This window comes from Streptomyces sp. NPDC058326 (assembly GCF_042879855.1).
GTDB lineage: Bacteria > Actinomycetota > Actinomycetes > Streptomycetales > Streptomycetaceae > Streptomyces.
The window spans coordinates 229,661-272,269 of sequence record NZ_JBHVZO010000001.1; the positions used below are offsets into that span (position 1 = coordinate 229,661).

32 protein-coding genes and 2 tRNA genes are annotated in these 42,609 nt (G+C 71.6%); 8 read left to right on the plus strand and 26 right to left on the minus strand.

Features of this window, described 5'->3' with window-relative positions; genetic code table 11:
* Positions 1–89 precede the first annotated feature (89 nt).
* Positions 90–162, minus strand: a tRNA-Ala gene (locus ACFVYX_RS01015).
* A 124-nt stretch (positions 163–286) separates the two neighbouring features.
* On the opposite strand from ACFVYX_RS01015, the gene ACFVYX_RS01020 reads away from it, so the two are divergent.
* Positions 287–1,507 carry a glycosyltransferase 87 family protein gene (locus ACFVYX_RS01020; RefSeq protein WP_389679156.1) on the plus strand — a complete coding sequence of 407 codons (1,221 nt, stop codon included), beginning with the start codon at positions 287–289 and terminating at the stop codon, positions 1,505–1,507.
* Here the strand turns inward: ACFVYX_RS01020 and ACFVYX_RS01025 are convergent.
* Both ACFVYX_RS01025 and ACFVYX_RS01030 read right to left on the minus strand, forming a co-directional pair.
* Entirely contained in the window at positions 1,486–1,719 is a 234-nt protein-coding gene (locus ACFVYX_RS01025; protein ID WP_015033559.1) for a hypothetical protein, read from the minus strand. The genes ACFVYX_RS01020 and ACFVYX_RS01025 overlap by 22 nt on opposite strands.
* A gap of 137 nt (positions 1,720–1,856) precedes the next feature.
* Positions 1,857–3,290, minus strand: coding sequence for an MFS transporter (locus ACFVYX_RS01030; protein WP_389679157.1), 1,434 nt, complete (start codon positions 3,288–3,290; stop codon positions 1,857–1,859).
* Positions 3,291–3,391: 101 nt separating this feature from the next.
* On the opposite strand from ACFVYX_RS01030, the gene ACFVYX_RS01035 reads away from it, so the two are divergent.
* Complete coding sequence (locus ACFVYX_RS01035) at positions 3,392–4,252, plus strand: helix-turn-helix transcriptional regulator (protein WP_389679158.1); 861 nt, start codon at positions 3,392–3,394, stop codon at positions 4,250–4,252.
* A 51-nt stretch (positions 4,253–4,303) separates the two neighbouring features.
* Here ACFVYX_RS01035 and ACFVYX_RS01040 read toward each other — a convergent pair.
* From ACFVYX_RS01040 to ACFVYX_RS01070, 7 genes are all read right to left on the minus strand, one after another.
* Positions 4,304–4,376: transfer RNA gene (locus tag ACFVYX_RS01040), tRNA-Ala, on the minus strand.
* A 95-nt stretch (positions 4,377–4,471) separates the two neighbouring features.
* Entirely contained in the window at positions 4,472–5,125 is a 654-nt protein-coding gene (locus tag ACFVYX_RS01045; protein ID WP_389679486.1) for a histidine phosphatase family protein, read from the minus strand.
* Positions 5,122–5,589 carry a ribosome silencing factor gene (gene rsfS, locus ACFVYX_RS01050; protein WP_389679159.1) on the minus strand — a complete coding sequence of 156 codons (468 nt, stop codon included), beginning with the start codon at positions 5,587–5,589 and terminating at the stop codon, positions 5,122–5,124. The genes ACFVYX_RS01045 and rsfS overlap by 4 nt, the downstream gene beginning before the upstream one ends.
* Positions 5,590–5,672: 83 nt before the next feature.
* Positions 5,673–7,418 carry an LCP family protein gene (locus ACFVYX_RS01055; RefSeq protein WP_389679161.1) on the minus strand — a complete coding sequence of 582 codons (1,746 nt, stop codon included), beginning with the start codon at positions 7,416–7,418 and terminating at the stop codon, positions 5,673–5,675.
* 19 nt (positions 7,419–7,437) lie between these two features.
* Positions 7,438–8,058, minus strand: coding sequence for a nicotinate-nucleotide adenylyltransferase (gene nadD, locus ACFVYX_RS01060; protein WP_389679162.1), 621 nt, complete (start codon positions 8,056–8,058; stop codon positions 7,438–7,440).
* 51 nt (positions 8,059–8,109) lie between these two features.
* Positions 8,110–8,271, minus strand: coding sequence for a hypothetical protein (locus ACFVYX_RS01065; RefSeq protein WP_030550482.1), 162 nt, complete (start codon positions 8,269–8,271; stop codon positions 8,110–8,112).
* Positions 8,272–8,354: 83 nt separating this feature from the next.
* Positions 8,355–8,567, minus strand: a complete 213-nt coding sequence (locus ACFVYX_RS01070) for a hypothetical protein (RefSeq protein ID WP_389679511.1) — start codon at positions 8,565–8,567, stop codon at positions 8,355–8,357.
* A gap of 128 nt (positions 8,568–8,695) precedes the next feature.
* On the opposite strand from ACFVYX_RS01070, the gene ACFVYX_RS01075 reads away from it, so the two are divergent.
* Entirely contained in the window at positions 8,696–9,835 is a 1,140-nt protein-coding gene (locus tag ACFVYX_RS01075; protein WP_389679163.1) for a M48 family metallopeptidase, read from the plus strand.
* Here ACFVYX_RS01075 and ACFVYX_RS01080 read toward each other — a convergent pair.
* The 7 genes from ACFVYX_RS01080 to ACFVYX_RS01110 all read right to left on the minus strand — a co-directional run bounded on the left by ACFVYX_RS01080 (position 9,820) and on the right by ACFVYX_RS01110 (position 16,620).
* The gene (locus tag ACFVYX_RS01080) at positions 9,820–10,905 is read right to left on the minus strand and encodes a hypothetical protein (RefSeq protein WP_389679164.1); all 1,086 of its coding nucleotides are present in this window, start codon (positions 10,903–10,905) and stop codon (positions 9,820–9,822) included. The two genes, ACFVYX_RS01075 and ACFVYX_RS01080, sit on opposite strands and share 16 nt — an antisense overlap.
* A gap of 156 nt (positions 10,906–11,061) precedes the next feature.
* Positions 11,062–11,622: a hypothetical protein gene (locus tag ACFVYX_RS01085; RefSeq protein WP_389679165.1), complete on the minus strand. Its 561-nt coding sequence runs from the start codon at positions 11,620–11,622 to the stop codon at positions 11,062–11,064.
* Positions 11,623–11,698: 76 nt separating this feature from the next.
* The gene (locus ACFVYX_RS01090) at positions 11,699–12,982 is read right to left on the minus strand and encodes a glutamate-5-semialdehyde dehydrogenase (protein WP_389679166.1); all 1,284 of its coding nucleotides are present in this window, start codon (positions 12,980–12,982) and stop codon (positions 11,699–11,701) included.
* Positions 12,983–13,124: 142 nt separating this feature from the next.
* Positions 13,125–13,646: a hypothetical protein gene (locus ACFVYX_RS01095; protein WP_389679167.1), complete on the minus strand. Its 522-nt coding sequence runs from the start codon at positions 13,644–13,646 to the stop codon at positions 13,125–13,127.
* Between the two features lie 155 nt (positions 13,647–13,801).
* Positions 13,802–14,905: a glutamate 5-kinase gene (proB, locus tag ACFVYX_RS01100; protein ID WP_389679488.1), complete on the minus strand. Its 1,104-nt coding sequence runs from the start codon at positions 14,903–14,905 to the stop codon at positions 13,802–13,804.
* Between the two features lie 108 nt (positions 14,906–15,013).
* Positions 15,014–15,436: a GtrA family protein gene (locus ACFVYX_RS01105; protein ID WP_389679489.1), complete on the minus strand. Its 423-nt coding sequence runs from the start codon at positions 15,434–15,436 to the stop codon at positions 15,014–15,016.
* A gap of 188 nt (positions 15,437–15,624) precedes the next feature.
* Positions 15,625–16,620: a glycosyltransferase family 2 protein gene (locus ACFVYX_RS01110; RefSeq protein ID WP_389679168.1), complete on the minus strand. Its 996-nt coding sequence runs from the start codon at positions 16,618–16,620 to the stop codon at positions 15,625–15,627.
* 241 nt (positions 16,621–16,861) lie between these two features.
* Between ACFVYX_RS01110 and ACFVYX_RS01115 the strand changes: the two genes are divergently transcribed.
* From ACFVYX_RS01115 to ACFVYX_RS01125, 3 genes are all read left to right on the plus strand, one after another.
* Entirely contained in the window at positions 16,862–18,406 is a 1,545-nt protein-coding gene (locus ACFVYX_RS01115; RefSeq protein ID WP_389679169.1) for a DUF6056 family protein, read from the plus strand.
* An 89-nt stretch (positions 18,407–18,495) separates the two neighbouring features.
* A complete protein-coding gene (locus tag ACFVYX_RS01120) occupies positions 18,496–21,366 on the plus strand; it encodes a CDP-glycerol glycerophosphotransferase family protein (protein ID WP_389679170.1) in 2,871 nt (956 codons plus the stop codon).
* A gap of 62 nt (positions 21,367–21,428) precedes the next feature.
* A complete protein-coding gene (locus ACFVYX_RS01125) occupies positions 21,429–22,535 on the plus strand; it encodes a glycosyltransferase (protein WP_389679490.1) in 1,107 nt (368 codons plus the stop codon).
* A gap of 141 nt (positions 22,536–22,676) precedes the next feature.
* On the opposite strand, the gene galE is transcribed toward ACFVYX_RS01125, so the two are convergent.
* From galE to ACFVYX_RS01165, 8 genes are all read right to left on the minus strand, one after another.
* The gene (galE, locus tag ACFVYX_RS01130; RefSeq protein ID WP_389679171.1) at positions 22,677–23,663 is read right to left on the minus strand and encodes a UDP-glucose 4-epimerase GalE; all 987 of its coding nucleotides are present in this window, start codon (positions 23,661–23,663) and stop codon (positions 22,677–22,679) included.
* Between the two features lie 14 nt (positions 23,664–23,677).
* On the minus strand, positions 23,678–25,237 hold the full coding sequence (locus ACFVYX_RS01135) for a glycosyltransferase family 2 protein (protein ID WP_389679172.1): 1,560 nt from the start codon (positions 25,235–25,237) through the stop codon (positions 23,678–23,680).
* Between the two features lie 221 nt (positions 25,238–25,458).
* Complete coding sequence (obgE, locus tag ACFVYX_RS01140; protein ID WP_389679173.1) at positions 25,459–26,898, minus strand: GTPase ObgE; 1,440 nt, start codon at positions 26,896–26,898, stop codon at positions 25,459–25,461.
* 108 nt (positions 26,899–27,006) lie between these two features.
* On the minus strand, positions 27,007–27,261 hold the full coding sequence (gene rpmA, locus ACFVYX_RS01145; protein WP_030317577.1) for a 50S ribosomal protein L27: 255 nt from the start codon (positions 27,259–27,261) through the stop codon (positions 27,007–27,009).
* Between the two features lie 13 nt (positions 27,262–27,274).
* Complete coding sequence (rplU, locus tag ACFVYX_RS01150; protein ID WP_056558958.1) at positions 27,275–27,595, minus strand: 50S ribosomal protein L21; 321 nt, start codon at positions 27,593–27,595, stop codon at positions 27,275–27,277.
* A gap of 246 nt (positions 27,596–27,841) precedes the next feature.
* Positions 27,842–31,684, minus strand: a complete 3,843-nt coding sequence (locus tag ACFVYX_RS01155; RefSeq protein ID WP_389679174.1) for an Rne/Rng family ribonuclease — start codon at positions 31,682–31,684, stop codon at positions 27,842–27,844.
* Between the two features lie 228 nt (positions 31,685–31,912).
* Positions 31,913–32,704 (minus strand): TIGR03936 family radical SAM-associated protein, encoded by a 792-nt coding sequence (locus ACFVYX_RS01160; RefSeq protein ID WP_389679175.1) that lies wholly within the window; start codon positions 32,702–32,704, stop codon positions 31,913–31,915.
* 124 nt (positions 32,705–32,828) lie between these two features.
* Complete coding sequence (locus ACFVYX_RS01165; RefSeq protein ID WP_389679176.1) at positions 32,829–33,956, minus strand: hypothetical protein; 1,128 nt, start codon at positions 33,954–33,956, stop codon at positions 32,829–32,831.
* A gap of 155 nt (positions 33,957–34,111) precedes the next feature.
* Between ACFVYX_RS01165 and ACFVYX_RS01170 the strand changes: the two genes are divergently transcribed.
* Positions 34,112–36,121 carry a glycosyltransferase gene (locus ACFVYX_RS01170; RefSeq protein WP_389679177.1) on the plus strand — a complete coding sequence of 670 codons (2,010 nt, stop codon included), beginning with the start codon at positions 34,112–34,114 and terminating at the stop codon, positions 36,119–36,121.
* A 98-nt stretch (positions 36,122–36,219) separates the two neighbouring features.
* Here the strand turns inward: ACFVYX_RS01170 and ACFVYX_RS01175 are convergent, their stop codons facing one another.
* Positions 36,220–39,822 carry a CDP-glycerol glycerophosphotransferase family protein gene (locus tag ACFVYX_RS01175; protein ID WP_389679178.1) on the minus strand — a complete coding sequence of 1,201 codons (3,603 nt, stop codon included), beginning with the start codon at positions 39,820–39,822 and terminating at the stop codon, positions 36,220–36,222.
* A 364-nt stretch (positions 39,823–40,186) separates the two neighbouring features.
* Between ACFVYX_RS01175 and ACFVYX_RS01180 the strand changes: the two genes are divergently transcribed.
* On the plus strand, positions 40,187–42,496 hold the full coding sequence (locus ACFVYX_RS01180; RefSeq protein WP_389679179.1) for a CDP-glycerol glycerophosphotransferase family protein: 2,310 nt from the start codon (positions 40,187–40,189) through the stop codon (positions 42,494–42,496).
* The last annotated feature ends 113 nt before the right edge of the window (positions 42,497–42,609 follow it).

A 42,609-nucleotide genomic window follows, 5' to 3' on the forward strand; every position in this document is an offset into this window, starting at 1 on the left:
GTCCCCCGCTGCGGCGGGGTGTGTACGGCGTGGGGTAGGGGAACCCCACTAAGGGGGCCCCCCGATCGGGGGGCCCCGCTTCTTTTCTGTGGAGCTAAGGAGAATTGAACTCCTGACCTCCTGCATGCCATGCAGGCGCTCTACCAACTGAGCTATAGCCCCTTGCTTGTTCTCGTCTCCGTTTTGGTTTCCCTCGCGGCGACAGACAGAACATTAACCGGCTCCCCGGCAGATCTCCAAATCGATTCTCCTGGCCCCTCTGACCTGCCGGGTAGGGTCGCCGACTGTGTCCGTCTCCGTGCTCTCCCGAACCCGCGCCCGGCCGTGGCCCCTGGCCACCGCCGCGGCGGTCTGTCTGCTCTCGTTCGCGGCCTTCTGGGTGGCGCAACGCCTCGCCCACGTGAACATGCTCGACGTGATGGTCTACCGGGCCGAGGGCGAGACGGTGCGGGCCGGCGGCGACCTGTACGCGATGCGCGCCACCTCGGCGAACCTCGGCATGACCTATCCGCCGTTCGCGGCCCTGCTGTTCGTCCCGCTGACACTGGTGGGTGTGCCACTGATGCGGACGCTCGCCACGGCGGGGAACCTGCTCCTGGTCGTCGCCCTGGTCCAGCTGTCGCTCCAGCTGGTGCGCCCCTCGCTGTCCCGTACGGACCTGTGGCGTACGACGCTGTGGGTCGCGGCGGTCGTGGTCTGGTGCGAGCCGGTGTGGACGACCCTGCGGTACGGCCAGATCAATCTGCTCATAGCGGTGGCGGTGCTCTGGGACCTCACCCGCAGGCCGGGCAGCCGCTGGGCTGGGCTCGGCATCGGTCTGGCGACCGCGGTGAAGCTCACACCGGGGCTTTTCGTGGTCCTGCTGCTCGTCGCGGGAGTGCTGCTGTGGCGCCGTGACCGGGTCTGGAACACGTGGCTGCGCACGGCCGCGACGGCGACCGGGGTGTTCCTGGGGACGACGCTCGCCGTGACCCTCGTACTGCCGGCGGACTCGAAGCGGTTCTGGACGGAGACCCTGTTCGAGACGGGCCGGGTGGGCTTCGCCGAGGAGACCGCCAACCAGTCGATCCGCGGGGTCCTGGCGCGGCTGATGCACACCGACGACCCGGGCATGTGGTGGGCGGTCGCCGCGGCGCTCCTGGGCGGCGCGGCGATGGTGCTCGCGGTACGGGCCGCCCTCCGCGGCGACAAGGCGGTGGCGGTGGTCGTCTGCGCGTTCACGGCGCTGATGATCAGCCCGATCTCGTGGTCGCACCACTGGGTCTGGTGCGTGCCCCTGCTGATCCTGCTCGCGGACCGCGCCACGCGCGCGCGGCAGGTGACGGGGGCGGTGGCCCTGGTCTTCGCCTCGTTCGCGCTGTGGTGGGTCCCGCACGACCCGGGCCGGCCCGAGCTGGACCAGAACGCGGGCCAGATGGTGCTGTCCGCCGTCTATCCGCTGACGGCGACGGCGCTGCTCGTGGGGTACGCGCTGACGCTGCGGCGTCAGGCCGTGGCGAAGGAGTAGAACCGCTTGAGGGTGCAGTGCTCGTCGAGGAGCCGGCCGTAGATCGGCTCCCCCTCCAGTTCGCGGTACGTCTCGATGGGGTCGCCTTTTATGATCAGCGCCCGCGCGCACTCCTCGCACCAGTACTGGAACCCCGGATTGACGGGGTCCATGTCGCGCACGATGGGCGTGCCGCTGCCGCACCAGTCGCATTTCCGCCTGTGTGCACCCATCAGTCAGCTCCAGCTGTGGCCGCAGGCCGTGCACCCACAGGACACCCCGCCGTTGTCGCCGAGCACTTGGGCCACCCTCCCGTCCGGATCCTCGTCCCCCTCCGGCCGTCCGATTCTGCCATGGCCCCGCAAGGGGGTCAGCGTGCTCGGCGTGACGGTACGGCCACCGCGCCGATGAGCGCGGCGACGGCCAGGGCGAGGGTGGTCGCCCACAGCGCGTCGGCGGAGGCCCGCGCCCCGGTTCCGGCGGCCGCGGCGAGGAAGACGGTGCCGAAGGCGGCGACCCCGATGAGCTGGCCGAGCTGGGTGACGGTGGCGAGCAGTCCGCTGGCGTCGGCGGCGTCCTCGGGCCGTACGGTGGCCAGCGCGCCGGTCAGGGCGGGGCTGAAGGCCAGGGCGATGCCGGCGCCGAGCGCGCCCAGGGCCGGATAGAGCCCCCAGCCGCCTGTGCCGCCGTCCGCGAGCAGCAGCCCCACGGCGATGACCGCCGCGGCGGTGACCAGGAAGCCGCCCGGGACGAGCGCGCGGTGCAGCCGGGCCGGCAGGCGCCGCCAGGTCAGACCGACGGTGCCGAAGACGACGGCGGCGGGACCGAAGGTGAGTCCGGCACGCAGGGCGCTGTGCCCGAGACCGCCCTGCAGGTGCAGGGTGAGGGTGAACAGGAAGCCGGCGTTGACGCCCATCACCATGGCGATCCCGAGGACGGCCCTCCCCATGCCGGGGAGCCACAGGACCCGTGGGGCGATGAGCGGTGCGCCACCGCGCCGGGCGAGCCCCGACTCGTACGCGCCGAAGAGGGCGAGGAGCACCGGGGAGCCGCCGAGCGAGAGCCAGGACCACAGCGGCCAGTCCTGCTCCTGGCCGAGGACCAGGGGGACGGTCAGCAGGGACACGGCGGCGGCGAGCAGGAGCAGGCCCGGCAGATCGAGGTCACGTGCGCGCGTGGGCGCCGTCCGGGTGTCGCGGGGCAGGACGCGGGCGCCGAGGACGAGCAGGACGACGCCGATCGGGACGTTGACGAGGAAGACGGGCCGCCAGCCGGTGCCGAAGAGGTCGGCGCTCACCAGGACGCCGCCGACGACCTGTCCCGCGGCGGCGCCGGTGGCCAGGACCGCGGAGTAGGCGCTGAGCGCGCGGGCCCGGCGCTCGCCGGTGAAGTGACGCTGGATGAGGCTGAGCACCTGCGGGATCATCAGGGCGGCGCCCGCGCCCTGCGCGAGCCGGAAGGCGGTCAACTGCCCGGGTCCCGCGGCGAGTCCGCAGGCGAGGGAGGCCGCGGTGAAGAGGGCGAGGCCGAAGAGGTACATCCGGCGGTGCCCGAACAGGTCCCCGAGGCGCGCTCCGGTGATCAGCAACACGGCGTAGGCGATGGCGTATCCGGCGACGACGAGCTGCAGCGCGGCTCCTGACGCGGAGAGTTCGGCCCGGATCGTGGGCGCGGCGACATTGACGATGAAGACGTCGAGCAGCGCCATGAACTGGGCGGCGAGCAGCACGCCGAGCAGCGGTCCGGGGCGATTGTCGGTGCCACCGTCTTTACTGAGTGCGGGACGTGTTGTGGTCGGGGTCATGCGCCGAGCGTGACCGCGATCGAATACGGGTAACGAGAGCCCGCTGATGCTGGTACTGACACCACCTGGCAGCGGCGGCACGGGGACTCGACCATGGGGGTGTGACGATCGTGGCAGCAGCACCGGCACAGCGGCGTCGACGGCCGGAACTGGCCGCGTTCCTACGCAGCCGCAGAGCCAGGGTGACCCCGGAGGACGTGGGGATGCCGTCTGGGCTCCGCCGCCGTACGCCGGGGCTGCGCCGTGAGGAGGTCGCCCAGCTCTCCGGGGTCGGCGTCACCTGGTACACCTGGCTGGAACAGGGGCGCCCGATCAATGCCTCAGCGCAGGTGCTCGACGCGGTCGCCCGCACACTGCGGCTCGACCGGCCCGAGCGCGAGCACCTCTACCACCTGGCCGAGGTGCCGTACGCCCCGGAGCGGGCCGCCGCGGACACCGAGGTGGTCAGCCCGGAGCTCCAGGGCATCCTCGACGCCCTGGACCCGCACCCGGCGGTGCTCTACAACGCGCGGTACGACGTGCTCGCGACCAACCGCATGTACGAGCGGCTCTTCTTCCAGGAGGGCCGGGACGACCTGGACACCGGGCCGTTCGGCATACGCAACGTGCTGTGGACGCTGTTCAGCATGCCCGGCCCCACCTGCCCGGTGGCCGACCGGGCGCGGGAGCTGCCCCTGATGGTCGCCCAGTTGCGCGGCGGGTACGGACGTCATGTGGGCGAGCCCGCCTGGGAGGAGTTCGTACGGCGTCTCGCGGAGGCCAGTCCGGAGTTCGCCCGGCTGTGGCGCAGCGGTGACGTGGTCCCGCCGGGGACGCGGGTGAAGGTCTTCCGCCACGAGCGGGTGGGGGAGCTCCGGCTGACCTCGGTCTCCCTCTCCGTGAACGGGATGCCGGAGTGCCGGATCGTGACGTACACGCCGAACGACGAAAAGAGCCGCCAGGGGCTCGCAGCCCTGAGCTAGGTGACGCAACGACGAATCCCGCCCCCTGTTGGGGACGGGATCCGGTGATTGTGGAGCTAAGGAGAATTGAACTCCTGACCTCCTGCATGCCATGCAGGCGCTCTACCAACTGAGCTATAGCCCCTCGTGTTCTTCGCGCTCCGCGCTGCGAACAAGAAGAACTTTAGCCTGTGACCTGCCGGAAAGTGAAATCCGGTCCGGCAGGCCGGTCGCGGCGCCTCAGTCGTCGTCGCCGAGGACCGGCTCGGGCAGCGTGCCCGCGTTGTGCTCCATCAGACGCCAGCCGCGGGCGCCCTCTCCGAGGACCGACCAGCAGCAGTTCGAGAGGCCACCCAGGCTCTCCCAGTGCCGGGACTCCAGCTCCAGGAGCCGGCCGATGGTGGTGCGGATCGTGCCGCCGTGGCTCACCACGACGAGCGTGCCGTCCTCGGGCAGTTTGTCGGCGTGCTCCAGGACCACCGGGGCGGCCCGGTCGGCCACCTCGGTCTCCAGCTCTCCGCCGCCCCGGCGCACGGGCTCGCCGCGCTTCCAGGCGGCGTACTGGTCGCCGTACCGCGCCACGATCTCGTCGTGGGTCAGCCCCTGCCACTCCCCCGCGTACGTCTCGCGCAGCGCGGAGTCGTGGGCGACGGCGTGGCCGGTGAGCGCGGCCAGCTCGGCGGCGGTGGCCGCCGCCCGCTTCAGGTCGGAGGCGACGATCGCGTCCGGCTTCAGCGCGGCGAGCAGCCGTGCGGCCCGGCGCGCCTGAGCGACGCCGGCCTCCGTCAGCTCGATGTCGGTCGAGCCCTGGAAACGACGCTCCAGGTTCCAGGAGGTCTGGCCGTGACGCCAGAGGACGATGCGGCGGCCTCTGCCGCCCTTGGTGGCGCTCAGCGCAGCTCACCGTCCGCTTCGTCGGGGAGCCCGGCGGCGTGGTCGTTGAGGTCGACCCCGGTCAGTTCCGCGTGCTCGGCGCCCTTGCCGCGCGTCTTCTGCGCGTCCTCGGGCAGCGGCAGCTCGGGGCAGTCCTTCCACAGCCGCTCCAGGGCGTAGAAGACCCGCTCCTCGCTGTGCTGGACGTGGACGACGATGTCGACGTAGTCCAGGAGGATCCAGCGGGCGTCGCGGTCGCCCTCGCGGCGGACCGGCTTGGCGCCGAGGTCCTTGTTCAGGCGCTCCTCGATCTCGTCGACGATCGACTTGACCTGGCGGTCATTGGGCGCGGAGGCGAGCAGGAAGGCGTCGGTGATCGACAGCACGTCGCTGACGTCGTACGCGATGATGTCGTGCGCGAGCCGGTCGGCGGCCGCCTGAGCGGCGGCGTTGACGAGTTCGATGGAGCGATCCGTGGCGGTCACATGCAGGCTTTCGTCGGCGGTCCAGTACCCCTCCAGGGTCTCACGGACCGCCGACGCCCCCGCCAACGATTTACGGAGCGCCGTTACCGGGCTCCCGGAACCTCGTAGTCCCGGCCCAGGACCACGGTGACCGCGGCCGCGCCCGAGGGCTTGCCCTTGGTCACGGAGCCGGCCGGCAGGCCCAGCGTCGTGGCGACCTCGGCCGCCGTCGCCTTGTGGGCGTCGTCACCGTAGAGGACCTGCGACTTCTCCCTCGTGCCCGTCTCGGCGCCGCCCACGAAGGCGTACCCGCCGTTGATCAGGACGATCTTGGCGGCCTCGGCCGCGTCCTTCCCGGAACCGTCCCGCAGCGAGACCTTGGGCACATCGCCCGCCTCGGGCGCGGTGACCTTTCCGCCGAGGATGTCCTTCACCACACTGGCGCCGTCGTCCTCGTTCAGCGTGCCGTCCTCCGCGACCGGGAGCAGGGCCGTCTTGTGATCGCCGATCTTGGCGTGCTCGGCGAGCCTGGCAAGGGAGGCCGCCAGGTCCTTCTCGGGGAGCGAGGGGTCGAGGATCTGCTGGAGGGTCTCGATGGTGACCGTGGCGGCCTCGGGATCGGAGGAGATCTTCCGCAGCACGCCGTACATGACCTGTCCGAAGCGCTGGAGCTGCTCGGCCTCGGCCTCGCCGGGAGCCCGGTAGGTGGCGTAGGCGACGGCGGCGCGGCCGTTCAGCGTCTGCTTCTCGCCCTTCCTGACGAGCGGCTCGGCGCCCTTCTTGGTGTCGGGGACGTCCGTGTCGGGATCGGTCTCGATACCGCTGACGGTCTCGACGAGGTTCTCCAGGTACGGGGTGTCCAGGCGCCAGGTGCCGGTGATCCGGGTGCCGAGGAGGTTGCCGATCGCCTCCCGGGTTCCGCCGGCCCCGTCGTCCTCGACGGACTTGCCGAGGGTGGTCGCGGAGCCCTCGTCGTCGGCGATGACGACGGAGTTGGGGATGAGGACCGTGGTGCCCTGGCGGGTGGTCGCGTTGTCCACCAGGAGGGCGGTGGAGGTGCCGCCGTTCTTGGTGTCGTGGAGGTGGACGACGATCGTGTCGCGCTTCTGCGGGCCGCCGGCCGCGGTGCCGCCCTTCTGCTCCTCGTCGGACGAACCGGGGAGGTGGCCCGCGGACCAGAGGTAGCCGATGCCTCCCACGACCGCGAGGACGAGCACGACGACGAGCGCGACGACCCGGTTGCGGCCGCGCCGCCTGGCCTCCTCGCGCCGCTCCGAACGGCTCTCGGTGAACTTCAGCCAGTCGATGACGTCCTCGGAGTCCTCGTCCGGCTCCTCGATGAACGAGAACTGCTCGGTGCGGTACTCGCGGTCGTCGTCGCCGGCCGGCCGGGCCGCGGTGGACCGCTCGGACGCGGGGCGCTGCCCGGGGACACCGGCCGGGGCCGCGACGGGCGCCGCCGGAGCCGCTGGGGCTGCCGGTGCCGCCTGCGCGGGGGCGGTCGGGGGGGCGGGGGCGGGCTCGCCGGGGGTGGCCCACTGCTGTCCCGTGTCGTACGAGGGGTAGGCGTAGCCCTGCCGGCCGTACGGGTCGAACTGCGGTTCCTGCGGCTGCTGCTGGGCGGCGTAGGGGTCGTAGCCGTACCCCTGCTGCGGCTGCTGTGCCTGCTGCGGGTGGCCGCCGCCGTACGGGTCGTAGTGCTGGGGGTCGTAGTGCTGGGGGTCGTAGTGCTGCCCCTGCGCCTGCTGGGACGCCTGCGGTTGCTGGTACACCGGCTGCCCGTACTCGTCGTAGCCGATGATCTGCGGCTGCGGATAGTACGGGTCGTGCGGATGCTGCTGATCGTTCACCGGTGCCCCTCCCCGAAGCTCACTCGCCGCGGTACAACTGGCGCTTGTCGATGTAGCGCACCACGCCGTCCGGGACCAGGTACCAGACGGGATCCCCCTGCGCGACCCTGGCCCGGCAGTCGGTGGAGGAGATGGCGAGCGCGGGGACCTCGACCAGCGAGACACCGCCCTTGGGCAGTCCGTCGTCGGTGAGGTCGTGGCCCGGGCGGGTGACGCCGATGAAGTGCGCGAGCGAGAAGAGCTCCTCGGCGTCGCGCCAGGTGAGGATCTGCGACAGCGCGTCGGCCCCGGTGATGAAGAACAGGTCCGAGTCGGTGTTGAGGGCGCGCAGGTCCCGCAGGGTGTCGATCGTGTAGGTCGCGCCGCCGCGGTCGATGTCGATGCGGCTGACCGAGAACTGGGGGTTGGAGGCCGTCGCGATGACCGTCATCAGATAGCGGTCCTCGGGCGCCGAGACGGCCCTGTCGCTCTTCTGCCACGGCTGCCCGGTCGGTACGAACACCACCTCGTCCAGGTGGAACAGGGCGGCGACCTCGCTGGCCGCCACCAGGTGTCCGTGGTGGATCGGGTCGAAGGTTCCGCCCATCACGCCGAGTCGGCGCTTCCCGCGCCCGCCAGTAGGCATTTCCTGCTCTCCCATGCGTGCAGAGCCTACTGGCACGGCAGCGGACGCCTGATCAGGGTCGCCGGTTCAGCGGTCGCGGTTGAAGCGGGTGGTGATCCACAGCAGCAGCATGAGGGCACCGAAGGCGCCGAAGCCGGTGAGGTAGGGGCTGAGGCTTTCGTGGTTGCCGCCGTGCTCGGCGCCCTCGGCGAGAGAGACCAGGTTGGCGGCGGTGCTGTGGAGGCTCATCTTCGGCAGACCTATCGATCGGGGATGGGAGCGGAGACTTCGCGCACATCGTATGCGGGCCGTCCCGGCGCGCTCACGCCGACTCAGGCGTTGACGCCGCGGTCCGTGCCGCCGCCGGTGGCGTCGTCACCGCTGTCGTCACCGGTCCCGTCGCCGCGATAGCCGCGCAGCAGGAACCAGGCGAGCAGAGCACCGCCCACGATCGAGACGAGCAGCACGATGCGGAGCGTGTCGCCCGGCCCCTCCGGTGCGGCGGCCGCGAGCAGGGCGGCAGCGGCGTCGGCCGTGTCCGGCATGTCGGTCGTACTCCTCCGTCGTCCTCGGTGCCCGAGTTATCCACAGGCCCCGGCACACGGTAGCGCCAGCGCCTAGGCTGGGGTCCGTCAGGGGGACGAGCACCGACTCGTACGAACAGGGGGCATCCATGACCGAGAACGACAAGGGGAACGTGCCGAGCAGGCAGCGCAGGCGCTTCCCCGGCATCTCCTCGCGGGCCTACGAGCATCCTGCCGACCGCTCGGCGCTGGTGGCGCTGCGCAAGCTCAGCGGCTTCGACACGGTCTTCAAGGCGCTCAGCGGGCTGCTGCCCGAGCGCAGCCTGCGACTCCTCTTCCTCTCGGACTCCGTCCGGGTGAGCGACGCGCAGTTCAGCCATCTCAACGAGATGCTGCGGGACGCCTGTTACATCCTGGACCTGGAGAAGGTCCCGCCGATGTACGTGACGCAGGACCCGAAGCCCAACGCCATGTGCATCGGCCTCGACGAGCCGATCATCGTCGTCACCACCGGTCTGGTGGAGCTCCTCGACGAGGAGGAGATGCGGGCCGTCGTGGGCCATGAGGTCGGGCACGCGCTCTCCGGGCACTCCGTGTACCGCACGGTGCTGCTCTTCCTCACCGGCCTGGCGCTCAAGATCGCCTGGATCCCGCTGGGCAACGTGGCGATCATGGCCATCGTGACGGCGCTGCGCGAGTGGTTCCGCAAGTCGGAGCTCTCCGCCGACCGGGCCGGGCTGCTCGTCGGCCAGGACGTGCGGGCCTCGATGCGCGGTCTGATGAAGATCGCCGGTGGCAACCACCTCCACGAGATGAACGTGGACGCGTTCCTCGCCCAGGCCGACGAGTACGAGAAGTCCGGGGATCTGCGGGACTCGGTCCTCAAGATCCTCAATGTGCTGCCGCGGACGCACCCCTTCACCACCGTCCGGGCGGCGGAGCTGAAGAAGTGGTCGGAGAGCCGCGACTTCCAGCGGATCATGGACGGTCACTACCCGAAGCGCTCGGAGGACAAGGACACCTCGGTCACGGACTCCTTCCGCGAGTCGGCGGGGCACTACGCCGACACGGTGCGGACCAGCAAGGATCCGCTGATGAAGCTGGTCGGGGACATAGCCGGAGGCGCCGGTGACCTGGCGGGCGACCTCGGCGGGCGGCTGCGCAACCGGTTCAGCGGCGGTCCCGGTCCGAAGGGGCCGGACAGCGGCGGGACGACGGCGACCGGGGACGGCAAGGGACCCGAGGGCGGCTCGGGCGGCGGCTCCGGGGACGCTCAGAGCGAGGGCTGAGCCCTCGGCGCCAGCGCTCCGCAGAGCGAGGGAGCGGCGGGCCGGCCCGTGGCGTACGGGTCGGTGACCGCCGGGCCGTCGCCCGCTCCGGGGACCCGCGCCCCCGCCAGGAGTGGCTTCAGGGAGCCGGTCGTGTCCGCGCCGCACGCCTGGGGTCCCGCCTCGACGGTGCTGGTCACCAGCTCGGCGCGGTGCATGCGCAGGTCCTCACGGTCGAAGCGGAAGTGCATCTCGCGGTGGACGGTGAAGAGGGACGCCTCGGCGACCGGTCCCGCGCCCCGGAGGGCCGGACGGAGGGCGTAGGTGTACGTGTGGTCCGCGGTGACATCCAGGGTGTCGGGGCCCGTCTCCTCGAAGCGGAGAGTGCCCTGGACGCGGGTGGCGGGGTCCGCGAGGACGACCTGCCGCGGGTCGAAGCGGACGAGCCAGCCCGCGAGGGCGTGCCGGCCGTCGTCGGCCGGTGTCTCGACGCTGCGGTCGAACTGTGCCAGCTGGTCCGGGTCGATCAGCAGGCGCGGGGGCCGGACGGTCACCCCGGACAGGACGTCGGGTTCCAGGGCGGAAGCCACCAGATAGTCCTTGGCGATGCTGAGGGCGGTGACGACCTGGCTCTCGGCGAAGTGGGTGGTGCGTCCCGTGACGGGCAGGTTGATGCCTGCGGCCCCGGTGCGGTACGCGGCGGCGGGGCTGTGGTCGAACAGCCGGGCCGGTACGCCGCCCGGCACGGGGCCCTGGGGAGCGAGCGGGACCACGGTGGTCCGCAGCGGCTCGGCCCGCTGGTCGACGGGGGGCTGGTACGGGTTGCGGGCGCCCAGGTAGATGGCGGTTCCGAAGGCGAGGAGGATCAGCAGGACCAGCAGGACGGCCTGGCGGGAGCCGCTTCTGCCCTCCCCGGAGGAGGTACGGCTGCGGACGGCCAGGGCGTGTTCGCCCATCCGCTCCTGGGCCGAGAACTCCTGGAGGTGGGCAGCACGGACGAACGCCTCGTCGAAGACGACGGATCGGTATTCGTCCTCACCGCCGGGGAGCCCCTCGGGTGTCCCCTCAGGCGGGTCGCCACGCCCTGCCATACCTTCAGGGTAGGTCCGCGGGGGCTTCGGTAAACGCCCAGGTACACGACAAGTTCGGAGGAATTCCGTCGGCGGGGCGGGCCGGGGGCGGCCCAGGCGGAACCGGGTGGTTCGGCCGCTCGGGGGACGCCTGGTGCCGTTCGGGGGACGCGGGCGCTATTCGGGGGATGCCGACCGTGCCGCGGGGGCGTGGGCGGCGGGTGGGGCCGGGTGGGGCTTGGGCGTGTCGACTCCGGTCGTGGCCGGCGGAGGGACCTGGTCCTGGCGGTTGGCGGCGGCGCCCCGGTAGACGGCGCTGAAGGCCAGGGCGACCATGCCGATCCCCATGAGGACGGCGAGCAGCCAGGCGACGGGCCGGTGCCAGCGGGGGCCGCCCCGGTAGGGCCGCAGCGCGCCGCCGTGACGGCCGTAGGGGCTGGCGTCGTCGCCGACGTCGTCGGGCTCGTAGGTGGGTCCTGTGAGGTCGTGGAGGTCCTCGTAGGGGTCGTCGTCGGCCGGTCCTCCGCCGGCGCGGGCGCGGGCCGCCTCGGCCTCGGCACGGGCCTGGGCCGCGGCGAGGAGCCGCTCGACCGCGGTGGGCTCGTGCACGGTGGCCGCCCGTACGAAGTCCTCGTCGAACACCACGTCGGCGTAGACCTCGTCGGCGCCTCCGCGGTCGACAGAGTCCTCGGGGTCCCCGCCGTCCTGGAACGGGCTGCCCCCCACGTCGTCCGGCACGGATTCAGAGTAGACCCGGAAGGTGGTTTTGGGCAGGGAGAGTGCGAACCCTCCCCGCCCGTACCGAAAGGAGGGATTACCGCACGTGACCGTCGCCGGTGACGATGTACTTGGTCGAGGTCAGCTCCGGAAGGCCCATGGGGCCCCGGGCGTGAAGCTTCTGGGTGGAGATGCCGATCTCGGCGCCGAAGCCGAACTCGCCGCCGTCCGTGAAGCGGGTGGAGGCGTTCACGGCGACCGTGGTGGAGTCGACCAGCTGGGTGAAGCGGCGGGCCGCGGCCTGCGAGGTGGTGACGATCGCCTCGGTGTGGCCGGAGGACCACGTCCGGATGTGCTCGACGGCCTTGTCGAGGGAGTCGACGACGGCGGCGGCGATGTCGTACGAGAGGTACTCGGTCTCCCAGTCCTCGGTCGTCGCGGGGACGACGGTGGCCTTGGAGCCCTCGGCGAGGGCGAGGACCCGCTCGTCGGCGTGGACGGTGACGCCGGCCTCCGCGAGGGCGTCGAGGGCCCGGGGCAGGAAGGCCTCGGCGACGTCGCGGTGGACGAGGAGGGTCTCGGCCGCGTTGCAGACGCTGACCCGGTGGGCCTTGGAGTTGAGCAGGATGTCGACGGCCATGTCGAGGTCGGTCTGCGCGTCGACGTAGACGTGGCAGTTACCGGTGCCCGTCTCGATGACCGGGACGGTGGACTCCTCGACGACCGTCCGGATCAGGGAGGCGCCGCCGCGCGGGATGAGGACGTCGACGAGGCCGCGGGCGCGCATCAGCTCGCGGACCGACTCGCGGGACTCGCCGGGGACGAGCTGGATGGCGTCGGCGGGCAGTCCGGCGCCGCCGACGGCGTCCCGCAGGACCTTCACGAGGGCGGTGTTGGAGGCGTACGCGGAGGACGAGCCGCGGAGCAGGACGGCGTTGCCGGACTTGAGGCAGAGGGCCGCGGCGTCGACGGTGACGTTGGGGCGGGCCTCGTAGATGATGCCGACGACGCCGAGCGGCACCCGGATCTGGCGGAGGTCGATGCCGTTGGGGAGGGTGGAGCCGCGGACGACCTCGCCGACGGGGTCGGGCAGCGCGGCGACGTCACGGACGTCGGCGGCGATGGCCCGGACGCGCTCCGGGGTGAGGGTGAGCCGGTCGATGATCGCCTCGCTGGTCCCGGCTTCGCGGGCCTTGGCGATGTCCTCGGCGTTGGCCTCGACGATCTCGGCGGTGCGGACTTCGAGGGCGTCCGCGATCGCCAGCAGGGCGTCGTCCTTGGCCGCGCGCGGGAGTGGCGCGATTTCGGCGGCGGCGCCACGGGCCCGGTAGGCGGCCCGGGTGACCGGGGAGAGGTTGTCGAGGGGCGTGAGCGAGGTCATGCCCGCAGGGTACTGGCACCCCTGCGGACATCCCTCACGTATCCCGCACTCCGAGACGTACGTCCCCCACCGCGAGACGCACGCCTCCGTGACTCGTGCCCGGCGACGCGAGGCGCCCGCCGCGGCGAGGTCCCCGCAGCGCTCAGTACGGGTGGACGCCGACCGGGGCGGCCGGGGGCGGGCCGTAGCCCTCCGCGATCCGCTGGTGGTAGGTCTCGCGGTCGATGACCTCCAGGCCGACGATCTCCCACGGCGGCAGTTTGGCGGTCTGCCGGTGCTCGCCCCAGAGCCGCAGGGCGACGGCCGCGGCGTCGTGCAGGTCGCGGGCCTCCTCCCAGTACCGGATCTCGGCGTGGTCGTTGGCGTACCGGCTGGTCAGCAGGAAGGGGTGGTCGTGGGCCAGCTGCTCGAGCCCGCGTCGCACCTCCTTCAGCGGCGACTCCACACCCGACACGCTGAGGGTGATGTGCCAGAGTCTGGACACGGGCTGTTCCGCGGCGCGTGCCTCACGCGCCTCGCGAACCTCACGTGTCTCAGTGGTGGTCTCGGTCTTTCTGTCCGTGGACCTGTCCCGTGCCTCGTCGAAGTCGGCTCCGGCCTCGACACTGGTCAGGGCGCGTTCGGCAGTCCCTCGGGGCGGTGCCCCTGGGCGCGCTCGTCTCACCGGCGGCCTCCTGTGTGATGCGTGTGGTGCTGTACCCCGCCCTGCTCTTACCCCCGAGACAAAGTTGACCAGCCCGAGGCGGCACGTGGGGCGGTTTTGGTAAACGTCCCTTCCGGATGGCCGCACTTTCAGCCGTTTCGGGAGGGACGCGAGGGTCAGTGGATGACGACCAGGTCGTCGCGGTGGACGACTTCGCGCTCGTACTCGGGTCCGAGCTCCTTGGCGAGCTCAGGGGTGGAGCGTCCGAGCATCCGGGGCATCTCCTTGGCGTCGAAGTTGACGAGACCGCGGGCGACGGCCCGGCCCTCGGCGTCGCGGAGCTCCACGGGGTCGCCGGCCACGAAGTCGCCCTCGACTCCCGCGACACCGGCCGCGAGCAGCGACTTCTTGCCCTCGACGACGGCTCGTACCGCTCCGTCGTCGAGGGTGAGGGAGCCCTGGGGGGTGGAGGCGTGGGCGAGCCAGAGGAGCCGGTCGGCGGAGCGGCGGCCGGTGCGGTGGAAGTACGTGCCGGTGTCACGTCCGGTGAGCGCGTCGGCTGCGCGGCTCGCGGAGGTGAGGACCACGGGGATGCCCGCGGCGGCGGCGATCCGGGCGGCCTCGACCTTGGTGACCATGCCGCCGGTGCCGACGCCCGCCTTGCCGGCCGAGCCGATCTCCACGTGGGCGATGGACTCGGGTCCCGTGACCTCCGCGATCCTCGACGTGCCCGGCTTGGACGGGTCCCCGTCGTAGAGACCGTCGACGTCGGAGAGGAGTACGAGCAGGTCGGCGCGGACCAGATGGGCGACGAGGGCGGCGAGGCGGTCGTTGTCGCCGAAGCGGATCTCGTCCGTGGCGACGGTGTCGTTCTCGTTGACGACGGGCAGCGCGCCCATCGCGAGGAGCTGGTCGAGGGTCCGGTAGGCGTTGCGGTAGTGGGCGCGCCTGCTGGTGTCGTCGGTGGTGAGGAGGACCTGTCCGACGCGGACGCCGTAGCGGGCGAAGGAGGCGGTGTACCGGGCGACGAGGAGCCCCTGGCCGACGCTGGCGGCGGCCTGCTGGCGGGCGAGGTCCTTGGGGCGGCGGGTGAGGCCGAGCGGTGCGAGGCCGGCCGCGATGGCGCCGGAGGAGACGAGGACGATCTCCTTCTCGCCACCGCTGCGGATCTTGGCGAGCACGTCGACGAGGGCGTCGACGCGGTCGGCGTCGAGTCCCCCGGAGGCCGTGGTGAGCGAGGAGGAGCCGACCTTGACGACGATCCTGCGGGCCTCCGTCACGTACTGCCTCGCCACGTCCGTCTGTCCCGTCACCTGCGTCGTCACCTGCGTCGTCCTCACTCGGCTGTCCCGCGCGACGCGTGCTCCCCGCCGCGGCTGCCAGGCAATCTACGCGAGCCGGGAGGGCTGCCGCTCGTCCGTTTCGCTCCCTGGACCCGAGGCGGAGGGGTCCTGTCCGGCGCTCCGGGGCACCAGGATCCGCTGGGAGATCAGGTAGGTGAACGGGATGGCGACGACGGCCGCGACGAGTGGCGCGATCCTGTCGTCCATGCCGGCCCAGGTGACGAGCGCGTACAGACCGACGCTCTGCACGAGGTAGTTGGTGACGTTGGTGAGGGGGAAGAGGGCGAACTTCTTCCAGGTGGGCCGGGTGCGGTAGGTGAAGTAGGTGTTGAGGAAGAAGGAGCCGATCATGCTGAGGAGAAAGGCGAGGGAATACGCGGCGAAGTACGGCATCCAGGGGTGGAGCAGCAGGTAACACCCGAAGAAGGTGCCGGTGTTGACGCCGCCGACCAGAGCGAAGCGGAATATCTCGGCGAGCCTCCCGCGCCGCGCCGGGCCGGGACCGAGCTCGGGACCCGGCCCACCCGACGCGCCCCCGGGACCGCGACCGGGACCGAGCTCGGGACCCGGCCCACCCGACGCGCCCCCGGGACCGCGACCGGGACCCGGCCCGCCCGGCGCGTCCGCGCCGCGCTTCTCCTCGGGTCCCGTCGCCATCAGCGCTCTCCGTCGGTGGCCACGACGCGGATCCGCTCGGCGGCGGCGCGTTCGGCGGCGCCCCGGCCGAAGGAGCGGTGGGTCTCCTTCACGAGGAAGTGCGGTCGGCGTTTGGTCTCGTAGTAGATGCGGCCGATGTACTCGCCGATCAGGCCCAGCATCACCATCTGCACTCCCCCGAGGCCCACGATGATCGCGACCAGGGTGACGTAACCGGGGGCGGTGACGCCCTGGGTGAGGGCGGCGGCCGTCACCCAGACGGCGTAGAGCGCGGCGAGGCCCGTGAGCATCATCCCGAGCCAGAGCGCGATGCGCAGCGGTCGGTTGTTGAAGGAGATCAGCCCGTCCATGCCGTAGTTGACCAGGGAGCTGAACTTCCACTTCGTCTCACCGCCCTCACGTGCGGCGTTCTGGTAGTCGAAGGTGACGGTGTCGAAGCCGATCCAGGAGAAAAGCCCCTTGGAGAAGCGGTTGTACTCGGGCAGCGAGAGCAGGGCGTCGACAGCGGGACGGGAGAGCAGCCGGAAGTCGCCGACGCCGTCGGTGAGTTCCACGTCGACCCAGCGGTTGACGGCCCGGTAGTACATCCGGCTGAACGCCGAACGGAGTTTCTTGTCGCCTTCGCGGGTCCGCCGCGCCATGACCTGGTCGTGGCCCTGGTGGTGGAGGTCCAGCATGCGCGCGAGGAGTTCGGGCGGGTGCTGGAGGTCGGCGTCCATGATGACCACGGCGTCGCCGGTGGACTTGCGCAGGCCGGCCAGCATGGCGGCCTCCTTGCCGAAGTTCCGGCTGAAGGAGGCGTACTGGGTGCGGTGGGGGTGCCGGGCGGCGATCTCCCGCAGTTTGCCCAGGGTCCCGTCGGAGCTGCCGTCGTCGACGTAACAGATCTCGTAGCCGACGGGGAGGGTGTCGAGCACCTGTCGCATTCGCGCATCGAAGAGCTCGACGACGTCCTCCTCGTTGAAGCAGGGGACGACGACGGAAAGCCGGGTCATGAACGGTCACTCCAGAGGGATGGGCGAGAGTACGTCCTGAGGGGACCGCCACCGGACTCTCCTTCGAGCAGCGCGGCCACGGTACGGAGCGGCAGTGACCGGCCGGCGTCGCCCGAGTGACCGCCTTTGGTCGGCATGTCGTCCATGCAGCAAAGCATGTGCGGAAGGTATTGGTATACGTGGTCTTTTGACTCGTATGTCACCCATAGAGACGACCTCGGGCCAGCGGGAGCGATCACCGGTGAGCAGGACGACCATCTCGGAGCGCGGCGAGGTACGGAGACCGGACGACGGCGAGGACACCGGCACGGGCCACGGAGGCCGGCTGCCGAGGGCGCTCCGCGGTGTCGCTTTCGTCGTCGCGGCCTGCGCCGGGGCCCTGCTCTCGGTCGGCGCCTTCCTCGGCGTCTACGTGCGCCCCACGTCGGACGACTGGTGCGCGCTCTGGAAGTCCCGGGACCTGGGCGTCCTGGGCATCACGGCGGACTTCTACCGCACCCAGAACGGGCGCGTGACCAACGCCGTCCTGACCGGTCTGCTCTACTCCGAGGACATGCGGGGGCCGAAGCTGCTCCCTGTCTTCCTGGTGGTCGCGCTCGCCGCCGGCCTCTTCCTCCTGGCCCGCGAGGCACTGCGCGCCCTGCGCCTGCCGTTCCCCACGGCGGCGACGGCGGCGGCCGTCCTGGTCCTGGAGGCGCTGCTGTTCTTCGCGGGAACCCGCTCGTACCAGGCACTGCTCTGGGCACCGGCCACCGTGTCCCACACCCTGCCGAGCCTCATCGGGATCTGGGCGGTCCTCTCCGCCGTGTGGGCCGCCCGCAGCCGGCGGCGCTGGGCCCGCAGCACCGCCGTCGGCTCGGCGGTCCTGCTCGGCACGGCGACCGGCATGCTCAGCGAGGCCTTCGTCGCGATGTCCGGTCTCATCGCCGCGGCGGCGGGCGTGCTCTGCCTTCCCCAGCTCCGTGTCACCCGTGACCGGTACGCGTCGACCTGGTGTGCGACCTGGTGCCTGGGCCTTCTGACCGGGTTCGTGATCCTCTCCACGTCGCCCGGCGCCCGCTGGCGGCGCGACCAGCGGACGGAGCGGCCGCTGTCCCTGGCCGAGCTCGGGGCGACGCTGCGGGACTGGCACCGGATCTGGGAGACGATCGGCGGGCAGTGGGCGTACGCGAGCGCCCTCGCCGTCGGGGTCCTCATCGGGCTCGCGGTGGCGTTCCAGGGCCGCCGCTCCTCCGCGCCGGAGAACGCCGCCCGGCCGCCGAGAGGAACGTTCCTGGCCGCCGCCGTCCTGCCGGTCCCCCTGATCGCGCTGGGGAGCCTGGTGGCCACGTACGGCCTGCGCGGCGGATACGGAGAGGGCGGCTGGACGTACGCGCGCGCGTGGACCAACTTCCTCGTGCCGTTCCTGATCGCGCTCTGCGCCTACGGGACCTGGCTCGGACTCCGGCTCGGGCGACGGCTCGCCGTCCACCCGGCACCCACGGGCGTCCGCGTCGCGCGGTACGCCGTCCTCCTCGCCGCCGGAGCCGTCGCCCTGGCCGGTACGGCCGCGCTGGCACCCGCGGTGCGGACGCTGACCACGCAGACGGTGGCCCGCAGCCTGGCGTGGGACCGGCAGGACGCCAGGATCCGGGCGGAGGTGGAAGCGGGCGCACGGGAGGTCACCTACCGCCCGCTGCTCATCGGAGGGCTGGCGGAACCGTTCTTCACCACGGTGTACGCACGGGACTGGGCCGCCCAGTGCGCGGCCTCGTACTACGGCGTGGAGCGGCTGAACCGCCCCTGATCGAAGACCCGGCGGCATATGACACTGCGTGACGGACCCTGAACACAAGGTAGTTTGGAGCCGTCTGGAGGAAAGACAAGTGAATCGAGGTGCAAGTGCCTGACGTCTCCGTGGTCGTCATCGCCTACAACGACGCAGAGCGTCTGCCGACGGCCGTACGGTCGGTGCTGGATCAGACCCTGCACGGCGTCGAAGTGGTGATCGTCGACGACTGCAGCAAGGACGACACGTACGCGGTCGCCCAGGCGCTCGCCGCCGAACACCCCGACCGGGTAAGGGCGTTCCAGCTCGAGCGCAACAGCGGCGGCTGCGGCGCGCCTCGCAACCACGGCATCCGGCGCGCCACCGGCACGTACGTCATGTTCCTCGACAGCGACGACGTGCTGGAGCGCAACGCCTGCCGCAACATGCTGGCCGCCGCCGAGAGCACCGGCTCCGACCTGGTCTCCGGCCTGTGCGTCCGGGTCCATCTGGACAGCCGCAACCAGAGGACCACCGAGTGGTACCCCTGGCTCTACTCGCGGACCCGGACCATCGACTCGATCACCGAGCTGCCCGACCTGCTGGTCTTCGACACCCTGTCGACGAACAAGTGCTACCGGCGCGCGTTCCTCCTCGAACAGGGCCTGGAGTTCCCGGTCGGCATCCACTACGAGGATCTGCTCTTCTCGGCCAGGGCCTATGTCGCCGCGAACCGGATCACGCTCATCCCCAACCACGTCTACTACTGGAACGTGCAGGAGCGCGCCGCCGCCAAGTCGATCAGCAACCGGCGACACGAGATCGCCAACTTCGTGCACCGCATGGAGATCCACCGCCGGGTGGACGCCCTTCTGGAGAGCAGGGGCCACGACGAGCTCAAGTACCGCAAGGACATCAAGTTCCTGAAGCACGACCTCGTCCTCCACCTGCGGGACCTGCCGCTGCTCGGCGACGCGTACCGGCGCGAGTTCGCCGAGCTGGCCAACGGCTATCTCGCCGAGATCGATCCGCAGGCGTACGAGGAGGTCAACCGCCTGCAGGCCATCTGCGCCTATCTGCTGAGCAAGGAGGACTGGACCAACCTCCTCCCCGCCACCGAGGCGCTCACCAACCCCGGCCGGCTCACCAACCCGCTCGCCGAGCGGGACGGGCACATCTACTGGTGCGCCGAGCACCTGGACACCGAGCAGGGCCGCCGGATCCTGGACGTCACCCCGTCCAACTACCACACCAGGCCGCTGACCTCGCTGGCCCTGGGCAACCGGCTGACCTCGTACTCCAGCAGCGACGGAGTCGTCAGCCTCACCGGGCGGGTGGTCAACCCGCTGGGCCGGATCGGCCCGGACGCGAAGCTCGAAGCGGTCCTCGAGTTCTCGCCCCGCCGCAGCGTCGGCGGCCGGACCGCCCGCGTACCGGTCACCACGCTCCGCCACGCCGGAGACTGGATCGAGTGGGAGGGCCGGGCGGACATCGCCCGCACGGTCCGGCCCCTCGGCGTCATCGACGTGGTCTGGGACGTCCGCCTGATCCTCACGGTCGACGGTCAGCGCCTCAGGACCCGGGTGTCCGTCGGCGGCACCCCCGTCGACGAGGCCGAGAGCCTGCGGATCCGGCCCCGGCTGACCAAGCTGGTCTCCGACCGCTTCGTCCCCGAGGTCACCAAGAAGGGCAATCTGTCGTACGTCCTCGCCGCCGAGGGCAAGGCGGCCGTGCACACCTCGGCGATGATCGAGGGAGCCATGCACGGGCGCGCCGCCAAACTGGCGAAGACCAGCCTGCGACGCCTGCTCAAGGCGAAGAAGGACCTGCACTCGGGCGAGACCAAGCTCCGCGTGTACCACGAGTTCTACAGCAAGCTGCCGATCCGCAAGGGGCTCGTCGTCTTCGAGAGCCACCTCGGCAGGCAGTACAGCGACAGCCCCAGGGCGATCTACGAGGAGATGCGCCGCCAGGGCATCGCGTTCGAGGCCGTCTGGTCCTACGCCGGGGCGAAGCCGACCGGCTTCCCCGAGGACGTCACCCTCGTGCGGCGCTGGAGCTGGCAATACCTGCGGGCTCTGGCGCAGGCCGAGTTCTGGATCGACAACCAGGGCTTCCCGCTGCGCCTGACGAAACGGGCGGGCACCACGTACATCCAGACCTGGCACGGCACGGCGCTGAAGCGGATGGGCTTCGACGAGCCGCACACCAAGTCCCGCGGCCTGGCCGCGCAGGAGTCGTTCCAGCGGTCCCTTGACCGCTTCGACCACTTCCTGATCCGCGGCGAGCACGACCGGCGCACCCTCGCCAAGGGCTTCCGGCTGCGCGAAGAGGTGCTGCTGCCCGTGGGCTACCCGCGCAACGACGAGCTCGTGCGGGCCCGTGTCGAGGAGAGCGGGTCCGGGCGCCGGGAGCGGGGGCCGCTCGCGGCCGAGCTGGGCATCGAGCCGGAGAAGCAGGTGCTGCTGTACGCGCCGACCTTCCGCGCCCATCCCGGCGGCAAGGTGCGCGCCTTCGCGGCGCCCTTCGACATCGAGGAGTTCGCCGAGCGCTTCGGCGACACCCACACGCTCCTGATCAGGACGCACTACCTGAACAGCGTGTCGCTCCCGGCGTCGGTCCAGGGACGGGTCGTCGACGTCTCGCACCACCACGACGTCACCCCGCTGCTCGCCCTCGCGGACGGACTCGTCACCGACTACTCCTCCGTGATGTTCGACTACGGGCTGCTCGACCGCCCGATGATCTTCTTCGCGTACGACTACGAGGAGTACGCCAAGGAGAACCGGGGCACCTACTTCGACCTGAGGGAGCGGGCGCCCGGCCCGGTCGTGGCCACGGAGGACGAGTTCTTCGACGCGGTCGCCCACCTGCACGACGAGGCCGACATCAAGTACGCGGAGGCACGCCGACGGTTCAACGCGGACTTCAGCGAGTACGACCGCGGTGACGCGGCCCGCCGGATCGTCGACCAGTTCTTCACCAGGAGCGGGAAGTGACCAACCAGCCCACCGTGCCCGGCGGCCGCGACATCTTCATCGTCTCCAACAGCGTGGACGAGATGGGCGGGGTGACGACCTGGACCCACCAGATGGCCCGGGAGTTCACCAGCCGGGGCCACCGGGTCCACGTCATCGGCATCCGTCCGGCCCCCGCCGGGCGCGGGCACGACTTCCCCGAGCCGCTGCCGTACGCCACCACCACGCTGTACGACGAGCACCCGCCGAAGTTCCGCTCCCTGCGCGGCATCAAGGGCAAGCTGAACGCGGCCGAGCGCCGCCGCAACGCGGTCCGCGCCGCCGGCATGCGGGAGCGGGCCGACCGGATGACGGCCCTGTTCGCCGCCGCCCGGCCCGGCGCCGTCGTGATCGTGACGCAGGCCTGGGCGATGGAGTGGGTGTCCCTCACCGACACCAAGGGCCTCGTCGTCATCGGCATGAGCCACGAGTCGTACGCGGCGACCGCGGCCACCTCGCGGCACGCGCGGGTGAAGCGGTACTACAAGGACGTCGACCGGCTCCTCGTCCTCACCCCCGGCGACGCGGACCGGTGGATCCGGGCCGGCATGGACAACGTCGGCCACATGCCCAACGCCCTGCCGTTCATGCCCGACGCCCCCGCGCCGCGCACCGAGAAGGCCGTCGCCAGCGTCGGCCGTCTCTCGCACGAGAAGGGCGTGGACATACTGCTCGACAGCTGGGCCGAGATCGCGCCCCGCCACCCCGACTGGAAGCTGCGGATCTACGGAACGGGCGACGAGGAGGAAGCGCTGCGCCGCCGGACCACCGACCTCGGTCTCGACGGCTCGGTGGAATGGATGGGGCGCACCAACGACGTCCTCGGGGCGCTCTCCCGGGCCTCGGTCTTCGCCCAGGCCTCCCGGGCCGAGGGCTTCCCGATCACCCTGCTCGAAGCGATGGCGGCCGGGGTGCCCTGTGCCGCCTTCGACTGCGCGCCGGGCGTCCGGGCGATCATCCGCGACGGCGAGGACGGACTGCTCGCCCGGCTCGGCAACACCATGGAGCTCGGTGGTCACATCAGCACGCTGATCACCGACAAGGAGCTGCGGGACCGCATGGGCGACGCGGCCTTCGAGAACGTGAAGCGGTACGCCCCCGACGAGATCACCGACCGCTGGGAGGAGCTCTTCGCCTTCCTTGAGCGCTGACCCTCGCCGGACCGGCGGGGGCGCGCGGGCCGGACCGGCCCGTGGGTGGGAACGAGAGAAGGGCCGGGGGCGGGAACGAGAGAAGGGCCGGGGGTGCCTGCCCCCGGCCCTTCCTCAGGCGCTCGCGCGGTGTCCCGGCGGTCAGACCGCCGCGGCGCGGCGGGCGACCCAGCCGGCCCAGGCCGAGCCGATCATGTCGCGCACGTCGTGACGGGCCTTCCAGCCGAGCTCGGAGGCGATGCGGTCGGCGGCGGCGACGACCCGCGCGGGATCGCCGGGGCGGCGCGGGGTGACGACGGGGGCGACGGTGTGGCCGGTGATCTCGTTGATCAGCTCGACCATCTCGGTGACGGAGACGCCCTCGCCACGGCCGATGTTGACCGTGAGGTCGCGCGGCTCCCCCGCCTCGGCCCACTCGGCGAGCTTGCGCGCGGCGACGAGGTGCGCGTCGGCCAGGTCCTCGACGTGGATGTAGTCACGGATGCAGGTGCCGTCGGGCGTGTCGTAGTCGTCGCCGAAGATCCGCGGGGACTCGCCCGCGTCGAGTCGCTCGAAGACCATCGGGACCAGGTTGAAGACGCCGGTGTCGGCGAGCTCCGGGGCCGCGGCACCGGCCACGTTGAAGTACCGCAGGCAGGCCGTGGAGATGCCGTGCGCGGCGCCCGCGGCGCGGACCAGCCACTCGCCGGCCAGCTTCGTCTCGCCGTAGGGGCTGAGCGGCAGGCAGGGGGTCTCCTCGGTGACGAGGTCCACGTCCGGCATGCCGTAGACGGCGGCCGAGGAGGAGAAGAGGAAGTTGCGTACGCCCGCCGCGGCGACCGCCTCCAGGAGGACGGTGAGGCCGATCACGTTCTCGCGGTAGTAGTGCAGCGGCAGTTCGACGGACTCTCCGACCTGCTTCTTGGCGGCGAGGTGGACGACGCCCGTGACACCGTGCTCGGCGATCGTCCGGTCGAGGACCTCGCGGTCCAGGGTGGAGCCGACCACCAGGGGGACGCCTTCGGGCACCCGCTCCTCGTACCCCGTGGACAGGTCGTCGAGGACGACGACCCGCTCGCCCGCCTGCGTCATGGCGCGGACCACATGGGAGCCGATGTACCCGGCGCCGCCGGTGATCAGGTAAGTCATGCCCAAACCCCTTTTCACTGAGAACTGCGGGAGAGCCGTCGGAGCCTGGCCCCCACCGCCCGGAGCCCGTCACGGACACCGGGTGCGAGCCGTACCGCCAGCGATCCGTTCGCCGTGGTGTACTGCCGCACCAGCAGTACACCGTACCGGCTGCTCGGCACGACCGACCGTCGCTGCCGGTCCTCCGGCAGCCGCAGCGCCGTCGTGAAGGTCTCGCCGTCCGCGCAGGTCACCGTGATCCGGACGTCCCAGAGCTGGACGCCCCGCCGTCCCCGGCGGCAGCCCTCCCGGGCAAGGGCCGTGAGCCCGGCGGGGACGCGGCCCGACCAGCCGCCCGCGACCTCGCTCAGCTCGGCCCGCTCGGTGCGGACGGGCGTGTCCGCGCCCCGGGGCAGGAAGTCGACCGTGGCGGTACGGGGGACGGCGGCGCCCAGCCGTCCGTACAGGTCGCGGACCGTGAACCGTACCTGGCCCCCGGTGGCGGCACGCCGCAAATCGCCGTCGACGAGCAGCGGAAGCCCGGCGAGCGGCAGGGTCTCCACGCCGTCGAGTTCCACGGGAAGGTCCTCGGACCAGACGGCGGCGCCCCCGCTCCGGGCGTACGGCGGGAGCAGCCGGGGCGGATCGGCGGCGAGCCGGGACAGCCTGAGCAGGTCCCGGGGCTCCTCGGCGGCGAGGACGAACCGGGCCGCCCACCGGGCGGGCGGGGACGCGGCGGCGATGTCGCGCTCCCCGAAGGTCGCGAGGTGCTCCCTGGCCGCCTCCCACCATCCGGCGCGGTACGCGGTGTCGCGCCCCCTCAGCTCGCGGGCGTACAGGAGCAGGTCGTGTTCGAGGAACTTGGTGCGGCAGGCGGCGGCGAGTTCCTTGCGTCCGGCCGTCTCGAAGGTCTCCACGGCCATGCGGTGGGCGGCGATCCGCGCCTGCCAGTTCGCGATGCCGTCACGGTCGAGGGAGATCGACAGCCGGGCCGTGGCCCGCCGCACGTGCCAGATGTAGACGGTGTCGGGGACGACGGCGACACGCGGCGCGGCGGCCAGGACGCGGGCGGTGAAGAGGAAGTCCTCGTAGACGCAGCGGCCGTCGGGGAAGCGGATGCCGTGCTCGGCGAGGAAGGCGCGGTCGTACACCTTGTTGACGCAGAGCGTGTCGTGCACCAGCGGCATGAGGTCCGCCGCCGTCTCCAGGAGGGCGGGCTCGTGGTAGAGCGCGGGCTGCCAGCGGACGTCGCGGCCCTCGGGCAGTTCGCGCCGCACACAGGCGCCGACCGCGACGGGCGCCCCGTGGCGTTCGGCCGCCGCCACCAGGGCCTCGGCGGCGCCCTGGGGCAGGATGTCGTCGCTGTCGAGGAATATCACGCTGGGAGCGGTGACCGCCCGGAAGCCGTCGTTGCGGGGGGTGCCGCAGCCGCCGCTGTTCTCCGCGCGGTGGACGACACGGAGCCGGGGGTGCAGCGCGGCCAGTTCGTCCAGGACGCGGGCCGTGCCGTCGCTCGATCCGTCGTCGACGGCCACGACCTCCGCGACCACGGGGCCCTGGTCGAGCACGGATCGGATCGCGTCACCGACCAACACCTCGTCATTGTGTGCGATTACCACAACGCCGAGCTTTCCTGCCACCTGAGGGGTAGTGATACTACTCACACGGAGGATGGTACGGGACTCCCGCCGCCTCCCCCTCCCGTCCGCGGGAAACGCGAACGGCCGCCCGCGCACCGCTCGGTCCTCAAGGACCTCACGGGCGTCGGACGGCCGCGGAAGAGGCAGGCGGGCGGGGGTGTGCCGCCCGGGCCCGGCTAGAAGGGGTCGAACTCGTCGAACTCCCGCTGCGCGTCATCCCGCTCCGCGTCGCGGTCGCGGCGGCGCTGTGCCGCCGGGCGCGGGGCCTCGAGGCGGTGGTCCTCGCCTCGGCGGCCGAGCATCTCGGCGCCCGCCATCATCGAGGGCTCCCAGTCGAAGACGACCGCGTTCTCCTCGGAGCCGATGGCGACGCCGTCGCCCGCGCGGGCGCCGGCCTTCATCAGCCGGTCCTCGACGCCGAGGCGGTTGAGGCGGTCGGCCAGGTAGCCCACGGCCTCGTCGTTGCTGAAGTCGGTCTGGCGGACCCAGCGCTCCGGCTTCTCGCCGCGCACCCGGTACACGTCCTCGGCCTCGTCGTACGTGACGGTGAAGCCCGCGTCGTCGACGGCCTTCGGGCGGATGACGATACGGGTCGCCTCCTCCTTCGGCTTGGACGCGCGCGCCTCGGCGACGATGCCGGCGAGGGCGAAGGACAGCTCCTTGAGGCCGAGACGGGCCACGGCGGAGACCTCGAACACCTGGTAGCCGCGCGCCTCCAGGTCCGGGCGGATCATGTCCGCGAGGTCCTGGCCGTCCGGGATGTCGATCTTGTTGAGCACGACGACGCGGGGCCGGTCCTCCAGGCCGCCGTACTGCCGCAGCTCCTCCTCGATGATGTCGAGGTCGGTGACCGGGTCGCGGTCGGACTCCAGCGTCGCCGTGTCCAGGACGTGCACGAGGACCGAGCAGCGCTCGACGTGGCGCAGGAACTCGAGGCCCAGGCCGCGTCCCTGGCTGGCACCGGGGATGAGACCCGGCACGTCGGCGATCGTGTAGACCGTCGAGCCGGCCGTGACGACGCCCAGGTTCGGGACCAGGGTGGTGAACGGGTAGTCCGCGATCTTCGGCTTGGCGGCCGAGAGGACCGAGATGAGCGAGGACTTGCCGGCGCTCGGGTAGCCGACGAGCGCCACGTCGGCGACGGTCTTCAGCTCCAGGACGATGTCGCGAGCCTCGCCCGGCTCGCCGAGGAGCGCGAAGCCGGGAGCCTTGCGGCGCGCGGAGGAGAGCGCGGCGTTGCCGAGGCCGCCGCGGCCGCCCTGGCCCGCGACGAAGGTGGTGCCCTGGCCGACCAGGTCGGCGAGCACGTTGCCCTGCTTGTCGAGGACGACGGTGCCGTCGGGCACGTACAGGACCAGGTCCTGGCCGTCCTTGCCGGAGCGGTTGTCACCGGCGCCGGGCTGGCCGTTGGTGGCCTTGCGGTGGGGCGAGTGGTGGTATTCGAGGAGCGTGGTGATCGCCTGGTCGACGACCAGGGTCACATCACCGCCACGGCCGCCGTTGCCGCCGTCGGGTCCGCCGAGCGGCTTGAACTTCTCCCGGTGAACGGAGGCGCAGCCGTGGCCTCCGTTACCCGCGGCGACATGCAGCTCGACGCGGTCCACGAAGGTGGTCATGGTTCTGTGCCTCCAGTTACTTCTGGGTGGAATGTCTATCTAGTAACACGCGAAAGGCGGACCCGCTTCCCGTTACGGGAAGTGAGGTCCGCCTCCGCAAAGATCCGATCAGGCGACCGGAACGATGTTCACGACCTTGCGGCCACGGTGGGTGCCGAACTGCACCGAACCGGCCTGCAGGGCGAACAGCGTGTCGTCGCCGCCACGGCCGACGCCGGAGCCCGGGTGGAAGTGGGTGCCACGCTGACGGATCAGGATCTCACCCGCGTTGACGACCTGACCGCCGAAGCGCTTCACGCCGAGCCGCTGGGCATTGGAGTCGCGCCCGTTCCGGGTGGACGATGCGCCCTTCTTGTGTGCCATGTCTCAGTCCCTCTTACTTCGCAGCCGCGGGGATACCGGTGACCTTGATCGCCGTGTACTGCTGGCGGTGACCCTGGCGACGGCGGTAGCCGGTCTTGTTCTTGTAGCGCAGGATGTCGATCTTGGCGCCCTTGTGGTGGTCCACGATCTCGGCCTGAACCTTGATCCCGGCCAGGACCCACGGGTCGCTGGTCACGGCGTCGCCGTCGACAACGAGCAGGGTCGAGAGCTCGACCGTGTCGCCAACCTTGGCAGTGGGAATCTTGTCAACTTCAACGATGTCGCCGACAGCAACCTTGTGCTGGCGACCACCGCTGCGCACGATGGCGTACACGCGGATCTCTCTCTCACTCGGGATCGGAACCTCTGAAGCCAGCCGCTCACACGGACCCGAGGGCCCGCGGCGTTCCGGAATCGGACGAGCGGCCTCTCCCGGCGAGCGGGAGGGAAGTGCTCAGAGGCGCGGCGTATCGATAGACACGCCGACGGTCTAGGTTACGGGCGGCTGCCTCGGAGGGTCAAATTCGCCCGATCGGCACGGGCCGCCCTCCCCGCGGGGAGGGCGGCCCGTGCCCGCCGGTCAGTCCTGGGAAGGGGCGGCGGTCTTCTCCGCGGCCTTCTTCGCCGGGGCCTTCTTGGCGGTGGTCTTCTTCGCCGCGGTCTTCTTGGTCGCCGCCGTCTTCTTGGTGGCGGCCTTCTTGGCCGTGGTCTTCTTCGCCGCGGTCTTGCGCGCCGCCGTCTTCTTGACGGGGGCGGGCTCGGCCTCGGCCTCGGTGTCGGCGGCCGGCTCGGCGGGAGCCTCGGCCGGTGCCGTGGTCACCACGACGACGGCCGCCTCCTCGGCGCCCGAGGGCGAACCGGCGGGAGCGGTGGCCTTACGGACCACCCGGCGGCGCCCACGCGGCGGGGCGGCCACGGGGGCCTCCTCGACGACGGGCTCGGCGACCGGCTCCACCACGGGCTCCGGAACGGTCTCGGCGACCGGCTCGGCCGGCGCCGGCTCGACGACGGTCGGCTCGGCGGCCGGCTCCGTGGTCGAGACGACCGGGGACGTCGCCCGGCGCGTGGCGCGACGGCGGCCGCGCGGGGCCGGTGCCGCGGTCTCCTCGGCCACCGGCTCGGCGACCGGCTCCGGCGCCACGACGGGCTCCGGCTCGGCGACCGGCTGCTCCGCGACCGGCTCCGGCGCCGCGACGGGCTGCGGCTTCGCCTCGAACTCGACCGGCTCGGTCTCCACGACCGGCCGCGCGGCGACCGGCGCCGACACCCTGCGGGTGGCGCGACGGCGGCCACGACCACGCGTGGCGGCGGCCTCCGCCTCGGCGACGGAGCCGTACAGCTCCTCGTCGGGGGCGATCGGCTCGGGCAGGGCCACCGGGGCCGCCAGCTCGGCGGCGACCTCGGCCTCGGTCTCGACCAGGGCCTCGACGTCGGTCTCGGGGGCCTCCGCGCCCTCGGCGTGTTCGTGCTCGTGGACGTGCTCGGCGCCGCCGCGGCCGCGCTTCTTCGAGCGCTTGCCACCGCCACCGCCACCGGCGGTGGTCGGCTGCTCCATGTGCACGATGACACCGCGTCCGTTGCAGTGGACGCAGGTCTCGGAGAAGGACTCCAGAAGGCCCTGGCCGACCCGCTTGCGGGTCATCTGGACCAGGCCGAGCGAGGTGACCTCGGCCACCTGGTGCTTGGTCCGGTCACGGCCCAGGCACTCCAGGAGGCGGCGCAGCACCAGGTCGCGGTTGGACTCCAGGACCATGTCGATGAAGTCGATGACGACGATGCCGCCGAGGTCGCGCAGCCGCAGCTGACGCACGATCTCCTCGGCCGCCTCGAGGTTGTTCCTCGTCACGGTCTCTTCGAGGTTGCCGCCCTGGCCGGTGAACTTGCCGGTGTTGACGTCGACGACGATCATCGCCTCGGTCTTGTCGATCACCAGCGAGCCGCCGCTCGGCAGCCAGACCTTGCGGTCGAGCGCCTTCATGAGCTGCTCGTCGATCCGGTACGTCGCGAAGACGTCGACCTCGCTCGTCCACCGGGACAGGCGGTCGGTCAGGTCCGGGGCGACGTGGTGGACGTACCCGTGGATGGTCTCCCAGGCGTCGTCACCGCTGACGATGACCTTGGAGAAGTCCTCGTTGAAGATGTCGCGGACGACCCGGACGGTCATGTCCGGCTCGCCGTAGAGCAGCGTCGGGGCGTTGCCGCTCTTCGCCTTCTTCTGGATGTCCTCCCACTGGGCCTGCAGACGCTCGACGTCGCGGCGCAGCTCGTCCTCGCTCGCGCCCTCGGCGGCGGTGCGCACGATGACGCCCGCGTCCTCGGGGACGATCTTCTTGAGGATGGTCTTGAGGCGGGCGCGCTCGGTGTCCGGGAGCTTGCGGCTGATGCCGGTCATAGAGCCCTCGGGCACGTACACGAGGTAGCGGCCGGGCAGCGAGACCTGGCTGGTCAGCCGGGCGCCCTTGTGGCCGATCGGGTCCTTCGTCACCTGGACGAGGACCGACTGGCCGGACTTGAGGGCGGTCTCGATGCGGCGCGGGCCGTTGCCCATGCCGAGCGCCTCGAAGTTGACCTCACCGGCGTACAGGACGGCGTTGCGGCCCTTGCCGATGTCGACGAAGGCGGCCTCCATGGACGGCAGCACGTTCTGGACCTTGCCCAGGTAGACGTTGCCGACGTACGAGGTGGCCTGCTCCTTGTTGACGTAGTGCTCGACGAGCACGTTGTCTTCCAGGACGCCGATCTGGGTGCGCTCGCCGTTCTGGCGGACGACCATGACGCGCTCGACGGCCTCACGGCGGGCCAGGAACTCGGCCTCGGTGATGATCGGGACGCGGCGGCGGCCCTGCTCGCGGCCCTCGCGGCGGCGCTGCTTCTTGGCCTCCAGGCGGGTCGAGCCCTTGATGGACTGGACCTCGTCGGCGCCGGTGCCGGGCTCGGCCTTTTCGCGGGCCGGGCGGGGCTCGCGGACCTTGACGACCGTACGGACGCCTTCCTCGTCGGCGCCCTCGGCGTCGGCGGAGGCGTCCCCGCTGCGGCGGCGGCGACGACGGCGACGGCGGGAGCTGCTGGAGCCGCCGGCGAAGGCCTCGTCCTGCTCCTCCTCGGACTCCTCGGCCTCGTCGGCCTCTTCGGTGTCGTCGGAGCGGGGCTCCTCGCCGTCCTCGACGTCGCTGAGCTCACCGCGACGGCGGCGACGGCCACCACGGCGGCGGCGACGGGAGGGGCGGTCCTCGTACTCGTCCGACTCCTCGGGCTCCTCGGCCGCCTCGGCTTCGACGGGCTCGTCGATCTCGTCGGCGACGGCCTCGACCTCGGGCTCGTCGGCGACGGTGGCCGGGACGGGCTCGACGGCGACGGGCTCGCCACGGCGGCGACGGCGACGGCGGGAGCCGGCCTCGACGCGCTCGGCGGGCTCGGGGGTCTCGACGACCTCGGCCTCGACGGTCTCCTCGACCGTCTCCTCCTCGTCCTCCGGCTCCACCGCGACGGCGGCGGCGGCCGCGGCGGTCTCCGGGGTCTGGAACATCGGCTCGGCGAAGACCGGGGCCTGGAAGACGGCGACGGCGGGGCGCGCGGCACGGCGCGTCTCCCTGACCGGGGCCGGCTCGGAGGTGAACTGCGGCGAGGTCGCGCGGCGGCGGCCGCGGCCACGGGTGGCGGCGGTCTCGGCGGCGGTGACCTCGGCCTCGTCGGCGGCGATCTGCGCGGCGGCGGCCGCGGGCAGCGACTCGCCGGTGGCGGGGGCCTCGGTGGTCACCTCGGGCGAGGTGGCCTTGCGGGTGGCGCGGCGGCGGGCGCGCGGCGCGGGCGCGGCGTCCTCCTCAGCGGCCGGCTCGGCGGTCTCCACGACCGGCTCGGCGGCGGGGGCCGCGACCACGGTCTCCTCGGCGACGGCGGGCGCGCCGGCCGGGGCGGTGGCCTTACGGGTGGCCCGGCGGCGGGCGCGGGCCGGCGCGGCGGCCTCGGGAGCCTCCTCCGCGACGGCCTCGGCGGCCGGGGCGGGCGCCGTGGTCTCGGCGGGCTCCTCGACGGCGGCCGGGGAGGTCACCGGTGCGGTGGCCTTGCGGGTGGCGCGGCGGCGCGGGCGTGCGGGGGCGGCCTCGGGGGCCTCCTCGACGGCCTCGGTCCCGGCGGCGGTCTCCGCGACGGGTGCCACGGTCTCCGCGGTGGTCCCGGTGGTCTCCGCGGCGGGCGCGGTGGCCTTGCGGGTGGCGCGGCGGCGGGTGCGCGGCGCGGGTGCGGCCTCGGCCTCCGTGGCGGGCGTCTCCGCGGCCGGGGCCTCGGCGGTGAACGCCGCGGTCTCGGGGGGACCGGCGGTCTCGCCCGTCACCGGCGGACCGGCGGGGCGGGAAGCGGCGCGGCGCCTGCGGCGCGGCGGCAGCTTGTCACCGGGCGCGTTGGTGTCTTCGTTGGACTCGAGCATGCGGGGTTCTCCCGTCACGCTCCCGGGCGCCGCGCCTTGTTCCGGTCCGGCGGTCGCGCCTGTGGCGCGGTGCCGCCGCCCGGGGCGCGGGCGCCGCACGGGAGCTCTATGTCTGGCTCGCCGGTTCCGTACGCCCTGTGCGGACGGCCTGGCGAAAGTCTCCTGGTCAGTGCGGTGCCCGACCCAGGTGGCTCCCGAGTACCAGGGCATCGCTACAACGACCGCTCCCTACGCGATGCCGGTACCCGGCGCCGTCGCAGAGGCGGTCGCGGCGGCCGTGGTAGAAGCGGCCGTGACTGCCTCGCGGTCGGGCGCGAGCGGGTCGGTCACCGTGCCGGACTCCTCGTCGAAGAGCCCCTGCGCCAGCCTGGTCACCGCGGCGGGGACCGGCGGCGCCAGGTCGGCCACAGCTCGGAGACCGGACAGGACGTCGTCGGGTCGCACGGCAGGTGTCACGTGCCGAACAACCAGCCGCAGTATCGCACAGGCGCTGTCCAGCGGCCCATCGCCCCGGGGATCGCCCTGGGGACGGACTGCCGTCAGCTCGGTGACCGCGGAACGCGCGTCGAAGGTGCGGACGCCGTTCTTGGTCTTGCGCTGTACTTCCACGGTCTCGGCCGCGAGAAACGCCTCGACGGCCTTCTCGGCGTCCTCGACGCCGACGCCTTCGAGCCGCAGCTCCCACACGGAGGCGGTGAGCCGGTCGGCGAGGCCCGAGGTCCGGGCCTCGACGGCGTCGGTGATGTCGAGGCCGGCTGGCAGGGACTCGTCGAGCAGGGCCCGCAGGGTCTCCGGGTCGCGCGCCTCGGTGAGGGCGATCTCCAGGTATTCGGCCTCGGAGCCCGTCCCCGTCGGGGCGGCGTTGGCGTACGACACCTTGGGGTGCGGGGTGAAGCCGGCCGAGTACGCCATGGGCACCTCGGCACGGCGCAGCGCACGCTCGAAAGCGCGCTGGAAGTCACGGTGGCTGGTGAACCGGAGGCGGCCGCGCTTGGTGTAGCGCAGTCGGATGCGCTGCACCGCCGGTGCGGGCGGCGGGCCTTCGGGCTGTCGCTTGCCCAGTGGTTCTTCTCCTCGTTGCGGGGCGGGCGCGGGTGTCGCGCCGCCCACGGACGTCCAGGGGGTTCCCTCGGGGCCGGCCGGCTCACCCTCGCTCGTGCAGGGAGATCTCGGTCTCGGCCGCCACGCCGGGAACGGTCTGTCGTGGTGCAGTACCTCCCAGGTTACGCGCCCGACCCGGCAGTGCGGTCACAGGATCGGGCTGTCGTGCTCCGCCGACCAGCGCGCGCCAGGCGTCCCGGCGTGCCTGGCGCACGGTCGCGCGTGCCGAGGCGAGGGCGGCGCGCACCGCCCGGCCGGTCTCCACGGCGGCCTTTCTCGCCGGGCGCCACAGGGCGTCGCGCACGACATGGCCGACCGGAGTGCACACGTTCCGGTAGAACCAGCGGGCGGGGCGGCCGATCAGGTGTCGGGCCAGCCACTTCAGGCCGCGGCCGACCGCCCGTGAGACATATCCGGCGACGCGCCAGGCGACCACGCACGCGTCGAGGGTCTCGCGGCCGATCACGGCGAGGAGCCGTCCGGCGGGGGCGAGCACCCATCGGTACAGGAACACGGCCGGGGTGACGACGAGGAGCTTCGCGAGCCGGGCGAGGCCGTGGCCGAGCAGGACGAGGCCGCGACCGAGGAGGACGAGTCCGTGGCCGAGCGGGGTGAGGACGAAGCGGTACGTCCCCCGCGCGACGGGCACGATCACGTACCGCCAGAGGGCGGTCCACGGCCGGACGAGCACCGTCCACAGCACGAGGCCGGTCCCGCGCCCGAGCGGCGTGAGCAGGCGGGCGTACGCCCAGGCCGCTCCCCGGGCCAGCGCCCGGCCGAGGGGTGCCAGGACGGTCCGGTGGAGCCAGACCGCCGGGTTCACGATCAGATGGACGGCGAGCGGTACGGCCACATGGCGCCACAGCGCGCGCCAGGGCCAGTAGAGGACCGCCCTCAGCAGCCACCACACGGCGAGGCCGAGGAGCTCTGCCGTCCGGGCGACGGCGCGTCCCAGCGGGGCGAACACCGCCCGGCGGAGCCAGGCCCAGGCCCGGCCGAGGGGGCGCAGCAGGACCCGGCCGAGGAAGGCACCGCCCAGCGTCAGCGCGTCCCACACGAGGCGCACGGGGACGACGACGACCAGCACCACGATCCGCACGGGAATCCTGATGGCCGTCGTCAGACAGCCTTCGGGCTCCGGCGGACGGGGGGCGGTTTTCTCCAGGTCCATGGAGAGAGGGACGCGAAACGGCCGCGCGCGGTTTAGATCGGCCCGGACGGGCAGGCTCCGCCTTCGGGGGCGGGCCCGTAGCCTAGGTGCCGACGACGTCCGTGCCGTATGCCCTTCTCGGCTTCCGCTCCTACCCGTACACGTTGAGGCTTGGTATGAAAATATCCTTCCTTCTGGTCGACCGCTGTCACATCGGCGGCGTGGTCAGCGCCATCCACAACCTCGCCAAGGCACTCGCGGACCATCACGAGGTCGAGCTGGTCTCCCTCCGCCGCAACCGCGACCAGGCGTTCTTCCCGCTCGACCCGCGGGTGAAGACCCTCGCCCTCTCCGACATGCGGAAGCACTCCCACACGTACGACGGCGACGACCCGATGATCGAGGTCTTCCCGCACATCTACCCGAACGAGCCCACGGACAAGAAGCCGTGGATCAGCCGTCTGGCCGAGAGGCGGCTGATGGAGTACCTGGCCACGACCGACGCCGACGTCGTGGTCAGCAACAACCCCAAGATCACCATCATGCTGGCCTACGCGGACCGCGACTTCCTGAAGGTCGCGATGGAGCACTCGCGGCCCGCGCGGTACGGCGCGCACATCAGGGACGCGCTCTTCAAGGACGCGTACCCGAAGATGGACGCGATCACCGCGCCGACGCCGGACGAGTGCCGGACCATCGCCGGGGTCGTCCCCGCCGTGAGCCACCTGCTCTCCCCCATGCCCAACTGCATCCCGGCCCACGAGGGCCAGATGTCCACCGGCGACAACAAGATCGTCGTCACCGCCGGCCTGCTCAAGACCCACAAGGGCTTCGCCGACCTCATCGAGGCCTTCTCCACCGTGGCGCCGCGCCACCCGGACTGGAGCCTGCGGATCTACGGCTCCGGCCCCGAGCGCGCCAACCTGCGCAAGAAGATCAACGACACGGACAGCAACAACCAGATCTTCCTGATGGGCCCGGCCACCCCGGTCACGCCGGAGTTCGCCAAGGCCTCCGTGTTCGTCCTCCCCTCCCACCTGGAGGCCTTCGGCAACGTCACCGTCGAGGCGATGGCGGCCGGCCTGCCGGCGGTCTGCTACGACGCCCCGCACGGCCCGCGCAACATCATCACGCAGGGCGAGGACGGCTACGTCGTGCCGCTCGGCGACAAGAAGGCGCTCGCCGAGCACATCGAGAAGCTGATCTCCGACGAGGACCTGCGCCGGAAGATGGCGGCCGCCGCCGTGGCCAACGTGGTCCGCTTCCAGGAGGCCGAGACCGTCGCCCGCTTCGAGCGGCTCGTGGAGACCATGCGGGCCCGCCGGGCCATCCCCAGCAAGGCCACCGCCGTGGTCGCCCCCCAGGGCGACGTCCGGGTGCTGGTCGACGGGCTGCCCGCCGACAGCGACGCCCAGCTGGTCTGCAAGGACATCCGCAAGAAGGCCGACGAGGTCGTCCTCCCCTTCGTCGGCGGCGAGGCGCTGGTCCCCGCGCTCGGCAAGCTCGTCGAAGGCGACTGGGAGCTGCAGATCCGCGCCGCCGGCTTCGACATGCCGCTGCGGTCGGCCGGCTGCGACACCCTCCAGATCCTGTCGCTGAAGCTGCCCCGCACCGAGGGCCCCGCCCTGTCCCTGCTGCTGCCGCACACCCACACGGACGGCACCCTGCGGGTGCAGAGCCGGGTGCGCGCCCAGCACGTCGAGGTCGCGGCCCTGAACGCCGGCGCCACCTCGATCGTCATCGACGCCGCGGCCTGGGGCGTCAAGCCCGGCACCGGCAGCGTGATCGAGGCCGTCCACCGCAAGGAAGCCGACCGGAACTTCACCTTCCCGGTGAAGGCCGGCGCCGACGGACGCTTCACGGCCACCCTGGACAACGCCGCCGCGGCCCGCCTCCACCAGGCCGGCGCCGAGGACGTCTGGGACCTCTGGCTGCTGCCGGACCGGGACTCCGCCCGGGTCCGCGTCTGCAAGCTGGCCACCGACGTGCTCACCCCGATGGACGTCTTCACCTACCCGTACCCGGTGGTGAAGCAGTCCGGCGCCCCGGCCGCCGTGGAGACGAAGACGAAGAGCGTCTGGCGCAACCGGCTGTCCGCCGTCCCCGGCGCGCCGGTCCGGCACGAGCTGCGCCCCTACTTCTCCAGCAACGGCCAGCTCTCGCTGAAGATCATCGACAAGAAGTGACCGGCGAGCGGTAGCCGGGCCCCCGGCCCGCACGACAGAGCCCCGGCCCGCAGGGAGACCTGCGGACCGGGGCTCTTCCGTACGCCCGGGGGCACCGCCTACAGCGGCGCGCCCTCCTCGGCCATCTTGAACATCAGGTCCGCGAGCCGCGCCGACGCGTGACCGTCGTCGAGGTCGCAGAACAGGTGGTGGAACTTGTCGTACTTCTCCTGGTACTGACCCGCGACCTCGTCGACCTCGCGGATCGCCTTGATCAGCTCCTCGGAGGTGCTGATGAGCGGCCCGGGGGCGTCGTTCTCGAAGTCGAAGTAGAAGCCGCGCAGCTTGTCGCGGTAGTGCTCCAGGTCGTACGTGAAGAACAGCATCGGACGACGCAGGTGCGCGTAGTCGAACATGACCGACGAGTAGTCCGTGATCATGATGTCGGCGGCCACGTACAGGTCCGCGATGTCCGGGTAGTCGGAGGCGTCGAAGACGAAGCCGTTCCCGGCACCGGGGATGCTGTCCACGATGTTGGAGTGGCGCCGGATGAGGAAGACGTGGTCGTCACCCAGCTGACGGCGGGCGTCCTCCAGGTCGACCCGGAGGTCGAACTTGAACTGGCCGCGGCTGTGCGACAGGTCGTCCCGCCAGGTCGGCGCGTACAGCACGACCTTCTTGCCCTCGGGCAGCCCGAGCCGCTCCCGCACGGCCTTGGCCCGCTCCTCGCGGTCCTCGGCGTAGAGGTAGTCGTTGCGCGGGTAGCCCGTCTCGGCGATCAGCCCGTCGTACCCCATGGCACGCTTCAGGATCGGCGTGCTGAACCGGTTGGACGAGACGAGGATGTTCCAGTTCGCCGCCTCCTGGACCAGCCGCTCGTGGTAGTTCGGGTCGAACTTGGGCGCGTCGATGTCCAGGCCGATCTTCTTGAGCATCGTGCCGTGCCAGGCCTGCACGATCACCTGCCCCGCCCGGCGCTTGATCCAGTGCGGAAGGTGTCCGTTGGTCACGATGTACCGCGAGCGCGCCAGCGCCTCGTACCACTCGGTGCCCTGGAACCGGACCGCCTTGACCGTGTCGGGGAGCTCGACCTGGCCGTCCCTGACCGCCCACAGGTGCTCCACGTCCGAGCCGCGGCGCAGCAGCTCCTCGTGGACGGCGCGCGGGCTGTCCGAGAACTGCTTGCCGTTGTAGCTGACGTACAGCACCTGGTCGCGCAGCGGCAGCTCGCGGCCCGCCTCGTAGACCTCCTGGCGCAGCTGGTACTGGCGGTTGTCGCCCCGCTCCATCGGCGTGAGGTCGGAGAGGCAGTTGAGCTGCGGGTGGTCCTGCCAGTGGACTTCCAGCTGGTACTCGCGGCCGTTGTGCGAGCCCTCGAGCGGGAACTGGGGCACGGCGAGCCGGTCCACGACGAGCGGCATCGACGGGCCGTCGCCGTCGGCCTCCAGGCGGAACACCCAGCGGCCGGCCTTGAGCGGCAGCCGTCCGTTGGTCCCCGACATCGTGGAGGGCCGGAAGGACGCCTCGAAGGAGCCGTCGGGGCGGACGGTCAGCGGGACCGTCCGCTCGTCGAAGCGGTTCTTGGCGCTGACGACCAGGTGGTGGCCGGAGAGCGCCACGGGGGCGGTGCCCCGGACCGTGAAGGTCCCGTCCTCGGAGGCGATCTCGGTGATCTTGGCGCGGAGGGGGCGGCCGGAGAACTTCAGATAGCCGTTGGTGCCGGAGAGGATGGCCACCTCGTTGAGCTCGGCGCCCTCGCCGAAGGCGGCGGGCAGGCCGATCTGGTGGTCGGCGACGCCGTCCTTGACGACGACCCGGGTCCTGCGCACCACTGTCTCCGGGTCGTCCGCAGCGTTCAGCTGGAGCTGCGTGCTCCAGTTGCGGCGCATCGACTTGGCGGGGTCGGCGCCACCGGTCTCGGTGGTGTCCAGGTGCTCGGGCAGCAGGGCTATGTCACGCAGCGGGATGCGGATCCGCAGCGAGGTCCGCTCACCGGCGGACCCGACGGTCTCCGCCGGGAAGAGGAGCACCTCGCCACTGCTCTGGTTGATGACCCGCAGCGAGAACGTGGTGCCCGCGGGGGCCGTCTCACGGAACACGCCGTCGACGACGATCTCCTCGCCGGCCGACTCGAAGCCGGTGACCAGGAACGGCACCTTCTCGACGCGCAGCTTGAGCGCGGCGCGCCGGAGCTCGGGAACCAGGCGGTAGTCCTCGTCGAGCCACTGGTACGGCGGGTAGGCCAGCCGGTCCGAACCGTACGAGTGCACGGAACGGGAGCGCACCAGGCCGCTGGACAGCACGCGCATGCCCACGTGCCAGAGGCCTTCCTGCCACTGGCCGCCCTTGCGGAAGCGGGACGGGTCGATGACCGTCTCCCAGCCCGCCCAGTCGAAGCTGTGGCCGCGTCCCTTGTAGCCGGAGGCCGTGGTCGCCTCGGGGGTGAAGATGTTGCTCAGCGGGATCAGGACACGGCGCTGCGTGCCGTCCTTCTTCAGCTGCAGCACCTTGACCACGCTGCGCTTGCCGCCCTGGTTGACGCGGTCGACCCAGGCGTTGCCGGCCAGCCGCAGCTTGCCGTCCTGCCAGGACAGCTCGGTCAGCGGGGAGCGCAGCTGGAGGTCCTGGTCCATGCGCAGGACCTTCTTGGGCAGCAGGTCCTCGTCGAGCGACGGGAACTTCGCGTACTTCCGGAAGCTGCCGTCGAGCTCGACGGGCTCGCCGAGCCGCTCGGACTCGATGAACTGGAGCAGCTCGGTGAGGGCGTGCTTGCGGACGAGGAGCCACTTGACGCGCAGCGGCGTGGGCAGCGCCGTGACCGTCTTGAGGTCGACCTGGTCGAGGTACTTGTTGGCCACGCGCATGAACTCGGCGCGGTACTCGTCGTCGCCGTCGGGCAGCACGTTGAGGAAGATGCGCAGGTCACCGGTGAGCACGGTCTTGTCGTACTCGCGCTTCAGCTCGTCGGCGAGAGGCTCGTCACGGCCGGCGAGGAACCGGCTGACGGACTCCACGGCGGACGCGCGGTCACGGGCGGCCTTGGGCTCGTTCCTGCGCTGCGTGATCGAGGGGCTCGCCTCGCCCTCGCGCAGACGCCAGTAGTACGTCGTCTGGCTGATGATGTCGACGGACTCGGCGAGGTACTGGGCCGGCACGATGACCGGCGTGTCCTCGTACAGCACGCCCTCGGGGAAGCGGAAGGCGTTGGCTTCCCAGAAGTCACGGCGGAACACCTTGTTGCAGGCGATCCGGTCCGTGAGGAGCATCCGCTTCTTCCGGACGTGCGTCCGCTTGACCGCGCCCCGGGAGAGGAACCGGTGCATCGGGGACTGCCACACCTTGGTCGAGTTGATGTGCTCGACGTTGCCCGTGGCGAAGGAGGACCCGGTCTCGTCCAGGGTCTCGATCATCAGCCGGTACGCGTCCGGCGGGATCATGTCGTCACTGTCGACGAAGGCCAGGAACTCGCTCTCCGGCGCCAGGCTGTCGAGACCCGTGTTACGGGCGGCACCCAGGCCGGCGTTCTCCTTGCGGATCAGCCGGAAGCGGGAGTCCTTGGCCGCGAACCCCGCCGCTATCTCGTTGGACTCGTCGGTGGACCCGTCATCGATCATGATGACTTCGAGGTCCTGCAAGGTCTGCACGGCCAGCGAGTTGAGGCATGCGGGTAGGTACTGCGCCACGTTGTAGATCGGGACGATGACGCTGAGCCGGGGTGCCATGAAGTTCTGCGTTCCTTTCCGTTTCAGACCCGCTCGACAAGCCGAGCGCCTGAGGGGTGACGGGGCGTGCTTTCGGTTTTGAAGCGGACCGACGGCGAGCGTCTCCGCCCTCCGAGGAAGACCCGCCTGACGGCCGCACGCCCGCCGTCGAACTGCAGTACTTCTCCCGGTACCCGGTCCGCAGCTTAGCTGCCGGCTCATCCGCCCCGGCGTGGGAGCACAGGACCTCGGCCTACATGACTCTGCGGCGGCCCCAGGCCACCGCAGCTCTCCAGGATAGACGATCCGCCCCCTCGGGCGTTCGGCCGCCGTTTGTGCTCCTGTCATACTGCGTTCGAGCGGTTCGACTGAGGAGACACACGGCATGCCGGCTGCAGCTAACCCCCGATTCAGCGTGATCATCCCTGTCTACGGGGTCGAGGGCTACATCCGCGAGTGCCTCGAGTCCGTGACCTCGCAGGGTTACCGGGACTTCGAGGTCATCGCGGTCGACGACTGCTCCGTCGACAGCAGCGGCGCCATCATCGACGAGTTCGCCGCCCGCGACCCGCGGGTGCGCGCCGTCCACCGCACCGAGAACGGCGGCATCGGCGCCGCCCGCAACACCGGCGTCGAGCACGCCCGCGGCGACTACCTGCTCTTCGTCGACGGCGACGACTCGATCCGCCCCGGCTCCCTCCAGGCGATGGCGGACCGGCTCGCCGAGGCCGAGGACCCCGAGATCCTGCTCTTCGACCACGTCCGCACCCATGTCGACGGCAGCGTCGAGGCCAGCAAGACCGGCCCGTACCTGGCCGGCATCCGCGGCCAGGTCGTCCGTCCCGTCGACCACCTGGAACTCCTGCGGATCTTCGCCGTGGTCTGGAACCGCGTCTACCGCCGCGACTTCTTCACCGGCGAGGGCTACACGTTCACCGACGGCCTGTACGAGGACGCGCTCATGGTCTACACGACCATGGCCGCCGCCCGCCGCGTCGCGGGCCTGGAGTACGTGGTCGTCGAGTACCGCCAGCGCCGTCAGGGCAGCTCGATGCGCAGCAGCTCCCCGCGCAAGCACTTCGTGATCTTCGACCAGTACCAGCGGGTCTTCGACTACCTCGAAGGCCGCCCCGGCCTCGACGAGTACCGCAAGGTCGTCTTCGAGCGGATGGTCTCCCACTTCCTGTACACCTTCGCCCGGGGCTTCCGAATACCCCGCAGCCACCGGCGCGCCTATCTGAAGCAGGCAGGCAAGACCTACCGCCGCAACGAGCCCGCGGGCTACACCCCGCCGCCCGGCATGATCGGCCTGAAGTTCAAGGTCCTCAAGACCGGCTCGTACGCCGCCTTCGAGGCCCTCAAGGCGGTCAACGGCACCCGCGAGACGGCCTTCGGCGCCCTCGGCCGGACCAAGCGCTGGGGCGGCCGCAAGGCCCTGCGCACCTACTACGCCGTGCAGCGCCGCCTCCCCCTCGACGAGAGCCTCGCCGTCTACTCGGCGTACTGGGGCCGCACCCCCGGCTGCAACCCGCTCGCCGTGCACGAGGCCGCCAAGAAGCTCGCGCCCGGCCTCCGCGGGGTGTGGGTGGTGAACCAGGCGTACGCCGGCAGCACCCCGGCCGGCCTGACCCGGATCGCCCCGGCCACCTTCGGCTACTGGAAGGCGATGGCCCGGGCCAAGTACCTGGTCAACAACGTCAACTTCCCGGACGCCGTGATCAAGCGCCCCGGCCAGGTCCACCTGCAGACCCACCACGGCACCCCGCTCAAGCGGATGGGCCTCGACCAGCAGAACTACCCGGCCGTCGCCCGCAGCATGGACTTCGACAAGCTCCTGGAGCGCGTCGACCGCTGGGACTACAGCGTCTCGTCGAACCAGCACTCCACCGAGCACTGGGAGCGGGTCTACCCGGCCGCCTTCCAGTCGCTCAACACCGGCTACCCCCGCAACGACGTCTATTACCGCGCCACCGCCGCGGACGTCCGCCGGATCCGCGGCGAGCTGGGCATCGAGCCGGGCAAGAAGGCGATCCTGTACGCGCCCACCGTGCGCGACCACCAGAAGAACGCCTTCGTCTCACGGCTCGACCTCGCCCGCTTCTCCCGCGAGCTCGGCCCGGACTTCGTCCTCCTCGTCCGCGCCCACTACTTCTACGGCGGCGACCCGGAGCTGAACGCCCTCGCCGAGCGGGGCGCGCTCGTCGACGTGTCGCGGTACCCGTCGGTGGAGGAGCTCTGCCTGGCGGCGGACGCCCTGGTCACCGACTACTCGTCGATCATGTTCGACTACGCCAACCTCGACCGGCCCATCGTGACGTACGCCGACGACTGGGAGGCGTACCGCACCTGCCGCGGTGTGACCTTCGACCTGCTCTCCGGCGAACCCGGCGAGACCCCCGGTGTGATCACGACCACCGAGGACGAACTGATCGAGGCGTTCCGCGGCGGCGCCTGGGAGGGCGAGCGTGCCACCGCGCTGCGCCAGGCCTTCCGGGAGCGGTTCTGCATGTGGGACGACGGCTCCGCCGCGGAGCGGGTCGTCCGCCGCGTCTTCCTCGGCGAGGAGAGGCTCCGCCCGCCGGTGGTCCCCGTGACGGAACGCACCCCGGCCCCCTCGCCCCGCCTGGCGGAGGCCACGGGCCCCTTCGCCCCCCGTCTGTCGGACCACGACGAACTCGCCGAGGCCGACCGCTAGGACGAAACGAGAGAGGGGGGCCGGGGGGGGGAAAAACAGCGGCCCCGCGCGATGCGGGGGGGGGGGGGGGGGTGGTTAAGAACCCAACCGCGGGGGGGGTGGTTTGCGGCCGG

Coding starts and splice junctions, on each gene's coding strand:
- ACFVYX_RS01025 (WP_015033559.1), bottom strand. CDS start 1,719: ATGGGTGCACACAGGCGGAAATGCGACTGGTGCGGCAGCGGCACGCCC.
- ACFVYX_RS01030 (WP_389679157.1), bottom strand. CDS start 3,290: ATGACCCCGACCACAACACGTCCCGCACTCAGTAAAGACGGTGGCACC.
- nadD (WP_389679162.1), bottom strand. CDS start 8,058: ATGGGAGAGCAGGAAATGCCTACTGGCGGGCGCGGGAAGCGCCGACTC.
- ACFVYX_RS01065 (WP_030550482.1), bottom strand. CDS start 8,271: ATGAGCCTCCACAGCACCGCCGCCAACCTGGTCTCTCTCGCCGAGGGC.
- ACFVYX_RS01070 (WP_389679511.1), bottom strand. CDS start 8,567: ATGCCGGACACGGCCGACGCCGCTGCCGCCCTGCTCGCGGCCGCCGCA.
- ACFVYX_RS01075 (WP_389679163.1), top strand. CDS start 8,696: ATGACCGAGAACGACAAGGGGAACGTGCCGAGCAGGCAGCGCAGGCGC.
- ACFVYX_RS01080 (WP_389679164.1), bottom strand. CDS start 10,905: ATGGCAGGGCGTGGCGACCCGCCTGAGGGGACACCCGAGGGGCTCCCC.
- ACFVYX_RS01090 (WP_389679166.1), bottom strand. CDS start 12,982: ATGACCTCGCTCACGCCCCTCGACAACCTCTCCCCGGTCACCCGGGCC.
- ACFVYX_RS01110 (WP_389679168.1), bottom strand. CDS start 16,620: ATGACCCGGCTTTCCGTCGTCGTCCCCTGCTTCAACGAGGAGGACGTC.
- ACFVYX_RS01125 (WP_389679490.1), top strand. CDS start 21,429: ATGGGCGGGGTGACGACCTGGACCCACCAGATGGCCCGGGAGTTCACC.
- galE (WP_389679171.1), bottom strand. CDS start 23,663: ATGACTTACCTGATCACCGGCGGCGCCGGGTACATCGGCTCCCATGTG.
- obgE (WP_389679173.1), bottom strand. CDS start 26,898: ATGACCACCTTCGTGGACCGCGTCGAGCTGCATGTCGCCGCGGGTAAC.
- rpmA (WP_030317577.1), bottom strand. CDS start 27,261: ATGGCACACAAGAAGGGCGCATCGTCCACCCGGAACGGGCGCGACTCC.
- ACFVYX_RS01155 (WP_389679174.1), bottom strand. CDS start 31,684: ATGCTCGAGTCCAACGAAGACACCAACGCGCCCGGTGACAAGCTGCCG.
- ACFVYX_RS01165 (WP_389679176.1), bottom strand. CDS start 33,956: ATGGACCTGGAGAAAACCGCCCCCCGTCCGCCGGAGCCCGAAGGCTGT.
- ACFVYX_RS01170 (WP_389679177.1), top strand. CDS start 34,112: ATGAAAATATCCTTCCTTCTGGTCGACCGCTGTCACATCGGCGGCGTG.
- ACFVYX_RS01175 (WP_389679178.1), bottom strand. CDS start 39,822: ATGGCACCCCGGCTCAGCGTCATCGTCCCGATCTACAACGTGGCGCAG.
- ACFVYX_RS01180 (WP_389679179.1), top strand. CDS start 40,187: ATGCCGGCTGCAGCTAACCCCCGATTCAGCGTGATCATCCCTGTCTAC.